Genomic DNA, 43,593 nt, shown 5'->3' with positions numbered 1-43,593 from the left:
GTGCCGAAGGCGAGACTCGAAGAAGCCACTAGAAGGTCATAAAACGCCCAAAACAGCGTGTTTTGGGCGTTTTTGATGAGTAGTAATGTTGCCATTTTGTAGAACTAGTTTGCCACTTTTTGGCCACGATTAATCTGGTTCAATGTGTTATGCAGATCTTCTCCTGCAAAGGGTTATTAACGAACAGGCTCGTAAATTTTGCTGATAACCTTCCACATACAGTGTATCTCGTTTGCTGGTACAGTAATAGAGCCATGCATGTCATTATCTGAGTGCAGCCGAAGAATTCCTTCTGAACGAATATCATTGGTTCGGATTCTCTTGACAACGAATTTACCTGGACCAAAAAGTACTGCGTAAACCCCTCCAGACTCATACTGCCAGTCATTTCCGTGGATGTTGTTGGCCAGTACTATTGCGCGATCTCGAATCGATGGCTCCATACTATCCCCCTCGATCTCAATAGCCACGCTCTCATGATTAAGCACGGTTATAGGCAGAAAAACGGGGTAGGTCTCTTCTATCCAGCGCAAATCGCAATACTCATGTGATATTTTAGAAATGCCTGCCTGTGCTCGTACACTAATGAATGGTACCTGCGTATAGAGTTCCTTGATACTTGTTTTGACTGAGCGGATATTTCCCTTTACATATACCCCTGGCTCGTCATCTGCAACAGGATTTTGGTTTCCGCTCAAAAGCTCTTCAACACTGACACCCAAAATGCTTGACACAACTGGAAGTTGCTTTGACGTAGGCAGGCCGTCACCCCGTTCCCACTTCTGGATTGACTGATAGGTTAGACCAAGTTTTTGGGCTAATTCCTTTTGTGTCAGACCATTCCGTCTGCGTAATTCTCTGATCATTTGGGCAGTTGAGTTCACGATGAAAATATAATGCAACTAAAATTTGCATTACTATTTTGGGTTGTGTTATTTAGCACTACCAAAAGTTGCATTACCGTCTTTGGTAGTGCTAATATAAGCCTACCTGCTTTACACACAACCAGCTAATGCACAAACGAACAATCTCTTTTCCTGATGGCAAATAATCGAGTACAGACGGTCACGGCTTCGAGTGAATGGCGAGACCGTATGAGGGTAGCACGAGAGTCACTACCTCAAAGTGTTGGACAACAGGACGTCATTGTTTTTGTCTGCGAGACTAATCCAGAGTTGAATCGGCTGACCTACGCTACGAGGTGGCGTAACGCCTGGGTTGGTCGAGTTGCTGATCCAGAATTTACAATGGCTGTTGAAAAGGCCGCTGAGCACTTTAAAGCCCAACATAAACAGACTGCTAATCGACTTAGACGGCAAGGATTGACCCGCCCCAAATAGTGAATTTTCAAATCCTATAAATCTGATCACAATGAAAGAGCTACTGATTCTCCTGCTGATCCTGATCAGCTACCTACTGGCTCCCGGAAGCCCCTTTCTATTGCCTTGAGTGCCTTACTACAGGAATGTTCAAACCAATAAATCCAAGCAAAACCATGTCGACGCCTAACAACGCCCCCCAGGGATGTGGCAACATGACCCTTACTATCAGCCGTCAGCGCGGCTTTACCTCGTACCTGGAAACGCTCGTCGGTGTGACGGCGGAGCAGGTGCGTAGCCGCCTGAATGAGCCGGACGTACCCACGCTATACCAGAAAATGCCCCTGAAGCCCTTCGTGAGCGAAGTAAAGCAGGACCAGACCACCCACTACGTTTCGCTTTTTGTCGCTGTATGATTTTGTCCATGAACCAGGTATTGGCGATTCACAACGCCAATACCTACCACCTCCAGTCGGAGCAGAACCTACGCAATTGCCTCGAAACCGTAACCGATATGAACGCCTTCATGGCGCGTCATGCGCTCCCCAGCTTTCAGGTAGGCACCATGATTCAACCCATAACCCCCTCGGTGCTCCAGGCTATTGAGCACCGGGTTGCCGAATCGTTAGAGAACTTTTTACCATAGAACTTTTATGAACCAACAGCCTACCAAAGCGCCCTTCTGGCAACAGGCCAATGACGTGACCTGCCTACTGGTCATGCCCATCGAAGAACCCCGTGCAGATGGTATTGCCAAGCTGTCGACGGTGGTGCTCGGCTACGTGACGGCCGTAGGTACGGTCAACCCGCTGTACCAATCCTTTGCCTACACGGGTGCGACCCAAGAGCCGTTTAGTGTGCGTGCCCGCCACGATCAGGCCGCAGCTCAGGCCGATGTGGTGCAGTTTCTGAAGGATATAAACCGGTGGCCGGTGATTGAGAATGAAGTGGTTAGTAGCTAGATGCAAGCCAGACCGGTGGGCCCGCCTGCCGGTCCTTTTCTACTAAACCCACTTCCGTCAACTTTCCGCCATGACCCGGATTACCCCACAACACGTATATGAGCAAACCCAGGGGGGCTTGCTTATCATTCTCCACTACTACCCTCAGGCCGAGAAGGCAAGCCAGAGTAAGCGTTTCAAGTTCAAGATTCGCGAAGAAGCCACGGCCAGCTGTACCCTGACCGAGCATAACGGGGTATGGTGGGTAAAAGATTTTGGCTCTGGAGAGAAAGCCATGTCGCCCATCGACGTCGTGATGCGCGAGGAACGGCTGGACTTTGCCGAGGCCATGAAGCTCATTGCTGAGCGGTTTGAGATTGCGGGCGAAGATGGCAAATCGACCAAACCCGCCTACACGTTTTCGGAGCGCCCAGCCACGCCTGAGGAGGAAGAAGGCCACTACTACCCGGAGGTTAAAGAGTTTTCGGTGACCGATCTGAAGGCTATTTTCTCGAAGCAGATTTGGGTGTTTCTGTCTAAGCGTAACCTAAAAGATGGTGAGCAGGCGGGCGACGAGGTAGCGATGCGGAATGCGAAGGAGCTGTGCAAGCAGTACCATTTGTATGCCCTGGCCAGCTACACCTACATCAAAAACCGTAAAGCCTTAACCTTCGGCTCGACGGACACGTACCCCCAGTTCATGTTCGACGAGGGTACGTGGCAGAAGTACTATAAGCCGAAGGAGAAAGATAAAAGCCGCCGGTTCTTTTCGGCCGGCCGTAAGCCCGAACGCTACCTGTTTGGGCTGATGCAGGCTCAGGAGCGGCTAAACGATTTGCAGGGCCCTACACCCGATACCGCTGCCACCGGCGAAGATGGCGAGGTAGTAACCACCAAAGCCAAGCGCCACGACGTAAAGTTGCCGGAGATCATTCTGTGTACCGGTGGCTCGGATGCGCTCAATGTAGCGGCTCTGGGCTACTCAGTGATCTGGCAAAACTCAGAAACGGCCGAGCTGGCCAGCGACCACTACGCCCGGATCAGGGGGATGGCCGAGCGGGTGTACAACCTCCCCGACATTGACGAAACCGGCAGACGGGAGGCCCATAAGCTGGCCACCGAGTACCTGGACCTGCACACGATCTTTTTGCCCGATGAGCTGCGCAAACGGTATGACCTGCGTGGTAACCCCTGCAAAGACGTTCGGGATTTCTTTACCTACTACACCGGTAAGGATTTCGACAATTTACTGCGGATGGCCTACCCACTGCGGTTTTGGGATGAAGAACCGAAGCGAGACCGCAACGGCGATCTGCTAATAAAAGGTGGCCGGGTGTTGTATGAGTACAAGCCCAACAACGAGCTTATTTACAACTTCCTGCACCGCAATGGTTTCGGGTTGCTGGAGCTGCCCAATGATAAGCGGGGTGAGATTCTGGTGCGCATCGATGGGAATGTGGTTCGGCCGATGGAGTTCAGCCACATTAACCGGTTTGTAAAGGAGTTTCTGAAACGGCGCTATTCACCCATTGAGCTGCTCAATGCGTTTCACCGGTCGAAGAACTTCAGCAAAGACTCGATGAGCAACCTGTCGGCGGTGGAGGTGAGCTTCGAAGACTTTGGGCGCGATCATCAGTACCTGTTTTTCCAGAACGAGACCTGGTGCGTGACCAAAGAGGGAATCAAGGTGTATGAGCGCGATACCTGCGACCGCTTTGTGTGGGAAGCCGAAGTACTGCCCCACGACGTGAAGGTGATCGATGCCCCGTTTACCATCAGCAAAACGGAGCTGGGCGATTGGGATATTCAGATTCACTCGACCGATTGCCTGTTTCTGCGTTACCTGATCAATGCCAGTCGCGTATACTGGCGCCCGGAGCTGGAAGAGCGGCTCGACGAGCGCCCCCGTCAGGAGCAGGAAGAATACCTCGAAAAGTACCGGTGGGCCATCGACGGGCCGTTGCTGACCGAGGAGGAGATCCGGGAGCAGAAGCAGCATCTGATTAACAAGCTAATCAGTTTCGGCTACCTGCTGCACCGCTATAAAGACCCGGCCCACGCCTACTGTATTTGGGCGATGGACTACGAAATCACGACGGCCGACGAAAGCCACGGTGGTACGGGTAAGTCGATGGCCTACACGAGCCTCGTCCGGATGATGCAGACCAAGCTGCTGGGTGGCCGGGATACACGCCTGACCGAAAACGCGCACGTGCTCGAAGGGGTATCGGAACACACCGACATGATACTCGTCGACGATGCGAATAAGTACCTGGATTTTCAGTACTTCTTCAGCATGATTACGTCGTTTACGACGGTCAACCCGAAGGGTATGTCGTCGTACTCGATTCCGTTCGAGCAGTCGCCCAAGCTGTGTATAACGTCCAACTTTCCGCCCAGTGATACCGATAAGTCGACCATGCGCCGGCTCTGGTTCACGACCTTCAGCGACTACTACCACAAAAACCCGACGGGCGATTATCGGGAAGAACGCTTACCGCTGAGCGAGTTTGGTAAGGCTCTGTTTACCGATTTCAACTCGGCCGAATGGAATTGCTTCATGAATGTGATGGGCCGCAGCGTGCAGGCCTGGCTCACCTGGGGCAAAGTGGAGCCGCCCATGAAGAACGTGATGCTGAACACCTACAAGGCACAAATGGGCCCCACGTTCCATGCCTGGGCGGATAGCTATTTCCGGCTCGATGAGCAGCGGCTGGATCATTACGTGCCTCGCTACATGGCGCAGGAAACCTACAAGCCTATGCAGCCGGGCCTGAGCCCTCAGGGCTTTTTACAGAAGCTGCAAGCCTGGTGCCGATTTAAGGGCTACACGCTCAACCCGGTGGAATTGCAGAATGCCGATAAGCGGATTATGGAGCGCCATGCTACCTATTCGAACAACCGGGGCGAGTGGACCAAAACCGGCAAAAGCGAGACGAAGGAAATGCTCTATATCCAGACCAATGCCGATACGCAACCTGAGCGCCGGTTTTGGGATGACGATCCGGGTGCCGTCCCTGTGACCCCTCTACCGTTTTAACCCCCCTCTATCACAATGACAACCAACACAGCAGATCAGGGCAATGGCCCTCTGGAGTATAACCGAATTTCGATGCTTGCCTACGCGGACGAAATGGGCCGTGTGCATGGTATTCCGATGATTCGCTACGCGCTCAATGCGGAGCAGGAAATGATTTTGCTCGGGTGCAGCGCTCCGCCGGCAGGCCTCGACGGCCACGGGGTAGCGGTATGGGAGTGTGTGGGTCAGCTGAGCGATCAAACTACGGTGCTGTACCAAATAACGGTGAACTCGCTCGAACGTGACGGCTGGAACCTGGTGGAGTACCCCGATCCGTATGTGCTCGTTGGTACGCGCCTGGCCGATGCCTGCCTGTTTGAGATGGAACGCACGCACGTGGCCGTAAAAAACCCGATGGAAGGGCATCTGCTGAAGGTCGCGCGGGCCTGGGTAGAAGGCCGGTCGGAAACGAGAATCCAGACAATCGAGGAATTCTACGAGCGGCTGAAGCGGGAAAAGGAGCTGTACCTGGCTGATCGGCTACGGGTGCGCACGACGTCGGCGCTGATCGTGCTGATCGATGGGGTTGTGCATATCAAGCCGGGGTTGGGCCGGGCTGGGTCACTGGCCGTAATCCGGATGCGAAAATGAAGTGGGTGCTGTACTTACCTCTGGCCTCGATAACCCTGGTGATCGGGATGGCCATAGCGGTGATTGTGGTGATGATTCGGCCGACGATTGTCGACTGGTTTGGTGTAATGAAAAAGGAATGTTCAACTAATAAATAGACTACTGTATGATTTCGAATGCTAAGAAAGGAGGGCTGAGGAATGGCTAAGCGCACGTTTGAACTCTGCTACGAATGGTGGTATGCCACGTTGATTATTGACGATGAGCTGGCCGCTAACGAGCTTAAGGAAGTGGTGGAGTACCGCGACGATTGGGAGAGTGTGCTGGCTACTCATAATGGAGACTATGCAAAAGCCTTTTGCCACTACATCGGGCCGGAGCTGGTGATCGAATCACCGAACAGCACCCTGGAGTGGGTTCGGGATTACGTGTTTACCAAAAAAGAAGGCTACTGTATGAAGCTCGATGGTACAAAGGGTATTGAGCTGACGGCGATAGATGAGTGGTATCTGGAGAGAGAGCTGGTTGAGGTGAGAGAGTTATAGGCTATGCCTTTCAAGCGCAAACGCTACCATCCTAAATGGTCACTGATAAAGCGCCTGGTTCGAAAGCGGGATAATGACCGCTGTGTTCATTGCGAGGCTGAGCATGGCCAGCCGCACCCTAAAGGCGATGGCTGGATTGTGTGGCTGGCCTGTGCACACCTCGATCATGATGAACGCAACAACCGATTTTCCAACCTGGCATCCTTGTGCCAGTGGTGCCACCTCGACCATGACCGGCCCGATAATGCCGACCGCCGACGATACGGCCCCCACGGCCGTCATTACAACCAATTACGATTATTCCCCGATGAACCAACCAAACACCCCCATACAAGCCAAAACGCCCCTGATCAGCACGGTTCCTCCGGAGCTGGTTCTGCGCCAGTACAGTAAGTGGATATCGGCCGATAAGCGCCGAATCTTTATCGTGGTCGATGCCTGGCACGGCAAACGTGAATACGTCATGCTGATGGACTTCCGCACGGAGGAAGAGCTGTGGCGGCCGACAAAGGAGATTCTGAAACTGATTCAGGACAAACAACTGCTACGCTACGAATGACCAGATCAAAACATTGTGCACGTATAACCCGCCTTTACTACAGTTTCAGACGCCAGGGTAAAGGTGATTTAGAAGACCGAGCTTATCGTGTTCATCTTCGTATGTGCTTCCACTGGGATCAACGCTCATTTCAACAGCAAGACCCGTTTTACGCCCAACGGGATTTAGAGAGCCGACAGCAGAGAAAACTCATTGGCCGCCTGCGCTATGAATGCGAACAATGGGAGGCCCAACACACGCAAATTTTAACGACACAGATTGACTCCCCTCGCCCCTCGGCTAACCCAGTTCACGGGGCTTAACTTCCTTTACTATGCAAACTATCGACGACGAGCTTCGGAAGGATATCCTACTGATGAAAATGATGCGGACCATTCTATTGGACGCATACGGGCCTGCGCAGTTTGAAGAAAACCTCAGCTCCTACAAAAAGGAACTCGCGCAGAGGGCCTCGGAGCACAAAACCAGCCATGTGGATGTTGCATGTCAGCTGATTGATAACCTTAAGAATGCAGCTGCGATAAACATGGATGAGGACGTAGTGGAGGTGGCTAGCTTCATGTTCACGCTGGCTGCCTTTGAGCTGGATGGCTTGATACTGGAGAACATATAAAACGCTACAAATCCTATTCTTTTGGCCCCGCTTGCGGGGCTTTTTTTGTGCCCGCCTGCTCTGGCTGCCCTTTCCCTTCGACCCTTTTTATAATAACTGCGTAAATTTTGTAATTCTGTAACAAGTGGGGGTAAAATCGGGCTAATTAGCCTGTGGGTCAAGTTATTATCTTGATACAAAATCTATTTTGGAGTTGTAACAAAATTACAATTGATACAAAAGTTTGTAACAGTTAACCCCCTCAGATTCAGATAGTAGGTCGCTGTTACAAAAAAAACAGCCTGTTTTTGAGGCTGTTTCAAGTGATTCAAACTACTTGTATTGGGCTAAAGTGCTGATAAAAAGGAAATTGACCACTGGCGATACAGCTGCTACAGAATTACAAAAAAAATACAGAGTTGAACGATAGTCGCGTTAGAAGCCCGCAATAGGCCTTAGCAGAACAGGAATACCCAGCCGGTTACATTTGCTCTATGTCGTGTAAAACATATGGACTGTTCTACTTATATTTCGCTTAAGTCCTATTAGCAGTTGGCCACGTTTGGAACCTTTGCCCAACATCTACCCCCCATCATTCCCACAATGTTAAAATCGCGCATTCCTGTGCCTGAGGCTCACGTTCGGCAGTTCATTATGGCTCGCTACGGGAACAATACCAACACGGTTGATATCAACCGTAAAACGATGCTCGGTATTTTGTGCGTACTGGCGTCGGAGAAGGTAGGTTTCCGGCACGTATTACCCCGATCTGCGCAAGACCTGCACCCGGAGCAGTACATCACGCTCCTGTTGCCCGACTCACTGCGCAACAACTTTATTCACCCCTCGAAGGTGCAGGCCGTGGCCCAGTTTTTTGGCTATTTGTTTACGCAGGCGTTTCTGGAGTGCTGCGAGACGAGCCTGGCTCTGGGCATTACCGACTACGAGGCCGTGCAGCTGTTCATGGAGCGGTACGGGATCACTGAAGACATGATTGCGAGCGACACGCTCCGGAAGAAGTGGCGCGACCACCAGCGGTACATGATGTACAAAACGGAGCAGATGATTTATCCGCGGCAAGTGGCGTAAACGTGAAATAAAGTAGGGGTAGTTACTCGTCAGTTTGGGCTACCTATTCACCAATATTCGGGGTTGTTCACTCGTTTGGCGAGTTGTTCACGGCCAAAAACCGCCTTTCTGGCTCAGGAAGGCGGTTTTTGGTTTTTAGACCCCCCGTTTTTACGTCCTACCGTTCGGCCCGGTAAAGGCGCAGTTTTGCCAAATGAATCCCTTTGACCGAACCACTGCTGTTCCTGCACTACCGAACCAGGGCGGTCAGGCAAATGTGCCGGGTCTCCGTCAGCTCTGGCTGATCGAGGCTCGGCATTTGCTGGGGTTGACCGACCCCCGTACGCTGCCGACCGACCTAACGGGCTGGACCCTGCCCGAAAACGGGCTCCAGCTTTCCGAAGATGCTCAGGTGATCAACCTGCGCTTTTTGCGTGATCGAAGCGGCTACTCCCAAAAAGCGACCAATAGCGTGCACGGTATTGCCTACGCGCAGGCGCTGGTACTGGAGATACCGCGTGATCATGCTCAGACAACCCTATTTGTAGCCCGGATGACCGGCCGCAAATGGGTAGCGGTGTATCAGGATGGCAACGGTTTGTACAAACTTGTGGGAACGCCCAGCCAGCCGCTGCGTTTCAGCGCCGAGTTCAAGGCCGCTCCCAACGGGTATATGTGCAGCTGGACCACCGACACCCGGTGGCCTGCCTATCATTTGGCCGAGCAGCCCGGGCGGTGGCTGCTCGATGCAGAGTTCTCTTACGGTTTTTCCTACGATTTTTATTCTTAAGCAATGGCATCAGACGGCTCGTCGATCAAAAACGATATCGACAATAATCTGGGGAACAAGGGTTACCGGGGCATTCGGATTGCGACGGTAATCACGGTGCTCAAAAGTGTGGTGGACTGGGTGACTACCAGTATTAATACTAACCTCAGTACCTGGTTCAAAGTAGGCGGGGGCGTGGCCGGGGCCAACACGGATGCCGCCTATAGGACCGGCAAAACCATTTTTGGGCGCTCTTACGACGATGGCTCTGGGGCAGTACTTCAGACTCATGGCAAAGTGACCATTGGCGGGGTGATTTACGAAGAAGCTACGGCAATGCTTATACCTGAGACGCTCGACTTTAATGCGATGTTGAATCTGGGTGTGTTTGGGGTAGGTGGCTCATCCTGGAATCCGGCTGGCAATGGGCCTGCTGGTACGTTTCCGGGCATATTCACCTTCGGCACGTTGATCAATCAGGTTTCGCACTTCGGAAACCGAATTCAGACGTACGTAGATAACAATACGAATTATGCGTACCGTCGGCAACGCTGGGGGAACAATGCTTGGGGACCGTGGGTATGCTATGATTTGTATGTACCCAGGCTGGAGGTTAGTGACGAAGTGCGGTTTAACGGCTCCCTGAGAAACCGCAAGGTAGTGATGTATGAGGTTGGTGGTAATGATCATCAGTACTATGGGTCCGGGGTGAATGGTAACACCTATCGGCAGCAAGTACCCAGTACGTCGGATGATTTCGTGTTTTATGCTGGAACCAGTGCGAGTACCAGTAATGAAGTTGGCCGTATCAAGGGTAATGGTGAATGGTGGGCACCCGGTGGGGTTCTCTCTGGCTGGCGCACAAAAGCCGGAAACCCCACCACCGCCGATATACCTGCTGGCAGGTCGGTGATTTATAAAAACAGCAGCAACAACGAATTGCGGCTATGGGCGAACGATGGGGGCACAATGAAGTCTATCCTTCTAATGAGTTGATAATTATGGAAAACCCTATTCAGATTGCTATTTCGCCCGAACCGTTTACGGGCTTTCAACGGGCTGCCCGGCTAAAGTCATTTGTCGTTTTTGACGATCTCGAAATGTGCCAGCAGGTCAGCATTCTGTACGTGGATGCGCAGGGCGTGCCGATGCTGGAGCAGATTGCCGCTGACCCGACACTGACAGCTGAACAGCGCCAGGTACTCATGACTCGATATGCCGACCGCGTGGTGCAACGCGAAACGCGGGGGGCTTACATCATGCCGGCTACGGGTCAGATAGTACCTGCGGATACCGAGGGGGCCATTAGCCAGGTGGACTTTTTTCAGAGCATCACGATTGGTCAGCTGCGGCAGCGGATGGTGATTGACGATAACACCTCCTTCGCGCAGATACTGTACACACTGCTGGCGAGTGAGATCGCGACTATGGACGCGCGGGGGCAATTGTAACTACTGGTAACATGAATTGTAACTGGTGGTAACATGCAGGCTATTGTAGTGGAATATTTAGAAGATGACCCCAAAGCCGACCGCTGGCGACTGGTACAGCCACTGACCTTCAGTACCCTGGTTGGGCAGGTGGTTGTACCAGTTGGTTACAAGACCGACTTTGCCAGTGTGCCCATGATTCTCTGGGGCTTTTTCCCGCCAATCGGGCGGCATTGTCGGGCCTGCGTGCTGCATGACTATTGGTACGACAACCGGTTGTTTGAGGCCGAGCTGGGCGAAACGCGAGCACGCTACCTGGCAGATCGGGAGCTTTATGAACGTCTGAAGGCAGTAGAGCCTCGAAAGTGGCTCCGCAATTGGTGTATGTATGCGGCCTGCCGGTTGTTCGGCCGCAGCTGGTGGAGAAATTAGGCTGGCCCAGAGCCGGTACGATACAAGTTAAGTTACGGTGGGATGAAACCCGGCTCCGCGTTGAGGGCCGGGTTTTTTGTTGGCGGGGTTTTGTCCTGTTATAGCCTGAGCGAGTCGAGCATGTTTGTAGGGTCTTATCACCTGAATCGGAATGACCGGCAATCTGTATTCCTGCGCGTGGGCAGTTTCGCCACTCCACGAAAATGTAATCAAGGCCGCGCTGAAGGCCGATCTGTTTAAGCTCAATACGCTGGGCTTTATGAACGGGCTGCCGCAGCATCTGATTGAAGCGGCCGACTACTCCTACGAAAAAGCCTGGATTGATTATCTGTCGATGAACGGCCATGTGCCGGTCATTCCGATTCAGGGCACCATGTCGCGCGGGTACACCTACGACAACTATTTCAGCAACACCTTTCTGATGGCGCTGATCTACAAAGCGGCCGACGATGACAGCAAGACCGGCGTGATTCTGCGCTACAATTCGGGTGGTGGTACCGTGGACTCGACCGACGAGCTGGCTGCGGCCGTGGCCTACCTGGCCAGCAAAAAGCCGGTGGTGGCGCACGTGACGCTCTGCGCTAGTGCGGCCCTGTGGTCGGCGGCTCCCTCAACCGAAATCATGATGGGGACTAGCCCCCTGGCTAAGATCGGCTCTATTGGCACGATCTACATTCACATGAATGTGGCTAAGGCGCTGGAGCAGCAGGGGATGGAACCCCAGATTTTCCGGTCGACGGGCGCTATTCACAAAGCGAAGCTGAACAGTATCGAACCGCTCGACGAGGATACGATCGGGGAAATTCAGCGCGATCTAGATGCGTCGGCTAAGGCGTTCAAATCGGGCCTGCGCGCGGGCCGGGGTGCCAAGTTGGCCTCCGACGAAATCTATACCGGCAAGGTGTATGGGCCTAAAGATGCAATTCGGTTAGGACTGGCCGATAGCCAGGGCGATCTCAATGCGGCTTACAAGCGAGTAATTCAACTTTCATAAATCAAATGGCAAAAACCACGGTTTCGGGTAGCTTCCTGGCTAGGATGTTCCCCTCTGCGTTCAAGTATTTATCTGAGAATGCGTCTCAGGAAGTCTTCAATTCGGCCGAGCAGGAAGCGGCTATTATTCATCAGCAGATTCAGGCTCTGGAGGTACCTACCCCTGCTGCGGTAACGGTTCAACCAGCTACGCCCACCGCGCCGGCTACGGCGGTAGAGGCCGTACTGGTTACGGCTCCTGCTACGGCAGTGACCCCGTCGGCCTCGACGACCGAACCCGAAGCGGCTCCGGCCGATGTAGCGGCTCAGCTGACGGCCATGACCGACCGGGCTACCAAGGCCGAGACGGAGCTGACCACGGTAAAGGCTGAACTGGCCACGGTAAAGGCGCAGATAACAACCCTGAGCCCAAAGGCCGCTGCCTGGGATGCGCAACAGGCCGCTCTGAAGGGTGCCGCCGTCAGCGGTGATACCACCAACAAGACCGGTGCGACAACTCAGGCAAGCTCACTCACCGATAAGGATGCGTCGGCTCTGGCCGATAAGCAGCGGCTGGCCGCTAAGTACCCCGGCCTGATGGCCGATCTGGATATTCCGGCCGCTGAGCAGGAGTAGCCCGTCGGCCCGTCAGACCCATCATTCACGCGTTTTTTTTCAACTCAAAACTGTATATCGAAGTGGCAACGTCATCACTCGACATGAGTAAGCTGGCCGATAAGCTCAAAGAGAATGTCGCCGATTATTCAAAGATTTTTTTTCTCAAACAGTCGAACGGCTTCAACGTGAAGAAAGACCGGCTGTTTACGGGGTTTCAGGTGCGCGATAAGGTGCCCCTCATTCGCTCGTCGACCGATCCCATGTTGCAGCCTGGCCGCAAGGGTGGTGCACCTAATTACAAGGGCGGTGTGGCACTGGCTAACCGCGAGGCTGGCCTGTTGCCGTTTCAGGCTAACCTGAAGCTGGACGAGAAGCAGCTCTACGCCTGGAGTAAAACGTACCTGGCTAAGCGTCGGCCGACCGATTCGAGCGATATCTACTCGTTCGAGGCCATGAACTGGTACATGGAGCAGGTGTTCCGGCAGTGCGCCAAAGACGTGCACGGGGCGATCTACAAAGGCGTGCACGATGCCCAGGGCGACAGCCACGTGGACATTGTGGACGGTCTGGAGATCCTGTTTGAGCAGGGCATTGCGCCGGCGGGCTCGGTAGCCGGTGCGGTGGGCGATATTCCGGCTGGTAACGTGGTGGCTGCTGCGGCTACGATCAACGCCAGCAACGTGCTCTCAGAGCTGCAAAAACTGGGTATGGCGTTTTTCGAGACGATGGATGAGCCCCTCGAAGAGAACGGCATTTTGGCACTCGACCCGATGCACATTGTCTACATCACGCAGGCACTGGACGCGCAGCTGTCGAACAACGCGCAGATCGTGTACCGGGAGAATGGCGTACTGCGGCTGGCCATGCTGCCGAATGTTACGATTGAGCCCCGCTCGTGGCTGAAGGGCACTGACAAGCAGCTACTGACGGTAGAGGGTAACCTGGCCGTGTTGGGCCCCGAGGATACGACGGAGGACATTCCGAGTATCAAGGTTGAGCAGTCGGAGCGGACGATCAAGCTGTTCCTCGACGGTGAAATGGGTATCAACTACTGCGACGGCCGCGTGCTGTTTATGAACGATAAGTAGCGTATTGCGCCGGGCCTGCGGGCCTGGCGCAGTTCGGTTTGTCGGGTGGTTATCAGGAATGTTCGTTTAATCTCATCATTCACTTTTTTACTGTTTTTCCATGAATCGTTTCCGTGTAATCAGTTCGGTGTTGTTTGGCCTGGTACTGCTGGCGAGTGTGCTGGCTCCGGCCGAGGTGGGGGCGCTGGTGCCGCCGTCGATGCACGATTTTATGTTTGGGCCCGAAGGGGTCACGCTGGCTGCTACGGTGAGCTTTACGCCCATAAAGCGCAAGGAGCGCCAAAAGTCCAATTTGGGCGGTATTATGAAGCTGGTACTGTTTTCGGCCAGCGATTTTACCGACGACTGGCCGAAGGCCGATGATATAGCAGCTGGTAAGTTGTCTGAAGTTCCTCCGCTCAAGAATGGAGTTGTGGGCGCACCGCTGACGTTTGACCTCAATACGTGCCAGGTGAAGTCGACCCGGAAGGGTGAACTGGGTTACCAGAACGTAGACGTATCGGGCGTGGCCAAATTTGCCGGTTACGAGGCCGATCAGATTGCCGCCCTGGATAAGACCATCAACGAAGGCGGGGTGGCCATTGCTACCTACAAAGACGGTACGCGGGTGGTGTATGGTACCAGCTATGAGCCGCTGACGTTTGAAGACGAAACGGATTCGGGTACGAAGGCCGACGATAAGCTTCAGATGGATTTGAAGTTTATGGGCAAGGGGTATGCGTTTCATCCGCCCGTGCTCGAGGCTGCGGTGGTGATCCCGATGCCGGCGTAGTGCGTACTGGTTTCAGCTCAACGGCCTCTCTCGACTGAGAGGGGCCTTTTTTTTAAGCTATGTCGACGACAAGACGTAAAACGGCCTATCGGGTCAAGAAGGAGTACGTGGGCCGGGTACGCCTGGAATCGGCCACCACGCGCATTGTGTTGGATGCGACAACTCCCCAGGCGGTACTGGCTCAACTCTACGAGACGGTATTAGGAAAAGGATTTATCGAACTGGTGCCGGAGAAGGCACCCAAACCTCAGTAAGCATGTATAAGCTGGAAACGAAGAAAATTGTAACGGCCCTCAAGTCGCTGGAGAACGCAGCCAAAGGTTCGGTACGGGCGTTGAACGAGATGACGAATAACGAGTTTGTGGGCTCGCAGCTGGAAAAAGACCCGCTCGGGAACATCGGCCTGATTGTGCGGACGTTGCAGAACGCGCAGGAGCGGGCCGCTGCTAACTCGAAGTACGCGGGTATGTCGGCCGAGGAAATCAGTGCGGCTCAGGAGGCCGAACGGGAAGCCGCCCGCGAGTCGATTACGGCGAGCTTTCAGCAGCGGTTGGCCAGCCGCCGGAAACCGGTGCAGGAAGAGCCCTATGATGGCTCGGAGCCTGACCCGGACGCGACCGGCACCGACACGGAAGCGTAGATAGTCCGGGGTAGCCAAAGCCGACAGCAGACAATGCTGTCGGCTTTTTTGTATGTTTGTGATGCTAACTATCAGTATCGAGTCCAGACGACCAACCGGCGTGCCATAAGACATGCCGGTTGGCACGTCGTTGTAAGTACGACACGGTCGTCTGGAAGGATGATAGTTAGCAGTGACCAACCGGCTCCATATATGCCTTTCCCTGCGCCCGCGCGATTCACCGACCTACGCGCTCACCTTCACGCTGCCAGGATTGATGCGGCACACCTCTCGTTTGTGCTGGAGCATTATTTGAGCCTACCCCAAAATATGCCCCTCGACGAATGGTATCAGGACCCGCTCGAAGACCATCAGGCCTGGGCGTACCGGGATATAGTCAGCTCGTTCCGGCAGATGATCGAGGCTAAACCCGATGAAGGGAATGGGGAAGAGCCCGAAGACGATACGAACGTCCTACCGTGACCGGCTACGTGCCGGTTTTTTTGTGCCTATGAATCTTCAGGCGCAAATACTCCAGCAACAGTCAACTGTTCGAATGCTCGAAAAATTGGTGGCCACCAAGCGGGCGACGTCGGCCGATCTGGTACAGGCTCAGCGTCGGTTAGCTGATCTGAAGGGGCAAGTGGATTTTAAGCCGACGGCTGTGCGCACCCAGGCAGTGCCGGAGCCGCTGCAGGAGCGGGCCACGGGCCCCGTGCTCGAGGGCGATGAGTATGCCCGGTTGCAGGCCGATCTGTCGCGCGAGCTGGATACGCTCAGCCGCCGGCGTGCCGACCAGAGCAACCAGCTACACCTGGTTCCGGAGTCGGTACCGTGCCCGGAGCTGACGCGTAGTATTCTGGACCTGACGGCACAGATCGAAGCCTTGTGGGATAAGAAACGCTATCTGGAGCGAAACCACCGGTTGCCCCCCGACCCGATTGCCCAAACCAGCAGCCTGTCGGCATTGCCGGGTAACGACGAAGGCCGGTACCAGCTGGCTTACGAGAAACGGCGGTTGATAGATAAGCGGTCGAAACTGAAGGGTAAACTGGAGAACCCCAAGGCCCGGCCCTCGAAGCGTGCCGAATGGGAAACGGAGCTGGCGCAATGCGAACTGAAGATTCGGGAAATAGACGTTCAACTGAGTAGTTAGCACCGCGCGAGCGGAAAACCCGAATGGAGAAGTTAGTCTGGAGTACGCAGCAGCGCAAAGTTGTTGACCTATTGCCTTACGAGTACAACCCTCGTAAGATGACCGCGCAGCAGAGCAAAAAGCTGCGCGAATCGCTCGAACGGTTTGGCCTGGTTGAGATACCAGTGATCAATTTTGACGGTACGCTACTGGCCGGCCACCAACGGTGTAAGGCCATGGTGCAGCTGGGCAAAGGCGATGAGCTGGTGGACGTGCGGGTGCCAAACCGCCTGCTGACCGATGCGGAGTTTAAGGAGTACAACATTGCCAGTAACGCCATTAAGGGCGATTGGGTGGACGAGATCCTGCGCGAGCACTTTAGTGATGTGGACCTGGCTGATTTTGGCATTAGCCTGGCCGAAATGGAAGAGCTGCATCAGAAAGCCACGGAGAAGACCGAAACGCCCGAAATGCCTATTGTGGCTAAGTTTTCGGAGAAATACGACGCCTTTGTGATTGTGGCCCGTAATGAGATCGACGCTAATCATATTGCGGAGCTGCTGGGTTGCGACCGGGAGAAATCGTACAAGAGTGAGACGATGGGTATGACGCGGGTTATTGACGGCACTAAATTCATTGAGCGATGGAAAACGTCAAGATCGTAATACCGAGCCATAAGCGGTGGTCGAGCCTGCGCACCACGCAGGTAGTAGATAATGCGATTATCTGCGTGCCCGAAAACCAGGGCGAAATGTACCGTCGAAGCAATCCGCTGGTGGAGGTGGTGACGCACCCGGATTCGGTGATCGGGCTCCAGCAAAAGCGTAACTGGATTTATAAACACTTCGGGAGTGTGTTCATGATCGACGATGATATTAGTGCCGTTAGGCGGATTTACACCGACCGGGGTGAGCCGATCATGATGCAACCCAAAGAGGTTTATGACCTGATTCAGCACTCGGCCGACGTTACCCGCCAAATGGGTATCTATCTGTTTGGCTTTGCTGATACGCCGAACCCTACTGCCTATAACCCCATGAAGCCGGTGCAGCTGACGGGTTGGGTAAATGGCTGCGCGTTTGGCTTGCTGGCCGGCTCTGGCCTCTGGTGGGACACGAACATCACGTGCAACTGCGATTACTGGATATCGGCCCTGAACGCGTACAAGCACCGAATGGCGTATCTGGATATGCGTTTCTACTTTAATCAGGTGGATACCTTTGTGGCCCGTGGGGGGCAGGCCGAGCACCGCAACCTCGATGCGGAAGAACGCGATTTTGCGTACCTTCAGGGCGTATTCGGGTCGGAGGTGATAACGCTTAAGAAGAGCAAAAACCCTCGTCACCCGTTTCAGAAAACGCTAAAACTGCCTTTCTGATGGACTTCGACTACGGTAAACTACCCCAAGAGCTGCGTAACCGCTTAGATAGAAAGCTACAATCTGGTGAGCCGTTCCGTCTGGAGGTAACGCCTGATCGTTTTGTACTAGAACAACCCGGACAAAAGAAGGAAGAATCTGGCATGTCGTTAACGGAGTTGCTTTCTGGTTTTTTTGTTATCGGATTACTTTTATTCCTGTTTGCTCTGCTACGGTCTTGTACAGATGCCTAACAGATAATAGTTTTGGCGTATTAATAGGGTTGATTCTTTTGAGACTTCAGCCTGCTGATTTCTCTATTAATAGCCGGATAACAAAGCGAAACCGGCACGGCTCGAAAGAGCCAAGCAACCAACAGAGGGCAGTACTGCCTGATGGACGAAAGAGCTGGTACCTTCAGGTTGTGATACCTGATACGTCGGGTGAACCCAGTGATCGGTTGAAGTCAGGTAAGTTGCCTATACACGCCCGCCCGAAAGGGCATAGCCCCCAACAAATCGTTGGGGGCTTTTCGTTAGATAAGGTTGTCTCCTGCATTCTCCAACAGCTCAACAATAGCGTTCATAATTTTAATTACTCGCTCCACGAGCCTGGTTGCTTTGAGGGTATTCCGGTAGGTTATCAAGCGTTTTCTAATCCGCTTTTTGGTGTTAAGCATCTTCATTACTTTTTGGTTTAGGGGCAAGTTGCAGCAGGCTTTTTTAGGCGATGGTCATTAGGGACCATTTGTGCCAAATGAACCTATATGTGCCATTTTTGCCGCTTTGAAGATGGGAGATGCTTGTTTTTAGGGCTGCGACAACTGCGGTGTGCAGTTTTTTGGGCTGCAAAATTTTGTGCAGATATGGGCACCGTTGGAGCCTCGGGAGATGGCGATGTATGACAAAAATTTATTTGGATTGACGTGTTGTCTATCCGTTTTGCCGGGAGAAGTTTACAGAGTTCAATAACTAATAACTCTGTAACACAATGTCGAGTAAGTCAAATTTCTTTCAGCGTAACGAGGGTGCCACCGAGGAAGATTATAACCGCTTCGCGTCTCAGGTAGGGCAGCGTATCGACAATTCGCACAAACACCAACAGCTGCTACGCTTTGCGATGCAGTTTATCCCGGTCACGATCATTCCGGCCTTTATTGAGCCTCACGAGGCCGGTGACCTGGTACGTACCAGCAGCCAGAACCCGATGGAGCTGGCCACGATTTATCTGGAGCTGCTGGCTGAAGAACGGAATGACTTCAGCAAAGAGGGGGCTATCAACGAGCACCTGCGGCCATTCCCGAAAGAGAACTTCGAGCGTTGGGGTGACAAAAACTGGTTGACAGATGTAGCAAAGAGCTGGTTTCATGCCGAAGGTACCCCGCTCGATGTGCAGGCGATGGAGATCAGCGACTACTACAATGGCGAGGTGACCGAAAACGACCTGATCGAGTTTGTAATTCAGTGGAAGCCGGGTAAGTACCGAACTGTTCACCGTCGTCAACTGGACGATCTGGAAAAACGCTGGCTGGAGCTGTTCGGCTTTAAGCTCTCGAAGCGATATGCCGAAGCGTTGGTGGGCCTGATCGAGCAGGCTCAGGAAGAAGAAACCCCCGTTCCATTCTGATCACTCAGCCCCTCCAACCGGAGGGGCTTTTTCATTTTATAGCTATGCCGAAGAGCACCGACGTGCCGCACGAGCTGCGGGCACTTAACAAGATATTTTCCGAAAAAGACTATTCGTGGGATTACGCTGACTCGTTCCGCGACTGGGTCGACTTTCTGGTGGAGTCGTTTATGCCCATCCGTCAGGGCGAGTACGAGCGGCTGAAGAAAAAGCACAAAGACCTGGATTGGTTCGTCCGGATGACCCGCGAGTGGGTGATGCTGCAGCAGCGGATGGTTGGCGATGGCGACCATGCCTGGTACGATGCCCTGGGTACTTTCTACGAGACTCTGTGCGGTCGGGGTAAGCGCGACGTGCTCGGTCAGTTTTTCACCCCGCCCCACGTGGTCGAGTTCATGACCCGTATCACAACTACTCCAGAGCAAACGGGCAAAGGGTTACTGATCAATGACCCAGCTAGTGGCTCAGGCCGCATGCTGATTGCGTCGCACGCGGTGGCTCCGGGCAACTACCAGTTTGGGGCCGACCTGGACTCGATCTGCGCCCGGATGACGGCCGTGAATATGTGCTTACATGGCTGCGTAGGGCAGGCTGTGTGCATGGACTCACTTAACCCCGACGACTGGCGGTTTGGCTACGACATAAACCGTACCCTGCGCTACACGGGCATCCCGGCGATTGTGCCGATCCAGAAAGAGCAGTGCCACACGTGGCGTCTCTGGCAGCGGGAAAAGGCCGAGTGGGCCGAGAAAAAGAAGCACCAGCCCGACCTGCCACCGCCCCAGCCACCGGCCGCAAAAACCGCCAAATATGGCCAATTAAGCCTGTTTTGAGGGCCTAAAAAAATGGCGATGTATGACAAAAATTTATTTGGATTGACGTGTTGTCTATCCGTTTTGCCGGGAGATACTTACAGTGTAGTCAGTCAAACACAACACGACATGAAGGCCATCGAGATTAAAGCCCAGCAGCACCTGAACCAGTACGGAATCCGCATTGAATCGCTCCGCAAAGTAGCCGTTACGGCGGCCACAATGGACCATTTCGCGGGTTACAGCCACTTCGGAGCTAATGGCCGGTCTTACTACCACATCGAGGGATTAGGGACGTTTGAGAACCTTGATTTCGCGATCTACCAACGGAGTTTCTTGCTCAATTCATAATCGTTCACTTTAAACAAGTACAGGAATGTTCACGTACACAATTCATTTCACGGAACCGTGCGGTTTGGAAGGCCGCGCCATGTTTCAGGCCCTATGCATGGGCACCGCCCTCGGCATGTTTGCCGTTGAGTACCCCGCCTGCCTGGTCGAATTCGTAACCTTCACCCTTAACCGCCCACAGTAATGTATATCCGCAAGCCCCGCCCTTACGAGAATCCGAAAATGACAAAGAAGAAGACCCTGTTGCGCCTGGTCATGCAGGAGGCCCACCGACTCTGGAGAAAGAAGGTCTGGTTGTTTTTTGGTGAGTGCCTGCGCGATGCCTGGATGACGATCCGGAGCGGGATGCGCCGGAAGCAGATCAATGTGGCTCAGGTGAGCCTATTCTAAACGAAGAAGGCCGGTGTTGGAGCACCGGCCTTCGTGTCAATTACCAGGAATGTTCAATAACTAATAAATCGACAGTGCGAATGTACGCGAAAAATCGAAAGCTGGGCTACTGCGCCCGCAAAAACCGTTACCGCCAATTCAGTTTTCTGCCGGCACTCAACCTGGGCGGGCGGTGGATGGCCGAGGCCGGGTTTCAGATCGGGCAACAGGTACGGGTAACAGTCGAAAACGGAAAAATCACGATAGAGGCATGAGCAAGTATGACCTACGCACCAAGAAAGGCTACGACTTCTACGAGGTCAGCAGTGCCATGCAAAAGTGTATCCGGCGGGGCCGCGAAGCCGAGGCCCTGTACTGGGCGGTGGAGCTGTACGATTCGGGCTATGTGGAATACGCCTGGAAGCGGCTCCGAATAATGAGCAGCGAAGACGTGGGCCTGGCTGAGCCAACGATGCCCGCGCAGATTTGGGCCCTATACCGGATGCATCAGGAGCAGGCTAAGAAGAAGGAAGATAAAAATGAGCCGCAGCGGTTGTTTCTGACCCACGCGGTGCTGTTGTTGAGCCGGGCCCGTAAGTCGCGCATGATCGACTGGTCGCTGATCTGGGCGTGGCTCACCCATCCCTTCAGGCGCTTGGAGATTCCCGACTTTGCGCTCGACAAGCATAACGAGCGCGGCCGACAGCTCAAGCGTAGCTGGTCGCACTTCTTCGACGAGGGTACGCGGCTGCACCCTCATGCCGAGATTGAGGGTGAGCTGGAGATGCGACGGCAAGCCATGAAGGCGATCAGCGACCCCAGCGGTACGAGTTTGTTTGAGTAAACAGAAAAGGCCCGGATCATCCGGGCCTTTTCTGTTTAGAAGTCTTCCTTGAGTTGTTCGCAGGTAATTATTCTAGTGACTAATCTGTCTATATCGTCGCTTGTATACTTGTCGGGTAACCCTTTCATCAGCGTAATTATGTCATGAATGTCACTATCACTTTCAACGATTATGTACTTTACATCTGATGGGTTGAAGGTGAGCATGTAATCACGCTCTATGTTTTTCTTAAACATATCAATATCCCATTCTATACCTTTTTCATGACCGATAACAGGGACTAATTTACCTTCAAATACCGTCAATGGAGGAACAGTTCCAGGTTCCGTTTTTGTGTAAGGAATAACATACCGCCACTCTCGCTCGTCATAATATTGTTGTCCTGTTAGAGGGTCTCGATACGGTTTTAGATAAGCGCACATAGCGACAGCATTGGAGTATCCATGTTCAGAGATATTGAATCTCTTATAGCTTAGAGGTGGTGTAGGCATTCCTGCCGCCATGAATCTGGTCAATGGATTAGAGTAATAGCTTCTAGCAACTGGGCTGACATTTGGATCATTCTCCCATTCGGCTTTTAATGGGAAGTATAGATCGTATAAAGCACCAGTGGTTAAGCGAATAAATTGGAGTAGATGTGAATCAGGTTGAATGTATGTAACAGGGTTGAGCTTTTTCGTGGTACCCCACTCCTTGCTCATACCTAAACCAAATTTGCCGTACTGTTTCGATTGCCGATCAACCCCATTGAAATTCCATTTGTACCCATGAATGTGGTTTTGCAACCTTGATAATGGCAGGTCGCAGAAACAAACCATAGGAATGTGCATCTCAGGTAGTGTAGGAAAGTTATGGTCGCCAAATTCTGGACTGTAAGATGGTCGGAAACCTGTACTTAAGATTCCTAGCAAAGCATCCTTTTTGGTGAAATGGAATAAAGTGTTGGCGGTTAGTACGGACATATTTTTTATTGGTTAAAAAATGAATGTTATCAAATGTAACTCTTCCGTCCTACCATCACAAAAAGCTACCTGGTAACCTTGCCGGGTAGCTTTTTTATTCATGACAGACAGCAACGCCACGCCACCTGCCAAAACCAATCAGCAGAAAGTGGCCGAAAAATTAGACAAGTTCCGGGATCACCTGCTGCACCGCACTCCGCTCAAGCCGTCTGAGCAGCAGATGCTGGAGAAATACCGCAAGTGCTTCGGCTGGCGGTGCAAAATGTTCTCACCCCAGCAGGTGGTCAATATGCTCATGCAGGAGTACGATATTCAGTACTCGCAGGCGTATCAGATCATGCTGGAGAGCACGAAGCTCTACGGGAAGGTTGAAGACATCGACAAGGTTGGTACCGCCAAAATTCTGGTGGAAAACCTGTACGTGGCCATGTCGATTGCCGTCAAAGACCGCAATGCCGAAGCCATCATTTCGGCCACTCGTGAGATCGCCAATATCCTGCGCCTGAAGGATGACCAGATTCCGCTCACGGCCGACGATCTGATGCCGGCGCGCACGGTCAAATACGTGCAGAATAACGTGGTGGTCAATAACTATACCGGTGCGGAGGGCCAGCCTGATGAGTAAGGAGGCTATCATTCGGCTCAATCCCAAGCAGCTCCTATTCCACCAAACGGTAACGGCCAACCAGGCCGATTACCTAAAAGAAGGGGTAGGCTATCAGGGCGGTTTCCGTGCAACGTTTCAGGGAGGTAGGGGTTCGGGTAAATCCCGAACCCTCATACACCTACTGGCCGAGTCGGCCTTTCAGCTCCCCAGGGCGAAGGCCGGTTTGGCTGGCTTGACGTTCCGTCAGGTGCAGGATATCATTCTGTCGCAGTCGAGCAGTGTCTTCGAAGAGCACGGCCTGCACGAATACAACTCCAAAACTGGTTTTGGGCATTACGTCATCAACCGGCGACCGCCTGAGCACTGGAAATCGGCCTGGAACACAATCCGCACCTACGACAACAGCCTGGTGTTCGCCAACGGGTACACGGTGCAGTTCGTGTCCGCCGACCGGCCCGAAACGATCCGGGGAGCCAACTTTGACCAGCTGCTCATCGACGAGTCGGCCACGATCAAGGAAGAGTTTTACAATAAGGTGCTCCGTCCGACGGTGCGCGCCAATAAGCACATCTACAAAGATGCCCGGCCTGGTCGCAAAGGCTTAAACCACCCCCTACACTGGCTAATCGCTGATTTTACGTCGGTACCGTGGACGCCCCAGGGAAACTGGATTTTCAAAACCGAGGAACTGCAAAAAGAGAAGCCTGGGCGCTACTACTTTCAAGAGGCTACGGCCTACGATAACCTGGAGTTTTTGCCGGGGTCATTTATCGAAGATCAGCGCGAGGCCTGCGGTGATGAGCTGACGTTTAACATGGAGATCCTGAATCAGCGCCTGACACGTGTAGGGTCGGGATTTTACCACAGCCTGGATACCGCCCGCCATGTTTACCCCCAGTCGTTTAGCTATGAGTACGATGACCTGAAGCGGCTATACGTACACCGGCGTACCGATTACGACCCCAACGCGCCTATCGAGTCGAGTTGGGATTTCAACGCTGAGTTTACCTCGATGCTCGTCTGTCAGGATGCCCGTTCAGAATACCGCTTTATCGATGTGCTGTTTGTGAAGACCGCTAAGGATACCTCAATGGTGGAGAAATTGGCGGCTGATTTTGCTGATAAGTACAAGGATCATAAGCGTAAGGTTATCCACATCTATGGGGATAACGGTGCGAATAAGAAGGATGCTGGACGTAACAAGACCTATTTCGAGTTACTCAAAGCCGTACTGAAGAAAGCTGGTTGGACAGTCGTTGATCAGGTTCAATCCGCCTATCCCGCTTATCATGTTCGGTATCGTGTTATCAATGGCTTATTGCAAGAGACCAACATACGCTTGCCTAAGATTCGAATCAACGAAACCGCATGCAAGTCGCTTCTTATATCACTTCAAAGCGCACCAATCGACGGAACAACCTTCGAGAAGATCAAGCTCTCAGAGCGTAACAAGGCATTGCCGCAAGAGTATGCAACGCACTTAAGCGACTGCTTCGATTACATCTTATTTAAGAAGTTCTCGGCTTACGTGACCGGCTCAGGCGTACGGACTGGCGGCATCGTGATCCGGTAGCAACCGTGTAGAAATTCATTCGGCCGAGTGTACTGGCGTTGGTCAGTGCGCTCGGCCGAACTGTTACAGCTGCGCAGCCCACTCGGCATATATTCAAAAATGAAAATTGGCGACCGCCATTTTCGCTATAGCGTGGGCGATTAACCTCGCGTTCACCGGAATTTTACCCCCGGTTTGGCGTGCTAATTTCCTGATTGCCAAAACAGATGTGGTTGGGAAGACCGGAAAAGTCTCCAAATCTTATACCACATAGTTCTGTCCTACCGTTTCAAATCCCCCCAGACGAACATTGTCCCAGCAAAACAGGGCAGTTCGTATGGCAATCTATATCTCACAAGTCCTTCAGCAGTACCGAGAATCGGGCATGACAGCGCAGTCGGCCCCTTTTTCGATTACGTACCGCAAAGCCGATGGTACGTGGGGTAGTAAGTTGGGTGTGCGTCGTCGCGCGGGTGCTGTGGCACTCCCCCCAAAGAAGGATTTAGCCTCGATCAAACACGAGACAAAGCACGCCGGAAAACTGTATCTGATCGACGCTCAGAACCGGCCTTTTGAGGTGTTTATCTGCCTGCTTGAGCGCTTCAACGGTCAATTAATCAACCATAGCTTTTAATGGACGCTATTCCAATGCGCACCCGCTCGACGCCGTCGGCGGCTGTACGCTTTACTGAAGGAAATCAGGATGCCAACTCGGCCAAAGGCACCGTAAAGCGCACGGTGCAGGGGACGACGTACAAGATTTATCCCTGGGGCAGCAACAACAAATTGCCCGACGAGATGATCCAGCTGTACCAGTCGAACGGGGACGTGATGAATCTGGTACAGGCGCGGGCCGACTTCCTGTTTGGCGATGGCTGCGGCTGGTTTAAACACCGCACCGAACCCGGAAAAGGCCTGATCCGGGAGCCTTATCTCGACGATAAAATACGGCGGTTTGGTGAGCTGAATGATTTGCAGGAGCTGGTGAACACGCAGGTGACCTATATGGTAGAGACGGGGAACGCGTTTGTGAACCACAGCCGGGAGAAGGGCAACCTGATCCTGTCGATGCGCGACAGCCTGACCGTGCGCGCAGCGGTGGCGACCAAAGGCTACGTGGATACCTGGTTGCTGGCTCCAGACTGGAGTACCCCCAAAGGCACGGTGGCGATTCCTGCCCTGACGGCCGACAACCGGCAGGCCCCTGAGACCCTGTTTCAGATCAAGAAAAAGCAGACCGGGCAGTTTTACTACGGCTTTGCTATCTGGTGGGCAGCGGCCAAGTGGATTAAGCTCGCCAACCGTGTCCCCGACTTTCATAACAACGGGTTGGACACCGAGTACAACGCCAACCGGATTTGCCGGGTAGCCTCAGATTTTATCAAAAAGTTCGGGGGCGACACGACCGAGAGTCAGGACGAGTTTCGGAACCGGTTTTACGACCAGGTCGACGAGCTGCTGTTTAACGGGGAAGGTAAACGGCGGGTGCTGTTCGACGAGTGCGAGATCGGGACGGATGGCAAGATGACGCCCTTCATTGAGTTTGTGGATATCAAAACCCAACTGAGCGGTAAGGAGTACACGGAGCTGTATCAGATGGCCGTGACCGCTTTTGCCAATGCCTCGAGCATTCTGAGTGGGCTGGCTGGCGTGAGCGATGGCAAGATGCTCGGTGGCTCTGGCTCAGAGCTGCGCGTATCGGCCGAGTACCAGCAGTTTTACCGCACCCCACGCGAGCGGCAGGCTATCGAAAGCTACTGGAACCGGCAGATCAAGCCGGAGTTGGGCCTGCCCGACGACGTGTTTTTTGGCTTCAATAACATCTTGCTCGAAACGCTCGACAAGAATAAAGCGGGCTCCAGCCAGAAACAAACCGGCTCTGGTGGTGGGGCAACGGATAGCAAAACAGAATCGACGAAACAGACGGCCAAATGATTATCAACGACCTTGAGACCCTGCGCAAGTACCTGGGCCGCGCCATCAACGCATCGACCACGCTGGCGTTTATCGAACCCTATATCCAGCTGGCGCAGGATGAGTTTATTCTGCCGGCACTCGGCGTGGAAATGCTGGCCGAACTGGAAGAGCAGGCAGCTAGCCCAAACACCCTGACGGAGTCGAATGCGGTGCTGCTCCCGCTGGTGCAGCGTGCACTGGCCTTCTACACCTATCAGAAGTATTTGCCCTACAGCATCGGTAGCGATGGCGATAAGGGCATGCAGGAGCAGGGTACCGACAGCACTAAGCCGGTTCGGATGGGTGTGCTCGATATGCGCCGTCGGGAAACGGCCGAGAATGCCGCCAACGCCCTGGAGCGTGTGTTGCTCCAGCTGCACCGGAACCCGGACGATTACCCGACCTGGACGGGCTCCGACGCGTACCGGGAGGCCCGGTCGCTGTTTCTGCATTCGGCCTCGGAACTGACCCTGTTTTTGCCCCAGGTTGGGGGTAGCTACCGGCTGTTTACGTCGTTGCGGGCCTACCTGGCTGGTGCCGAACGGGATATTCTGACCGTGGTGGGGCAAGCGCAGTTTGACCGGCTAAAGGCCGTGCTGGTAGGAGACGAAACCGGTGACGCGCCGACGGCGGCTTTGCTGCGGTACGTAAAAAATGCGGTGGCCCGCGTGGCGTACGCCAAAGCCCTGTATTTCCTCAATGTGGTGCAGACGCCCGGCGGTGCGTTACGGATTCTGTCGGATTTCGACGGCATCTATAACCAGAAAGCGGTTTCGTCGGCCGATCTGGAAGCGGCTCAGCGCCGATCTGACAATGAAGCCGCCGGTGCGCTCAATAGCCTGAAGGAGTTTCTGGACGATAACGCAGCCCAGTACCCGCTCTACAGCGATAGCCCGGCGGCTTCGGCCCCGGCTCCCCAGCAGTTCCCCGACAACTCGAAATACAAAGGCATCTTCCGGATGCGCTAACCCCCCGATTTTTTTATGAAGTCCAACGACAAACCCCAAAACATGGTAGCCCGTAAAGAGACCGCCAAAACGCCGTTTACCGTGGTGCACACCGAAGCGCCCGAAAGTGAAGCCGAACAACTGAGCCAGGAAGTGGCCGACGAAGAAACCGAACTGTCGGCCCTGTTAGATGGGATCACCCAGCGGCAAAAGGAGCTGGCCGACAAGAAAGCGCAGGCCGCTGCCCTGGCCCGGCAGGAAAAGGTGGAGAAGCGGTCGGCCCTGCTCGATGACGCGGCCGACTGGCGCGAAATGGCCCGTACCAATGCCGATCCGGATAAGGCACGGGAGTATTTACGCCGGGCAAAGGAGGCTGAGCGCGAAGCGGTGCAGCTGGCCACTGAGCTGGGTATTGGCGAGAGTACGCCCATGGTCGATGCGCCTACGCGGCCGAGCAACCTGCTTTCGTCGAACAAAGCCCTCGGTATTGTGGGGGCCTTGTTTGTGCTGTGCCTGGCTATTACGATTCGGCTGGCCATGTCGGTGATGGCGGACCCCTCCAACGCGATGGGGCAGAGTATGGTGATGAATTCGCCCCTGCGGGTGATGCTGGCCTTTACGCTCACCTTCCTGACGGTGCTCGTGGGCTTCCTGTTTTTGCGTCTGTTTTTCCCCCAAATCTATCGTATATGGCACAATCGCGTCGAAACCGAGCGGTCGCTCGACACCATTTTACAGGAGGCTCCGGCTGGTATCGTTTTGGCCGGCTTGCTGGGCTTGCTGGCCTTGTTTATGTCTGTCTTTGCGGGCTACTATCAGGCCCTGTATGTGTAGCCCAGTCGCGGGCGGATAGTCTGCTGAAGCTGCGCCAATGCCTGTTGGCTACGGCCGAGAGTCAGGTGCACGTGCAGGAGCGCACGAACCGCAACGATCACCCCCAAATCGACGTGTATTTCCGGGCCTGCGGCTGGAAAAACCCCGAAAAGATAGCCGGTAGTGCCAAGCCCTGGTGTGCGGCTTTTGTGACGTGGGTGGTGCGCGAATGTGGGCTGATACGGGTGATTCCGACCCGCATCAGCTGGGCCTCGGTGCGGGCCTGGGATGCCTTGCGCAAATTGATTGTGCCAGCCGCGACTACGCAGATGGGGGATATTGTCACCTACCGCACCTGGTCGCATATCGAATTTGTGAAGAGCTGGCCGACCGATCCGCGGGTGCGGGTATTCCGGGCGGTTGGGGGTAACACCTCAGGAGGTAGTGGTAAACAGGGCGTGTACGTCGATTTGCCACGCCCGAAAGCGTATGTGCGGAATACGATCCGACTTGTTCCGCTCCAGTAATCGTACCAATTCACTTACATTTTTTATGAAATCATTCCCGTCCATCAGTGAGCTGAAGGAATCACTGACCACGCAGGAGCGTTGGAACCTGCCAACCTCGAAATACTTTCAGACGCTGGAGAAAGCAGGAGTCTGGATTGCCATTCTGTCGGCAGTACTGGCGTCTATTGCCCACGCGCTTGCTGATAACTCGGTGCCCGTACCGGCGCTGCTCGACTGGCTGTGCGCCATCGTGGGGGTAGCCGGTACGGTAGTGGCCACGCTCTCGAAACTGACGGTCGACTTTGAGCAGGTCGATTGGCAGAAACTGCACCAGCAACGCGAAATAGCGCATCAACGTAGCCTGGGGTATTTCAAATGAACACGGTACGCTACGTGTGGGAGCAGATGCTGAAGCCGGTGTTTTCTCCTGTTCAGATTTCGATTCTGCTGGTGATCGTGCTCGCCGGCCTGCTGGATAAGCGGTGTAGTAAGCCCGCTCCGGCACCGGCCCGGATCGACTCGACGGCCTACTACAAGCAGCTGGAGCAGCAGACCCGCCTGACGGCCGAGCTGGAGCGGAAGATAAACTACCACAACGCACTAATTAAAGAGCTTTATGAACGTCAGGATTCTATTGATCGGGCTGTTGATGAGCTGTCTGGTGACGCTCTGCAACGCGAAATCGACCGGCAGTTTAACAACCCTGGACTCGCTCCGCCGGCTCGACCCGCGCCCCATCGGGTTGACCGAGGCCGGGGCGCGGCTGGCCCTCCAGTACAAAAGCCGATACGAAACAGCGGTGGCAGTATTAGCGCAGAAAGAGGGACAATTATCGTTGCAGGCTACGGCCCTGAAGCAAATGGATTCGACTGTTTACCGCTTGAACAAAGCCCTGCAATCGACCAGTACTCAGCTACAGACTTGCCAGCAGGATTACGAAACGAACCGGCAGAAACGGCGCGCAGCCAGGTTGGAGAACTGGGCGTGGCGGGTCGGGGTAGCCGTGGCGCTGGGGCTCAGGCTGCGCGCTGTACTCGTTTGTGGCAACTGATCCGGGCGCAGGGGTACGTGTATCCGGATGTGGCCTGGGCGATTAGTGCGGTTGAAACGGGGTACTGGTCGGAGCAAACGGCCGTGATGAAAGCCCACAACCTGTTTGCCTTTAAAGCGAACCGCCGTCGCAACTACGTAGCGGTCGGGAAAGGGGGGTACGTGGTATTTGCCAGTCGGCAGGCGTGCCTGGATGATTATGGCGCTTACGAGCAGGCGGTTATTCAGAAGTACGGGCTCTGCTCGAGACGCGCTTATCTGGCGCATATCTGCCAGCGGTTCTGTCCTAACCCGCGCTACCGCCGTCAGCTAGATTTGGCTTTTCAAAAATTGGCCGCTATTGGTCGAACCACTTAATTAACTACACGATGCATACGTATTCGGTGGCTCTTGATGCCGTCAAAGTGGGTAAGCGCATTGCCCGTGCGGGCTGGAACGGTAAAGGAATGTTTGTATTTCAGCGCCCTGGTGACACATTATCCTGTAACATAATCACGAACGTGAAGTCGTTGCCTGATAGCGTAAAAACGTTTCTGGTAGCTCAGGAGCGCGACATTTTGTTTCTGCCCTATTTATGCATGTACGCGGCTGATGGGTCGATTGTAAATGGGTGGCTGGCCTCCCAAACGGATATGTTAGCCGACGACTGGACCATTCTTGACTAATGTCGCAGACACTCATTAACGTCATTACAACCATTGCCGGTCAGGTCGTCAGTTTCGGCCTGGCCGCTTTCTTTTGGCAGTATATCCAGAAGAAACTCGAAAAGATCGACGACGTGGACGTGGATCGGCGGGTATTCCGGATGGAAACCCGCGAAGAAATCCGAAAGGAATTGACCCCTAAAGCCGTATCGCATGAAAACCATTGAATTGGGTACCAAACGGTACCGGGTAGCCGAGTGCTGGAGCGAACTGACTCCTGAGCAGTACCGGCAGCTGATTATGTGCCCCCGGTTGCCCGCCGACGGGTCGTATGAAACCCTGGACAACGAAGCGGCTGCCTGCCGGGTCTGGCTGGGTATGAGCCCCAAAGTGTGGCAGCGGCTGGAATTGGCCCATTGGCAATGGGGTCAGCTGCGGCAGGTGTTTAACTGGCTCTTTACAACGCGCCCGGAAGGAAAGCCGCCTATTGATGTGCTGAACCACCGGGGTGGCAACTACTTTCTGCCTGAGGCCTACTACATGAATACAACGGCGGCCGAGCTGGCGGTCGCCAATATGGCGTACATCGAGTTTGCGCAGCCCATCGACGAGCATAGCCCGGACGATGTGAAAGCGAAGCATGAGGCACTCGACCGACTGGTGGCCACCTTATGCCGCCCGCGCCGGGCCGACTGGCGGGCGTTTAAGGCGTCGCGCGAGTGGAACGGCGACATTCGGGAGCCGTTTCGGGAAACCTCGATGCTGGAGCGGGCGAAGATGCTCAGTACGCTACCCTTAGCGGATAAGCTGTTGGTGCTGGACTATTTCGAGCGCAGTAATAACGAATTTCTCGACGAGTACGGCGAGTTGTTCGGGAGCGATGGCCAGCCCCGGTATGGCGATGGCCGTGGGTGGTTGATGTTGCTGAAGAACGTAGCCAAACAAGGCCATTTTGGCGATTTTGATAAAGTGTGCCAACAACCGGCGCATCTGTTGTTTGCCGCATTGCTCGACGATATGCTCGACCAGCAGCAGGCGCAGAAAGAAGCCGATAAACAAGCGATGCGCCATGATCACTGACCTGATTTCACTGTCGGATTATTTTGAGCAGCTCGTGGGTCAGCTGCCGGACGTCTACTTTCTGCCGATCAGCAATGGCGAGAAGGGAATCGACGAAATTGAGGCCTATTACACCAACGATTACCGGGGTACCACGGCCTTTTTTCAGGTGGCTGAAGTACCGCGCGCGACCAATGGGGCCGGGCTGGATACGCTCAAGTTTATGTGTTCGCTTTCGATTGCGGCCAAACCGGCTGATGCCAGTGCCCGCGCTGGCCTGGAGGTACGCGACTACACCCTAAAACTCATGCTGCGGCTGCTGGGCCTGCTGGAGCTGGCCGCTGAAACGAGCCAGCAAGAGGTAGAAGAACAGGGGTTGGGCTACGAGATGAAGATTGAACCGGTGGAACGGATTTTTCCGATCGGGCTGCTGGCCAACGTTGATCTGGATGGCCACTACATGGACGTCGACGTGACGATACCCGCTAATCATTTGCTATTTCCCGACTGATGGACGCTCTGGCTACACTAAATTATTTATCCCTGCGCCTGACGGGCAACCCGATGGCGTATATCATCGACGCCGTGCCCGATAGCATTGGCGACCGCCTTCAGCTGGTGTATTGCGTGGGCTTGAATTTGCCGCGCAGCTTTGGCTCGGGCGAATACACCGAGCTGATTAAGTTGCCCGGAAGGGAGTACCCCCCGCGCGATGAATTTGGCGCAACGGTTTACCCCGGAGCCTCGTTCGATCTGGCGTTGTTTCTCGACGACAGGCTGGTGCATAGCCCGCCGGTGTTGGGTCAGGTAGGTTTTGTGACCTGTTCGGGCCAGACAACCCCGTTTTATGTGCGGCAGTGGGTGGAAAATGGGGGGGCGCTGGTAGCCGGTACCGATAAGACGCTGGCGCTGGAGTATGCCCTGAAGGGACGGTTGAGCGTGGAGCAATTTGCGGTCTGGGGCGATCAGTTTTTTACAACCTACCTGGCCCAGAGTCGCCAATTTCTGAGCTGGCAACCGGCCGAAAAGTGGGTGGATGTGGCCCAGCCGGAATGGTTGTATTACCTGGTGAACTTTACGCCCAAACCAACTGAACTCCGCTTACGGGTGGAGGTGGTCTACAGCGACGGTACGAGCGAAACCCTGACGCTGGCCACGACCACCGGCGTAACCCAGTACACCGTGTACAGTGTTGCGGTTGGTTTTGCCGCGTTGGGTCTGGCGAGCCGCGAAACGGCCGAGAAGTGGGTGCATAGTTATACGGTCTGGATTGCCAACGAAGCGAATGCCCGGCTGAGCCAGGCCCGGACGTACTACGTGAACCGCGACTACGAGGCCAATGTGCTGTACCTGGTGTACGCGAATAGCCTGGGCGGCTTTGATACGTTTCGGTGCACGGGCCAGAGCAGTCGGCAGCTGACCGCGCGCGGGCTGACGGCTCAGCGCGCGCTGGAGCCCAATTATCTGCCGTCGACGGCGGAGCTGTTTTCGGCCAATCGGGCGGCCGACCGGAGCCTGACGGTGGCCACGGGCTTGCTCGATGGTGACCGGCTGGACGCGGTATCCGAGCTGGTGTTGGCCGAGGAAATCTACGTGGTGGCCAAAGAGGGGCTGGTGGCGCTGTTGCCCGTGGATACGCAGTTGGCTCTCCAGAGTGACGACGAAGAGCTGGCGGGCCGGGTGCTCACCTACCGCTACGGCAAAACGGAGGTCGGGTATTCGGCGTTGCCGGCACCCCCGGTGGCCCGCGCGCGGCCGACGCGTTGGCTCCCGATCAACACCTTTTGCCAGGTGAACGAGAACGGGGTTCGTACTGGCTACATGGGGGCGGCCAGTCTGGAGCTGCGGTATGCCGATGACGGGAGCCTGGTAAAACCGCGTAAAGTGAAGCCGAATACACCGGGTACCGAGGGGTACACCCCGCCGGTACTGAGTGCTGCCTGCGCGCCCACCACAACGCCGTATCTGAACGAGTTTATTGAGCAGTTGGGTACGTACCTACGGAGTAATTGTAGCCCGGATCAGGATGCCAGACCGGCTACACTGACTATTGCGGCTGGTACCTACGGAGCCGAAACAGTGGAGCAGCTTCAGAGCCGGATCGACCAGGCCTTGAAGGAGATGGATACGCAGGCCTACGCCGATCTGTACGGGGCATGCCTGGCTAATCCGGCCGGGTACACCTACAGCGTGCCGGCGGGCATGTTCCATTACCGGGGCAACCTGCCGACCCGACTGGGTATTGAGACGAGTGATTTTCCGTGGATGGGTAACGCCTGGACGATGCAGGGCCGTGGCGCGTACTGTTATGCGACGGGTACCAATGATCTGGATTTCCCGACGGCGGGCTTCGATGCGAGCAAATGGCGGTTGTTTACGTACGGTACGGCTGGCCGGTCGGCCCGGTTGCGGCTGTACAAGAACGGCACCTTGTACAGCGACGAGACGTTTGTATTCAACTCGGACGGGTTCGGGTATCACGCGTTGTTCTCGGGCGTGAGCATGGCAAGTGGCGATAAGCTGTACGTTCAACTAACCGACCTCTGATTGTATGGGCTTTCCGGTTCAACTTACGCAGGAGCAATTTGAGCGTGTTGCCACGGATGTGGTAGCCAGCATTGTAGCCGAGGCCGCACTAGTGATGCAACGCAAGATCAAAGCGGCTGGCTACGTGGTTTCGGGTGATCTGGCGAACTCGCTCCGCCACCAAATGCTGCTGGTCAGTAGCGAGATGTACGCTGAGTTTAGCGTGGGCTTTCGGGGGTACGGCCGCTTTAAGGATATGCGGCAACTGCTGTACGAAAAAATGCCCCCGGTGGAAGTGATGGAAGAGTTTGTGAAGCGGATTGGCCTGGATTCGTTCGATTACGTGCCGGGTTACCTGACCGATGCCAAACGCCGAGTGGAGATCCCGAACACGAGGGCGATTAACCGGATTGCGTGGGGGGTAGCCCGGAGCCGGATTTTCACGGCCAAAATCCGGCACTATAAACGGAATGCGTTTTACAACCCGACACGGGGTAAGCTGATCTACGAAGCCAGCTATAAACTGCTCGAGGCCCTGCCTGAGCCGATCCTGCGCGCCATGAAGCAACGTTTGGAAGCATCGGAGTAATTGCAGTTATTGTCGGCGTTTAAGTAAACGTCATGATATGAAGAAAACGTTGACCAGAATTGCCGGCTTTGCCGTTGGTGTAGTGCTAATGTTGGCCTTGATTGGCTATGTGTTTGGCCCGAATGAATCTGCTCAGGATGCGCCCAAGGCTGTGGCGGTTAACCTGAATAGTGCAGAGGGTATCGACTCATTTTTACAGGAAAAAGGGCTATCGTTATGCGAGGTTTATAAGTGGATAGGCGATATGGAAGCCGAAACCCGCGCGCAAGTTGAGAAGGAGTACCCGTCGATGAACGTGGTAGATCGATCAAACCGTCTCGACGATGTACGTGATCTGAAATGGAAGGAGTACTGTGTTAAACAGAATTTGCCCGATTCGATTCGCACGTATGTGAATGGATATGGCCTTGAGAGTTGTAAGTAATACACGAAAGCCCCTCAGGAGTGAGGGGCTTTTTTTGTGTCCTACAAACCCGCTTTTTCGGGGTATTCCTTCGCTGCTGGTTAAATCCCAGCAGCATTATGCAACTCAAAGAAGAAGCCGTTTTCACCCTAAAGTATGACGGTAAGCCGGTCATCAACCAGCTGGGTGAACTCGAACAGCGGCTAAAGGACGCCAAGGTCGCCCAGTCGGAGCTGACACGAGGTACCAAAGAATGGGCCGAAAACAAAGCCCTGGTGAAACAGCTCGAAGCGGATATTAAACAGGTCCGTGAGGAAATGGGGGCTTCGGGCATGACGGTGCAGCAGCTGAAAGGCTACTACGATCAGCTGAACCGCGAAATCCAGAAGCTGACGCCCGGCACCGAGGCTTATCAGAAAAAAGCGGCCGAAATGGTGGAGGTAAATACCCTCCTGACCAACCACCGCGAAACCATCAAAGGCGTTAATCAAGAGGTTGAAAAGCAACCCAGCCTGTGGGAACGGGCCAAAGCGACAGCCACGGGGTTTCTGGCTGGTTTTGGTGCGACCGAACTGCTTGAGCGCGCCTTCAGCTTCGTGCAGGACGGCATCAAAAAGGCCCTTGAGCTAACTGACCAGATGTCTGGCGTAGCCAAAGCGACTAACCTCAGTACCGAGGCCGTGGCTGAGTTGTCGGGAGAGCTGGACAAGATCGACACCCGTTCGACGAAAGAAAGCCTGATGGACATTGCGCAGATCGGGGGGCAGCTGGGCGTGGCCAACGAGGAATTGCTGGGCTTTGTGAAGTCGGTCGATATGGCCAACGTGGCGCTGGGCGACGAGTTTTCGGGCGGAGCTGAAGAGGTGAGCGCCAAACTGGGTGGGCTTCAGAAGCTGTTCAAGGAGACCAAAGACCTCCAGGCCGGGGAGGCCATCGAAAAGATTGGCTCAGCCATTAACGAGCTGGGGGCAGCAGGCTCCGCCACCGGGCCAGTGGTGGCCGACTTCACGGCCCGCATGGGTCAGTTGGGCGATTTGTCTCCACAGATCGCCGAAACGATGGGCCTCGGAGCTGCCTTTCAGGAGTTGGGTTTGTCGGCCGAGATTGCTTCGGGTGGTCTGACGAATATTCTGCTGACGGCCGCTAAGGACACGGCCACGTTCGCGCAGCAGCTGGGCATTACCCGCGATGAGATGAAGCAGCTCATCAATACCAATCCGAACGAGTTTCTGTTGCGCCTGGCGGAGTCGCTGAAGAATGTGCCCGCTGATCAGCTGGCTACCCGGCTCGACGATCTGGGCATTAAGTCGCAGGAGGCTACCAAGGTGATGAGCTTGCTGAAAGACCAAACCCAGATGGTTCGGGAAAAGCAGGACCTGGCTAACAAGGCAATGGCCGAGGGTACCAGCTTGCAGAAAGAGTTTAATACCGTGAACAACAATGCCGCAGCCGAGTACGACAAATCGCAGAAGGCCCTGGCGTTGTTGGCTACCAATATTGGGCAAGCCCTGCTGCCCGCCATCACGACGGGTACGCGTGGGCTGGTGGCATTTGTGAATATCATCCGGGCGGTACCCGAGTTTGTGAGCGAGAACCGCACCAGTTTTGCCGCGTTGGGTCTGGCTGTGCTGGCCTTTAACGGGCATCTGATTGCGGCCACGGCCACGAGTATTGGGCATGCTGCGGCCGAAAAGGCGCGCCTGATCTGGACGCAATCAGCCACGGTAGCCCAAACGGCGCTCAACGTGGCCATGACCAGCAACCCCATTGGCGTGGTGGTGGCTGCGGTGGCGCTGCTGGTGGCTGGCTTTACGGCCCTTTACAACAACAGCTCGACGGTACGGGGGATTATTTCGGGTACGTGGGAGGCTATGAAAACAGGGGTTAGCCTGGTGGCCGACCTGACGAACCGTTTTGCGGATTGGATTAAGCAGGGCCTGGAGCCGTTGCAACCGGCGTTGACCACGGTGGGCGGGTGGTTGTCGAACATCTGGGACCTGGTTAAAGCCGGAGCCGGTTTTGTGTACGACCTGCACATGGCCTTTGTGGATATGGTGGGTAATGGTCTGGGCCGGATCAGTGCAGGCCTGGCACCGGTGCGCACGGCTCTGGCTAACTTCTGGGGCCTGATCGATACCGGCATTACGAAGATCAAGCAGATCGGGGGGGCTATTGCTTCGTTTTTGCACGTCGACGATGTGGTCAACACGGTAAAATCCGCAGCGGGTAAGATCGGAGATGCCTTCAATAAAGGGTACGGCGATAAGCTGAACGAAGACCGGCCGAAGCAGCTGGCCGCGCACCAGAAACACCTCGATGATAAAAAAGGGGCGGAGCAAAAAACGGCGGGTCAGCTGGTGGATATCGTCACGACGTCGGAGCAGAAAGCGATTGACCGCAAAGCCGCCCAGAATGATAAGCACCGGGAGTCGGAGCTGAAGAAAGCCGCTGATAAGGCCCAGAAGGAAAAAGAAGACCAGATTCGGGCGAATGATGAAGCCAATAAGGCCATCGAAACCGCCCGGATCAATGCGATCACGAATGACCTGGAGCGCGAAAAAGCGAAGCTGGAGTTTAAATATCAGCAGGAGCTAGCCGCCATTGAGAAAAGTAAAGCGAGCCAGAGCATCAAAGCCGTTTGGGAAAAGGCCCTGCACGATCAGCTCCAGCGCGACAAAGACAAGGCCGAAACCGACTACCGCGCCAAGCAGGAAAAGGAGGAAGCTGAAACGGCCAAACGGATACTCGATCTGAAGGTTCGGCTATCCGGTGATGAGAAGGCCGATAAGCTGCAAAAGCTGGAAGACGTGGCTGCGGCTCAGCGCGCCCAGGTGGAAAAAGATGTGGCCGACGAAACCCAGAAGGCCCAGTTGCTGAAGCAGATCAACGAGAACCTGATCCGGGACAAAGAGGCCGTGGAGGCCGACTACCGGGCGAAGAAAGCCGCACAGGAGCAGGCCCTACAGGATAATCTGTACCAGGCTACGGTGGCCGACGCTAACGCCCGGCTGGTGTTGGCGGGCAACAACGCGCAGGCGATCTACGATGCCAAAAAGATGCGGCTCGATGCCGAGTATGAGCACAACCGTCAAAAGCTGGAGCGCGAAGCAGCCGAAGAAAAAGCCAAAAATCAGGCCCTCATTACCGACCACGATACCCGAGCGCAGGCGGATAAGGCCATCGACGACCGGTTGAAGTCGCAACTGAAGGCCAATGACGTGCAGTACGAGAATGATAAGACCCAGCTGACCCGCGACAAAACCGAAGCCCGCCGGCAGAATCAGCAGGAGTTTTTTGATGCCGTCAAGAAAATGATGGAAGGGGACTTTACGACCTTTTCCAACCTGTTGATGAAGAAGATGGCCGGGGAGAAAAAGCAGCTCACCGAGTCGCAGCAGGCCAATGTGGATAAGATTGACCAGGTAGGCTCGTACTTTCTGCTGGCAACGCAGGCCATGTCGAAAATCGCGCAGATTGCCTCGGAGCGGGAGATTGCCAAGATCAAGAAAGAGAAAGATACCCAGCTGGCGGCCTGGAAGGAGCAGTACGATAAGGGGTTAATTTCGAAGGAAGAGTACGAAGCGGGTACCGACAAAATCAATAAAGAGGCTGACGCTAAAATTAAGGAGCAGCAGCTGAAAGCCTGGAAACGGCAGCAGGCTCTCGACATCACGCAGGCCGTGATTCACGGGGCAATGGCGGCTTTGAAGTCGCTGGCCACAATGGGTTTCCCGCTCGGCCTGATTGGTGTGGCCGGTGCCGCAGCAGCCACGGCTATTCAGATCGCCCTCATTAAGCGGCAACAGCCCCCGCAAATGGCACGGGGTGGTATGATCCGAAACGCCGGCGTGCCCGATGGCCCGCGTCACGGGGCCGGGTATGGTACGAGTGGGTTGAGTGTGACCCGGCGCGATAACGGCGAAGAGGTGGCCGAGATGGAAGGGGGCGAGCCGATCATGGTGCTGTCGCAGCGAACCTATGCCAACAACCGTCGGGTGGTAGATGCCCTGATGCACTCGTCGCTACACCGTAACGGCGCACCGATTTTCCGGAATGGGGGTATCATGGGTACGGATGGCGGCTCGTACAGCGATTACGTGGGCCGTGGCCGCCGTTTCGATAACGGGGGCTGGATGAGCGATTACGTGGATACGTCGGGTGGTAGTAGCGATGGTGGCTCGTACGGTGGAGAATCGGCCTCGCCGGAGAACGATGCGGCCATGAATGAAGCCCAGCAGGTAGCCAGCGTCACCAACGAGCAGATCGAAAAGTCGCAGTCCCAAATGGATGCGATCATGAAGAATACGGCCGAGACCGTATTGGCCGTGGATAAAATGGGTGCGTACCTGGCCAATGAGTTTACGACCATGGTGCGGGATACGGCGGGTCAGCAGATGAACGCTCAGGACATTGCGTTTACGGCGCTGATCAATCAGGCCCGGCAGCAGGGCGACGAGCTGCGCACCTCGCTCGATACGAACATGAAGAACCTGACCGATACAATGCGGCAACAGGGCGAGCAGCTCATTCTGGCTCTGGAAACGAACATGAAGAACCTGGGCGATACGGTACGGCAGCAGGGAACCGAGCAGCTGACGGCCATCCAGAACCAGACGAGTACGCTGAAGGGGTCGATGGATGGGCAGACGGGGAGTCTGTTGGGCGAGCTGCGTAACCAGAGCGGGGCGCTGGGTGTGATTGCCAGCAAGGATTTAAGTGTACAGACATACGTGAACGTGGTGAACCAGATCGACGTGGTTGCCAATAAATCAGACTTTCAATGATCGATATTCGTTTGGATGGGGAGTCGGTGGACATGGCGCCCAATACCAGCCTGACGCTGGAGCGTTGGAACCCCCTACTGGAATTTGAGAAGGTGCCCGGCAGCCGGGTGTACGGCTTCGACTTGCCCAATACGCCCCGTAACCGGGCCTTGCTGGGGTATTTCTACGAGCCGCAGGTCGGTTACACCAGCCGGAAATTCCGCTGCGAGAAGTACGTGTATGGCCAGCTGCAGGAGCAGGGGTATGTGATGATTCAGGACGTAAAGCCGTCGGGTTTTAGTCTGTATTTTACGCAGAACCTGGGCGAGATTTTTGGCGACCGGCAAAACCAGCCGCTGGCCTCGATGCTGGAGCTGGGCCAGGAGCCGGTACCGGTTGCACCGGTGGCCGCGGCCAACCACCTGACCGACCGCTACTGTTTTCCGACGATTGAGAACCCCGCGTTCTACGGCAATGCGGCCGTGGCCGGTTGGGGTGGTCTGATGAATGAGTACAGCGGGGTGGCGTACAACGGCTATGCGCGGGTGCCGATGTTGTTTCTGCGCTGGGTGTACCAGCAGTTTGGCAACCTGACGGGCTGGAGCTTTACGGGTGGGTTCTGGCAAGACCCTGATCTGGCCCGGTTGATCCTATATAATACGTACAGCCTGGATGCGCCGTCGGCTCTGGTTTATGCCAACCATTTACCGGCTCTGACGCTGCCGCAGCTGACGATGGATTTGCGCAAGCTGTTCAACCTGTATCTGGAGTTCGATGTACGGCGTAACATCTGCACGATGGATTTTGGGGCCGACGTGCTGGCCGGCTCGGAGATTCTGGACTGGACGGAGAAGGCGCATCCGGAGCACGTAAAAGCACCGGAGCTGGTAAACCGGCTGGAGCTGAGTTATGCCCTCGATAGTAACGATGCCCAGCTGAAGCCGGTGCCGGCCGCGATGGATAAGTACACGACCCTCGAAACGGCCGCCAACGAAGGAGGAAGTGTATTGCCGATTCAGGCACGGGTGTCGACGCTGGCCACGAATGCTGTTTCGGGCCGCGCGGTGACGAGTCAGGCCGGACAAAGTCCGTTGAACAAAGAAGGTAAGAATGACTCGACGGCCAAGCTGCTGTTCTGGAATGGGCTGGTGGGGGGAGAGCCCCGCGCGACGGCCGCCCATGGGGCGCGGAGTCTGTACTGGCACGGGGCGAACAGTCTGGCGGGTGCCTACAGTGGCTTCGAGTCGTTCAAGGCCAATACGTTTTCGATCACGAAGCTGGTGTATCTGACGTCGGCCGATCTGGCCCTGTTCAGTTTCCGGAAGAAAGTGCACATCAAAGGGGTAACGTACCTGGTCGGGAGTATGAAGGCAGTACTCGGGTCGACGGGGCCGACGATTCCGACCGAGGTGCAGCTGTGGCGGGTGTAATCTGAAAAAAGTGCAATGAAAAAACGACCCCGGCGTGTTGAACTATTCCGGGGTCGTTTTATAAATGATTTTATGTTATTCGACTTTTCTCAGAAACGTTAGCAAAGTGCTAAAACCGGGTGGCCTATTTGGGCCGCTTGGAAAAGTGCAAACGTTTATGATTATGGTGGAGCCGGATTTTTAAGTGCCTGCTCCCATTGCTCTCTAATTTGCTTTAGTGGCAAATCGAAACTATCCCCGTCAAAAGCCTCCAATGGGATGTCAATTGAACGCCCCTCATATTTCAAGGATGCGTGGACGACTGTATGTCCAGAAGAGAAGAAGTGATTAATTAAGCTGAGTGCACCTTCAAGACTCTCAAGTCGGCAAATAAATAGCCGTGGTCGTTTTGAGCCATCCTGAATTTTAAGTTTGAGTAACATGGCACATATATCACTGATTTATATGCCTTAAATAATACTGGGGTTGGATAGGTTACAAAATATTTGGAGGAAAGTGAGTTTTCGGGCCAACAAAATAGACGCTCAACAGGTGTTCTAGAATTCAGGAAAGTCTTGAATCTGAGTATGTCGAACAACAATACCCAGGTCGCGTAAGTAGTCTTCCGTTTGTGCCGCCGTTGAGTGCCTGCACTGTTGCTGAATCAATCTGATATTCTGAGTGGCGTTCCAAAGCGAGATAACGCCCGTGTGTTTCCAGCTGTACATATCATAGCCGCCATCTTTGAGCCCCATCCGTTCCAAAATGCGCCGGTGGTGTTGGTAGAAGTAGTCCGGGCCCACTGGCTCAGGCCCCGGAACACCGGTGGCCGAAAAGACATAGAAATTGGGAGGGTACGAACGTAGCTTATGCCCCTCGATCAGACGCTCCAGTGGTGGAGGGATTTGAACGTGTTCGCCGGTGTTGTCTTTCGCATTGGTGCCGTTTACGTAAATCGTTTGCTCCTTCAGGTCAGCGACACGCAACAGCCGTAACTCTATGCGTGGGCGTAAAAAGGTGTAGTACATGAATTGAATGAACAGCAGCAGTTGGTGTTCACCCTCGCGCCTGGCTACATCCTTGAATTCAGCTCGTTGGTCATCGGTGTAAGCGGTGTGTTTTTCGGTTGTTGTCCGCTTATCCGGAATGTCCTCAAAGGGGTTTTCTAACAGTACTCTGGCGTTGGGGCGATTGAGTCGTTTACACCAATGCCGGAAGAACATACCCGCGTTATCCTTAACGTTATTATGCCCCCGGTTCGAGAGTCCATACTTCATGATTACTTGATCGAGGAAGTCGATAGCGTCTCCTGCGTGGAAATTCCCTAAGGCAACATTCCTAAGCCCCGGTGTGTCGGTAAGGTATTGCTTAAAGGTGGTTAGGCTTGATCGGTACGTGCGCCACGAGTTGTGCTTCGTAGTCTTCTTCTTGTACTCCAGATAAACGTCTATGGCCTTCCTGATCGACGTACTGACGGTGACGCTATCAACGTCCACGGCTCGGGTTGGGGCTTTCTGAAGCGCGTCGACGCAGGCACCCTGTTTGAGCAACTTTTTGACTTCAGCTACAACCTCACGGCCGTCAGCCAATCGCTGGGCCACAGTGTCGCCTTTCAGTACAACCCGCTTGCGCTTTAATTTTTGTTCTCGCTCTGACCAGATTCCGTATTCAACTACCCATTGCTTGGTTAGGTCATCGTCGGCAGGCTTCGAAATAAATGGCTCTTTAAAGGGATATTTCACGGAAACGGCGGTGATCTGTTTGGATAGCCGAACTTGCCATTTTCTTGCCATTACGGCAGAGATAACAAGCAAAACGCCTGTAAGTACGTGACTTACAGGCGTTTGGAAAGTGCCGAAGGCGAGACTCGAAGAAGCCACTAGAAGGTCATAAAACGCCCAAAACAGCGTGTTTTGGGCGTTTTTGATGAGTAGTAA

At 54.5% G+C, this 43,593-nt stretch carries 53 protein-coding genes; 49 read left to right on the top strand and 4 right to left on the bottom strand.

Features of this window, described 5'->3' with window-relative positions:
• Positions 1-176 precede the first annotated feature (176 nt).
• On the bottom strand, positions 177-866 hold the full coding sequence (locus tag RUDLU_RS28545; RefSeq protein ID WP_211220192.1) for an XRE family transcriptional regulator: 690 nt from the start codon (positions 864-866) through the stop codon (positions 177-179).
• Between the two features lie 629 nt (positions 867-1,495).
• On the opposite strand from RUDLU_RS28545, the gene RUDLU_RS0100275 reads away from it, so the two are divergent.
• The 31 genes from RUDLU_RS0100275 (at position 1,496) to RUDLU_RS0100105 (ending at position 21,867) form a co-directional block, all read left to right on the top strand.
• Complete coding sequence (locus RUDLU_RS0100275; RefSeq protein WP_019986327.1) at positions 1,496-1,735, top strand: hypothetical protein; 240 nt, start codon at positions 1,496-1,498, stop codon at positions 1,733-1,735.
• A gap of 8 nt (positions 1,736-1,743) precedes the next feature.
• On the top strand, positions 1,744-1,965 hold the full coding sequence (locus RUDLU_RS0100270) for a hypothetical protein (protein ID WP_157580058.1): 222 nt from the start codon (positions 1,744-1,746) through the stop codon (positions 1,963-1,965).
• A 7-nt stretch (positions 1,966-1,972) separates the two neighbouring features.
• Complete coding sequence (locus RUDLU_RS0100265) at positions 1,973-2,281, top strand: hypothetical protein (protein ID WP_019986325.1); 309 nt, start codon at positions 1,973-1,975, stop codon at positions 2,279-2,281.
• A 118-nt stretch (positions 2,282-2,399) separates the two neighbouring features.
• On the top strand, positions 2,400-5,300 hold the full coding sequence (locus RUDLU_RS0100260; RefSeq protein ID WP_245581603.1) for a primase-helicase family protein: 2,901 nt from the start codon (positions 2,400-2,402) through the stop codon (positions 5,298-5,300).
• A 15-nt stretch (positions 5,301-5,315) separates the two neighbouring features.
• Positions 5,316-5,930, top strand: a complete 615-nt coding sequence (locus RUDLU_RS0100255) for a hypothetical protein (protein ID WP_019986323.1) — start codon at positions 5,316-5,318, stop codon at positions 5,928-5,930.
• A gap of 179 nt (positions 5,931-6,109) precedes the next feature.
• A complete protein-coding gene (locus RUDLU_RS0100245) occupies positions 6,110-6,454 on the top strand; it encodes a hypothetical protein (RefSeq protein WP_019986321.1) in 345 nt (114 codons plus the stop codon).
• A 169-nt stretch (positions 6,455-6,623) separates the two neighbouring features.
• The gene (locus RUDLU_RS29535) at positions 6,624-7,013 is read left to right on the top strand and encodes a hypothetical protein (protein ID WP_211220191.1); all 390 of its coding nucleotides are present in this window, start codon (positions 6,624-6,626) and stop codon (positions 7,011-7,013) included.
• Positions 7,014-7,326: 313 nt separating this feature from the next.
• The gene (locus tag RUDLU_RS0100230) at positions 7,327-7,626 is read left to right on the top strand and encodes a hypothetical protein (protein WP_019986318.1); all 300 of its coding nucleotides are present in this window, start codon (positions 7,327-7,329) and stop codon (positions 7,624-7,626) included.
• A gap of 582 nt (positions 7,627-8,208) precedes the next feature.
• On the top strand, positions 8,209-8,694 hold the full coding sequence (locus RUDLU_RS0100220) for a hypothetical protein (RefSeq protein WP_019986316.1): 486 nt from the start codon (positions 8,209-8,211) through the stop codon (positions 8,692-8,694).
• Positions 8,695-8,887: 193 nt separating this feature from the next.
• The gene (locus RUDLU_RS0100215) at positions 8,888-9,463 is read left to right on the top strand and encodes a hypothetical protein (RefSeq protein ID WP_019986315.1); all 576 of its coding nucleotides are present in this window, start codon (positions 8,888-8,890) and stop codon (positions 9,461-9,463) included.
• A 3-nt stretch (positions 9,464-9,466) separates the two neighbouring features.
• Entirely contained in the window at positions 9,467-10,438 is a 972-nt protein-coding gene (locus RUDLU_RS0100210) for a pyocin knob domain-containing protein (RefSeq protein ID WP_019986314.1), read from the top strand.
• Positions 10,439-10,443: 5 nt separating this feature from the next.
• Positions 10,444-10,893 (top strand): hypothetical protein, encoded by a 450-nt coding sequence (locus RUDLU_RS0100205; protein WP_019986313.1) that lies wholly within the window; start codon positions 10,444-10,446, stop codon positions 10,891-10,893.
• Positions 10,894-10,926: 33 nt separating this feature from the next.
• Positions 10,927-11,304: a DUF1353 domain-containing protein gene (locus tag RUDLU_RS26680; RefSeq protein ID WP_019986312.1), complete on the top strand. Its 378-nt coding sequence runs from the start codon at positions 10,927-10,929 to the stop codon at positions 11,302-11,304.
• Positions 11,305-11,455: 151 nt separating this feature from the next.
• The gene (locus RUDLU_RS0100195; protein ID WP_019986311.1) at positions 11,456-12,298 is read left to right on the top strand and encodes a S49 family peptidase; all 843 of its coding nucleotides are present in this window, start codon (positions 11,456-11,458) and stop codon (positions 12,296-12,298) included.
• Positions 12,299-12,303: 5 nt separating this feature from the next.
• Positions 12,304-12,912 carry a hypothetical protein gene (locus RUDLU_RS26675; protein WP_019986310.1) on the top strand — a complete coding sequence of 203 codons (609 nt, stop codon included), beginning with the start codon at positions 12,304-12,306 and terminating at the stop codon, positions 12,910-12,912.
• A 62-nt stretch (positions 12,913-12,974) separates the two neighbouring features.
• The gene (locus tag RUDLU_RS0100185; RefSeq protein WP_245581602.1) at positions 12,975-13,982 is read left to right on the top strand and encodes a DUF4121 family protein; all 1,008 of its coding nucleotides are present in this window, start codon (positions 12,975-12,977) and stop codon (positions 13,980-13,982) included.
• 100 nt (positions 13,983-14,082) lie between these two features.
• A complete protein-coding gene (locus RUDLU_RS0100180) occupies positions 14,083-14,754 on the top strand; it encodes a hypothetical protein (RefSeq protein WP_019986308.1) in 672 nt (223 codons plus the stop codon).
• A gap of 59 nt (positions 14,755-14,813) precedes the next feature.
• Positions 14,814-15,008: a hypothetical protein gene (locus RUDLU_RS29530; protein ID WP_157580057.1), complete on the top strand. Its 195-nt coding sequence runs from the start codon at positions 14,814-14,816 to the stop codon at positions 15,006-15,008.
• Positions 15,009-15,010: 2 nt separating this feature from the next.
• A complete protein-coding gene (locus tag RUDLU_RS0100170; RefSeq protein ID WP_019986306.1) occupies positions 15,011-15,394 on the top strand; it encodes a hypothetical protein in 384 nt (127 codons plus the stop codon).
• 192 nt (positions 15,395-15,586) lie between these two features.
• The gene (locus RUDLU_RS0100165) at positions 15,587-15,856 is read left to right on the top strand and encodes a hypothetical protein (RefSeq protein WP_019986305.1); all 270 of its coding nucleotides are present in this window, start codon (positions 15,587-15,589) and stop codon (positions 15,854-15,856) included.
• A gap of 73 nt (positions 15,857-15,929) precedes the next feature.
• Positions 15,930-16,529: a hypothetical protein gene (locus RUDLU_RS0100160; RefSeq protein ID WP_019986304.1), complete on the top strand. Its 600-nt coding sequence runs from the start codon at positions 15,930-15,932 to the stop codon at positions 16,527-16,529.
• A 23-nt stretch (positions 16,530-16,552) separates the two neighbouring features.
• The gene (locus RUDLU_RS0100155; RefSeq protein ID WP_019986303.1) at positions 16,553-17,173 is read left to right on the top strand and encodes a ParB N-terminal domain-containing protein; all 621 of its coding nucleotides are present in this window, start codon (positions 16,553-16,555) and stop codon (positions 17,171-17,173) included.
• Positions 17,152-17,886 carry a GREB1-related protein gene (locus RUDLU_RS0100150; protein WP_019986302.1) on the top strand — a complete coding sequence of 245 codons (735 nt, stop codon included), beginning with the start codon at positions 17,152-17,154 and terminating at the stop codon, positions 17,884-17,886. The genes RUDLU_RS0100155 and RUDLU_RS0100150 overlap by 22 nt, the downstream gene beginning before the upstream one ends.
• Positions 17,886-18,119 carry a hypothetical protein gene (locus RUDLU_RS0100145; RefSeq protein ID WP_019986301.1) on the top strand — a complete coding sequence of 78 codons (234 nt, stop codon included), beginning with the start codon at positions 17,886-17,888 and terminating at the stop codon, positions 18,117-18,119. Before RUDLU_RS0100150 ends, RUDLU_RS0100145 begins: the two co-directional genes overlap by 1 nt.
• 736 nt (positions 18,120-18,855) lie before the next feature.
• The gene (locus RUDLU_RS0100135) at positions 18,856-19,491 is read left to right on the top strand and encodes a hypothetical protein (protein WP_019986299.1); all 636 of its coding nucleotides are present in this window, start codon (positions 18,856-18,858) and stop codon (positions 19,489-19,491) included.
• A gap of 44 nt (positions 19,492-19,535) precedes the next feature.
• The gene (locus RUDLU_RS0100130; RefSeq protein ID WP_019986298.1) at positions 19,536-20,324 is read left to right on the top strand and encodes an N-6 DNA methylase; all 789 of its coding nucleotides are present in this window, start codon (positions 19,536-19,538) and stop codon (positions 20,322-20,324) included.
• Positions 20,325-20,432: 108 nt separating this feature from the next.
• Entirely contained in the window at positions 20,433-20,654 is a 222-nt protein-coding gene (locus tag RUDLU_RS0100125; RefSeq protein WP_019986297.1) for a hypothetical protein, read from the top strand.
• Between the two features lie 25 nt (positions 20,655-20,679).
• Positions 20,680-20,838, top strand: coding sequence for a hypothetical protein (locus RUDLU_RS29525; RefSeq protein WP_019986296.1), 159 nt, complete (start codon positions 20,680-20,682; stop codon positions 20,836-20,838).
• 38 nt (positions 20,839-20,876) lie between these two features.
• Positions 20,877-21,044: a hypothetical protein gene (locus RUDLU_RS0100115; RefSeq protein ID WP_245581601.1), complete on the top strand. Its 168-nt coding sequence runs from the start codon at positions 20,877-20,879 to the stop codon at positions 21,042-21,044.
• Between the two features lie 80 nt (positions 21,045-21,124).
• Complete coding sequence (locus tag RUDLU_RS29095; RefSeq protein WP_019986294.1) at positions 21,125-21,298, top strand: SymE family type I addiction module toxin; 174 nt, start codon at positions 21,125-21,127, stop codon at positions 21,296-21,298.
• Positions 21,295-21,867: an AAA family ATPase gene (locus tag RUDLU_RS0100105; RefSeq protein WP_019986293.1), complete on the top strand. Its 573-nt coding sequence runs from the start codon at positions 21,295-21,297 to the stop codon at positions 21,865-21,867. The genes RUDLU_RS29095 and RUDLU_RS0100105 overlap by 4 nt, the downstream gene beginning before the upstream one ends.
• 35 nt (positions 21,868-21,902) lie before the next feature.
• Here RUDLU_RS0100105 and RUDLU_RS0100100 read toward each other — a convergent pair whose 3' ends face one another.
• Positions 21,903-22,829 (bottom strand): abortive infection system antitoxin AbiGi family protein, encoded by a 927-nt coding sequence (locus RUDLU_RS0100100; RefSeq protein WP_019986292.1) that lies wholly within the window; start codon positions 22,827-22,829, stop codon positions 21,903-21,905.
• Between the two features lie 100 nt (positions 22,830-22,929).
• Here RUDLU_RS0100100 and RUDLU_RS0100095 point away from each other — a divergent pair, with 100 nt between their 5' ends.
• The 18 genes from RUDLU_RS0100095 to RUDLU_RS0100010 all read left to right on the top strand — a co-directional run bounded on the left by RUDLU_RS0100095 (position 22,930) and on the right by RUDLU_RS0100010 (position 41,677).
• On the top strand, positions 22,930-23,454 hold the full coding sequence (locus RUDLU_RS0100095; RefSeq protein WP_019986291.1) for a hypothetical protein: 525 nt from the start codon (positions 22,930-22,932) through the stop codon (positions 23,452-23,454).
• Positions 23,447-25,009: a terminase large subunit domain-containing protein gene (locus tag RUDLU_RS0100090; protein WP_019986290.1), complete on the top strand. Its 1,563-nt coding sequence runs from the start codon at positions 23,447-23,449 to the stop codon at positions 25,007-25,009. Before RUDLU_RS0100095 ends, RUDLU_RS0100090 begins: the two co-directional genes overlap by 8 nt.
• A gap of 316 nt (positions 25,010-25,325) precedes the next feature.
• A complete protein-coding gene (locus RUDLU_RS0100085; RefSeq protein WP_019986289.1) occupies positions 25,326-25,622 on the top strand; it encodes a hypothetical protein in 297 nt (98 codons plus the stop codon).
• The gene (locus tag RUDLU_RS0100080) at positions 25,622-26,923 is read left to right on the top strand and encodes a hypothetical protein (protein WP_019986288.1); all 1,302 of its coding nucleotides are present in this window, start codon (positions 25,622-25,624) and stop codon (positions 26,921-26,923) included. Before RUDLU_RS0100085 ends, RUDLU_RS0100080 begins: the two co-directional genes overlap by 1 nt.
• On the top strand, positions 26,920-27,912 hold the full coding sequence (locus tag RUDLU_RS0100075) for a DUF6712 family protein (protein WP_019986287.1): 993 nt from the start codon (positions 26,920-26,922) through the stop codon (positions 27,910-27,912). The genes RUDLU_RS0100080 and RUDLU_RS0100075 overlap by 4 nt, the downstream gene beginning before the upstream one ends.
• Positions 27,913-27,927: 15 nt before the next feature.
• Positions 27,928-28,725 (top strand): hypothetical protein, encoded by a 798-nt coding sequence (locus RUDLU_RS0100070; RefSeq protein ID WP_019986286.1) that lies wholly within the window; start codon positions 27,928-27,930, stop codon positions 28,723-28,725.
• A gap of 44 nt (positions 28,726-28,769) precedes the next feature.
• Positions 28,770-29,231, top strand: coding sequence for a hypothetical protein (locus RUDLU_RS0100065; protein ID WP_019986285.1), 462 nt, complete (start codon positions 28,770-28,772; stop codon positions 29,229-29,231).
• Positions 29,232-29,256: 25 nt separating this feature from the next.
• Positions 29,257-29,592, top strand: a complete 336-nt coding sequence (locus RUDLU_RS0100060; protein ID WP_019986284.1) for a hypothetical protein — start codon at positions 29,257-29,259, stop codon at positions 29,590-29,592.
• The gene (locus tag RUDLU_RS0100055; protein WP_019986283.1) at positions 29,589-30,620 is read left to right on the top strand and encodes a glucosaminidase domain-containing protein; all 1,032 of its coding nucleotides are present in this window, start codon (positions 29,589-29,591) and stop codon (positions 30,618-30,620) included. Before RUDLU_RS0100060 ends, RUDLU_RS0100055 begins: the two co-directional genes overlap by 4 nt.
• Before the next feature lie 11 nt (positions 30,621-30,631).
• The gene (locus RUDLU_RS0100050) at positions 30,632-30,928 is read left to right on the top strand and encodes a DUF2829 domain-containing protein (protein WP_019986282.1); all 297 of its coding nucleotides are present in this window, start codon (positions 30,632-30,634) and stop codon (positions 30,926-30,928) included.
• On the top strand, positions 30,928-31,134 hold the full coding sequence (locus RUDLU_RS0100045) for a hypothetical protein (protein WP_019986281.1): 207 nt from the start codon (positions 30,928-30,930) through the stop codon (positions 31,132-31,134). The genes RUDLU_RS0100050 and RUDLU_RS0100045 overlap by 1 nt, the downstream gene beginning before the upstream one ends.
• Positions 31,121-31,987, top strand: a complete 867-nt coding sequence (locus tag RUDLU_RS0100040) for a hypothetical protein (protein ID WP_019986280.1) — start codon at positions 31,121-31,123, stop codon at positions 31,985-31,987. Before RUDLU_RS0100045 ends, RUDLU_RS0100040 begins: the two co-directional genes overlap by 14 nt.
• A complete protein-coding gene (locus RUDLU_RS0100035; RefSeq protein WP_019986279.1) occupies positions 31,977-32,477 on the top strand; it encodes a hypothetical protein in 501 nt (166 codons plus the stop codon). The genes RUDLU_RS0100040 and RUDLU_RS0100035 overlap by 11 nt, the downstream gene beginning before the upstream one ends.
• Complete coding sequence (locus RUDLU_RS0100030; RefSeq protein WP_019986278.1) at positions 32,477-34,513, top strand: DUF5977 domain-containing protein; 2,037 nt, start codon at positions 32,477-32,479, stop codon at positions 34,511-34,513. The genes RUDLU_RS0100035 and RUDLU_RS0100030 overlap by 1 nt, the downstream gene beginning before the upstream one ends.
• A gap of 4 nt (positions 34,514-34,517) precedes the next feature.
• The gene (locus tag RUDLU_RS0100025; protein WP_019986277.1) at positions 34,518-35,081 is read left to right on the top strand and encodes a hypothetical protein; all 564 of its coding nucleotides are present in this window, start codon (positions 34,518-34,520) and stop codon (positions 35,079-35,081) included.
• Between the two features lie 37 nt (positions 35,082-35,118).
• A complete protein-coding gene (locus RUDLU_RS0100020) occupies positions 35,119-35,505 on the top strand; it encodes a hypothetical protein (RefSeq protein ID WP_019986276.1) in 387 nt (128 codons plus the stop codon).
• A 98-nt stretch (positions 35,506-35,603) separates the two neighbouring features.
• The gene (locus RUDLU_RS0100015; RefSeq protein ID WP_019986275.1) at positions 35,604-40,268 is read left to right on the top strand and encodes a phage tail tape measure protein; all 4,665 of its coding nucleotides are present in this window, start codon (positions 35,604-35,606) and stop codon (positions 40,266-40,268) included.
• Positions 40,265-41,677, top strand: coding sequence for a hypothetical protein (locus tag RUDLU_RS0100010; protein ID WP_019986274.1), 1,413 nt, complete (start codon positions 40,265-40,267; stop codon positions 41,675-41,677). The genes RUDLU_RS0100015 and RUDLU_RS0100010 overlap by 4 nt, the downstream gene beginning before the upstream one ends.
• A 161-nt stretch (positions 41,678-41,838) precedes the next feature.
• Here RUDLU_RS0100010 and RUDLU_RS30115 read toward each other — a convergent pair whose 3' ends face one another.
• Both RUDLU_RS30115 and RUDLU_RS29965 read right to left on the bottom strand, forming a co-directional pair.
• Positions 41,839-42,099: a hypothetical protein gene (locus RUDLU_RS30115; RefSeq protein ID WP_157580055.1), complete on the bottom strand. Its 261-nt coding sequence runs from the start codon at positions 42,097-42,099 to the stop codon at positions 41,839-41,841.
• Positions 42,100-42,213: 114 nt separating this feature from the next.
• A partial coding sequence (locus RUDLU_RS29965) for a site-specific integrase (protein WP_019986273.1) occupies positions 42,214-43,593 on the bottom strand: 1,380 nt, incomplete at its 5' end.

The sequence above is a fragment of the Rudanella lutea DSM 19387 genome (genome assembly GCF_000383955.1).
In the GTDB taxonomy this organism is placed as follows: domain Bacteria; phylum Bacteroidota; class Bacteroidia; order Cytophagales; family Spirosomataceae; genus Rudanella; species Rudanella lutea.
Note: the sequence above shows the minus strand (reverse complement) of the source record. Positions and strands in the feature narration are given on the sequence as shown.

Excerpts from the sequence above, each read along its gene's own strand:
- RUDLU_RS0100060 (WP_019986284.1), top strand. The coding sequence starts at position 29,257 with ATGAAATCATTCCCGTCCATCAGTGAGCTGAAGGAATCACTGACCACG.
- RUDLU_RS0100130 (WP_019986298.1), top strand. The coding sequence starts at position 19,536 with ATGCCGAAGAGCACCGACGTGCCGCACGAGCTGCGGGCACTTAACAAG.
- RUDLU_RS29535 (WP_211220191.1), top strand. The coding sequence starts at position 6,624 with ATGAACGCAACAACCGATTTTCCAACCTGGCATCCTTGTGCCAGTGGT.
- RUDLU_RS0100155 (WP_019986303.1), top strand. The coding sequence starts at position 16,553 with ATGGAGAAGTTAGTCTGGAGTACGCAGCAGCGCAAAGTTGTTGACCTA.
- RUDLU_RS0100255 (WP_019986323.1), top strand. The coding sequence starts at position 5,316 with ATGACAACCAACACAGCAGATCAGGGCAATGGCCCTCTGGAGTATAAC.
- RUDLU_RS0100040 (WP_019986280.1), top strand. The coding sequence starts at position 31,121 with ATGAAAACCATTGAATTGGGTACCAAACGGTACCGGGTAGCCGAGTGC.
- RUDLU_RS0100100 (WP_019986292.1), bottom strand. The coding sequence starts at position 22,829 with ATGTCCGTACTAACCGCCAACACTTTATTCCATTTCACCAAAAAGGAT.
- RUDLU_RS0100105 (WP_019986293.1), top strand. The coding sequence starts at position 21,295 with ATGAGCAAGTATGACCTACGCACCAAGAAAGGCTACGACTTCTACGAG.
- RUDLU_RS0100215 (WP_019986315.1), top strand. The coding sequence starts at position 8,888 with ATGAATCCCTTTGACCGAACCACTGCTGTTCCTGCACTACCGAACCAG.
- RUDLU_RS0100220 (WP_019986316.1), top strand. The coding sequence starts at position 8,209 with ATGTTAAAATCGCGCATTCCTGTGCCTGAGGCTCACGTTCGGCAGTTC.
- RUDLU_RS0100230 (WP_019986318.1), top strand. The coding sequence starts at position 7,327 with ATGCAAACTATCGACGACGAGCTTCGGAAGGATATCCTACTGATGAAA.
- RUDLU_RS0100180 (WP_019986308.1), top strand. The coding sequence starts at position 14,083 with ATGAATCGTTTCCGTGTAATCAGTTCGGTGTTGTTTGGCCTGGTACTG.
- RUDLU_RS0100195 (WP_019986311.1), top strand. The coding sequence starts at position 11,456 with ATGACCGGCAATCTGTATTCCTGCGCGTGGGCAGTTTCGCCACTCCAC.
- RUDLU_RS0100020 (WP_019986276.1), top strand. The coding sequence starts at position 35,119 with ATGAAGAAAACGTTGACCAGAATTGCCGGCTTTGCCGTTGGTGTAGTG.
- RUDLU_RS0100035 (WP_019986279.1), top strand. The coding sequence starts at position 31,977 with ATGATCACTGACCTGATTTCACTGTCGGATTATTTTGAGCAGCTCGTG.
- RUDLU_RS0100210 (WP_019986314.1), top strand. The coding sequence starts at position 9,467 with ATGGCATCAGACGGCTCGTCGATCAAAAACGATATCGACAATAATCTG.
- RUDLU_RS29095 (WP_019986294.1), top strand. The coding sequence starts at position 21,125 with ATGTACGCGAAAAATCGAAAGCTGGGCTACTGCGCCCGCAAAAACCGT.
- RUDLU_RS0100050 (WP_019986282.1), top strand. The coding sequence starts at position 30,632 with ATGCATACGTATTCGGTGGCTCTTGATGCCGTCAAAGTGGGTAAGCGC.
- RUDLU_RS0100080 (WP_019986288.1), top strand. The coding sequence starts at position 25,622 with ATGGACGCTATTCCAATGCGCACCCGCTCGACGCCGTCGGCGGCTGTA.
- RUDLU_RS0100095 (WP_019986291.1), top strand. The coding sequence starts at position 22,930 with ATGACAGACAGCAACGCCACGCCACCTGCCAAAACCAATCAGCAGAAA.
- RUDLU_RS0100270 (WP_157580058.1), top strand. The coding sequence starts at position 1,744 with ATGAACCAGGTATTGGCGATTCACAACGCCAATACCTACCACCTCCAG.
- RUDLU_RS0100010 (WP_019986274.1), top strand. The coding sequence starts at position 40,265 with ATGATCGATATTCGTTTGGATGGGGAGTCGGTGGACATGGCGCCCAAT.
- RUDLU_RS0100090 (WP_019986290.1), top strand. The coding sequence starts at position 23,447 with ATGAGTAAGGAGGCTATCATTCGGCTCAATCCCAAGCAGCTCCTATTC.
- RUDLU_RS0100205 (WP_019986313.1), top strand. The coding sequence starts at position 10,444 with ATGGAAAACCCTATTCAGATTGCTATTTCGCCCGAACCGTTTACGGGC.
- RUDLU_RS0100165 (WP_019986305.1), top strand. The coding sequence starts at position 15,587 with ATGCCTTTCCCTGCGCCCGCGCGATTCACCGACCTACGCGCTCACCTT.
- RUDLU_RS0100045 (WP_019986281.1), top strand. The coding sequence starts at position 30,928 with ATGTCGCAGACACTCATTAACGTCATTACAACCATTGCCGGTCAGGTC.
- RUDLU_RS0100160 (WP_019986304.1), top strand. The coding sequence starts at position 15,930 with ATGCTCGAAAAATTGGTGGCCACCAAGCGGGCGACGTCGGCCGATCTG.
- RUDLU_RS26675 (WP_019986310.1), top strand. The coding sequence starts at position 12,304 with ATGGCAAAAACCACGGTTTCGGGTAGCTTCCTGGCTAGGATGTTCCCC.
- RUDLU_RS0100115 (WP_245581601.1), top strand. The coding sequence starts at position 20,877 with ATGACAAAGAAGAAGACCCTGTTGCGCCTGGTCATGCAGGAGGCCCAC.
- RUDLU_RS29525 (WP_019986296.1), top strand. The coding sequence starts at position 20,680 with ATGTTCACGTACACAATTCATTTCACGGAACCGTGCGGTTTGGAAGGC.
- RUDLU_RS0100055 (WP_019986283.1), top strand. The coding sequence starts at position 29,589 with ATGAACACGGTACGCTACGTGTGGGAGCAGATGCTGAAGCCGGTGTTT.
- RUDLU_RS0100085 (WP_019986289.1), top strand. The coding sequence starts at position 25,326 with ATGGCAATCTATATCTCACAAGTCCTTCAGCAGTACCGAGAATCGGGC.
- RUDLU_RS0100025 (WP_019986277.1), top strand. The coding sequence starts at position 34,518 with ATGGGCTTTCCGGTTCAACTTACGCAGGAGCAATTTGAGCGTGTTGCC.
- RUDLU_RS0100075 (WP_019986287.1), top strand. The coding sequence starts at position 26,920 with ATGATTATCAACGACCTTGAGACCCTGCGCAAGTACCTGGGCCGCGCC.
- RUDLU_RS28545 (WP_211220192.1), bottom strand. The coding sequence starts at position 866 with ATGATCAGAGAATTACGCAGACGGAATGGTCTGACACAAAAGGAATTA.
- RUDLU_RS0100170 (WP_019986306.1), top strand. The coding sequence starts at position 15,011 with ATGTATAAGCTGGAAACGAAGAAAATTGTAACGGCCCTCAAGTCGCTG.
- RUDLU_RS0100245 (WP_019986321.1), top strand. The coding sequence starts at position 6,110 with ATGGCTAAGCGCACGTTTGAACTCTGCTACGAATGGTGGTATGCCACG.
- RUDLU_RS0100145 (WP_019986301.1), top strand. The coding sequence starts at position 17,886 with ATGGACTTCGACTACGGTAAACTACCCCAAGAGCTGCGTAACCGCTTA.
- RUDLU_RS0100275 (WP_019986327.1), top strand. The coding sequence starts at position 1,496 with ATGTCGACGCCTAACAACGCCCCCCAGGGATGTGGCAACATGACCCTT.
- RUDLU_RS0100135 (WP_019986299.1), top strand. The coding sequence starts at position 18,856 with ATGTCGAGTAAGTCAAATTTCTTTCAGCGTAACGAGGGTGCCACCGAG.
- RUDLU_RS0100015 (WP_019986275.1), top strand. The coding sequence starts at position 35,604 with ATGCAACTCAAAGAAGAAGCCGTTTTCACCCTAAAGTATGACGGTAAG.
- RUDLU_RS30115 (WP_157580055.1), bottom strand. The coding sequence starts at position 42,099 with ATGTTACTCAAACTTAAAATTCAGGATGGCTCAAAACGACCACGGCTA.
- RUDLU_RS0100265 (WP_019986325.1), top strand. The coding sequence starts at position 1,973 with ATGAACCAACAGCCTACCAAAGCGCCCTTCTGGCAACAGGCCAATGAC.
- RUDLU_RS0100030 (WP_019986278.1), top strand. The coding sequence starts at position 32,477 with ATGGACGCTCTGGCTACACTAAATTATTTATCCCTGCGCCTGACGGGC.
- RUDLU_RS0100150 (WP_019986302.1), top strand. The coding sequence starts at position 17,152 with ATGGAAAACGTCAAGATCGTAATACCGAGCCATAAGCGGTGGTCGAGC.
- RUDLU_RS0100125 (WP_019986297.1), top strand. The coding sequence starts at position 20,433 with ATGAAGGCCATCGAGATTAAAGCCCAGCAGCACCTGAACCAGTACGGA.
- RUDLU_RS29530 (WP_157580057.1), top strand. The coding sequence starts at position 14,814 with ATGTCGACGACAAGACGTAAAACGGCCTATCGGGTCAAGAAGGAGTAC.
- RUDLU_RS26680 (WP_019986312.1), top strand. The coding sequence starts at position 10,927 with ATGCAGGCTATTGTAGTGGAATATTTAGAAGATGACCCCAAAGCCGAC.
- RUDLU_RS0100070 (WP_019986286.1), top strand. The coding sequence starts at position 27,928 with ATGAAGTCCAACGACAAACCCCAAAACATGGTAGCCCGTAAAGAGACC.